The following is a 57671-nucleotide window of genomic DNA, read 5'->3' on the forward strand; positions in this document are numbered from 1 at the left end:
TGACGTCGTCCGGGATGTGGATCTTGCCGTCGCCACCGGCGGAGGGGCTCGCGGAGACCTCCGCGTCGGCCTTGGTGTCGTCCTCGGAGCCGCAGGCGGTGGCCGTCAGGGCCAGCGCGGCGGTCACCGCGACGGCCGCCGTGACAGGGGAGACCCTGCGGCGTCCGCTCCTTTCTCGGCGGGCGGCGGAGAGCGGGCGTATGAGTCGCATGGTGTGAAGTCCCCCTGGAACGAACGGGTTCGAGCTGCGCGACCGGCCGTCGTGGACGAGGAGTCCCCGGTCCGGACGGTGTGACGCGAGGGCAACACACTATGCGGTCGGTGTGAGGGGTTGCCCGGCGGAGGGCAACGGTTCCGCCACAGCGAGGGTCGGCCCAAGTGCGGTGCGTGCGACGGGCGTCCGGGCGGGGAGCGTGCGGTGGCGCCGGATCCGGGCGGTGGACGGGTGAAAGAGGGCGCCTGTGCGGCGAAAGAGGGCGCCTGTGCCCGCTTCCCCCGGCCCCCTCCCGTCGTTGGTGGACACGGGGCCTGCCGTCCGTCTGTTCGGCGTGCGCGCGGTGCCCCGGCAACTCGCCCTCGGTAAGCGGGAGGAACCGTCGTCGTGGCAGTGACCGGATCCGCGGTGGCATCGGATGCGCCGGAGGTGGCAGGGGAGCCGTCCGGGCGTGCGCGCGGGGCGCACGAGGGCATCCTGCGCCGGCAGGCGGCACGCGAGTCGAGCGCCCGCACCTACGCGCGCGCCCTGCCGATCGTGCCCGTACGCGCCCGTGGGCTCACCATCGAGGGCGCCGACGGCCGCCGTTACCTCGACTGCCTCTCCGGCGCGGGCACGCTGGCCCTCGGCCACAACCACCCCGTGGTCCTGGAGGCGATCCGCCGGGTCCTCGACTCGGGCGCCCCGCTCAACTGCCTCGACCTGGCCACCCCCGTCAAGGACGCCTTCACCACCGAGCTGTTCCGCACGCTGCCGCCGGGGCTCGCCGAGCACGCCCGCGTCCAGTTCTGCGGACCCGCGGGCACGGACGCCGTGGAGGCCGCGCTCAAACTGGTCCGCGCCGCCACTGGACGCACCGGCATCCTCGCCTTCACCGGCGCCTACCACGGGCAGACCGCGGGGGCACTCGAAGCGTCCGGGGGCGCGCAGGAGGTGCGGGTGGCGCGGCTGCCGTACCCCCAGGACTACCGCTGCCCGTTCGGCGTCGGCGGCGCGCGGGGGGCCGAACTCGCCGCACGCTGGACCGAGTCGCTGCTCGACGACCCCAAGTCCGGGGTGCCGCTGCCCGCCGGGATGATCCTCGAACCGGTGCAGGGCGAGGGCGGCGTGCTCCCCGCCTCGGACGCCTGGCTGCGCCGTATGCGCGCGCTCACCGAGGCGCGGGCGATCCCCCTGATCGTGGACGAGGTGCAGACCGGGGTGGGCCGCACCGGCCGCTACTGGGCGGTCGAACACAGCGGCACGGTGCCCGATGTGATGGTGCTGTCCAAGGCCATCGGCGGCAGCCTGCCGCTCGCCGTGGTCGTCTACCGCGAGGACCTCGACGTGTGGCCGCCGGGCGCCCACGCGGGCACGTTCCGGGGCAACCAGCTCGCCATGGCCGCGGGCACGGCCACCCTGGCGTACGTCCGTGAGAACGGCCTCGCCGCACGGGCGGCGGAACTGGGCGAACGGATGCTCGGTCAACTCCGCGAGCTGGAAGGGGCGTACGGGTGCGTGGGGGAGGTGCGAGGGCGCGGTCTGATGATAGGGGTGGAGCTGGTCGAAGCGGAGGGTGAGCCGCTCGACGGCGCCGCGGGGGCGGCCCCCGGCGGACCCTGTCCCACCGCGCCCGACCTCGCGGCCGCCGTGCAGCGGGAGTGCCTGCGGCGCGGACTCATCGTCGAACTGGGCGGCCGCGACGCCAGTGTCGTACGGCTGCTGCCCCCGCTGACGATCACCGACGAGCAGGCATCCGCCGTCCTGGACCGCCTCGCGGACGCCGTGGCGGCGGTGGCCGGGGGAGTACGCGCCGACGCGTGAGGCGTCCGCACGCGGTCACCGGGTCAGTCGCGCTCCCTGCCACCGCGCACGCGCCGTGTCGACTTCCTTCGCGCGTATCCGCACCCCTGTATCCCAGAAGACCGAAGGAGCCCGTGTGAACACGACCGCAGCCGCAGTCGCCGACGCCCGCACCGACGACCCCGCGCCGCCCTCCGGTCTCCACCCCGGTTCGCACACCGATCCGCCCCCCGGCGCGCCCCCCGGTCTGCTCGCCGATCCATCGACGACCGCCGGGCCCCCACCGCCGCCGTCCCCTCTTTCGGCCTCCGCCGGTCACCCGCCGCTGCCGTCCCCGCCCGGTCCCTCGCCCGACACACCCGCCACGGGTGACCACCGCTTCGCCCCCGGTCGTCGCGAGCCGTCCCGTCACGATGACCCGCTCGACGATCCCGACCCCCATACCGCCGCCCAGGCCGCCGGTGTCGAGAACCTGCTGCGCTGCTGGGTGCGGGAGAACGGCCTCGCCGCCCCGGGGGACGAGGGCGTGCTCCGGGTCCCGCTGCCCGCCTCCGCCACCCATCTGCACGTCCCCGTCCTTTACTGGTCGGCGACCGGCTGGCACCGCTTCGGGGCGCCCTACCTGGCAGACGCGCCCGAGCCCGCCCCACCCGTCGACGCCGTGACGCTCGCCGCCCTGCTGGCGCGGGAGGCCGCCGCGCGCTCCGGCGCGCCGGGGCCGGACGCCGGGGCCGCCGATCTGGTCGGCCGGGTCGCCGACTCGGTGCGCCGTACCACCGTCTTCCTGCGCGAGCGCCGGGCCCGCCCCGAGGACGGCCCGGACCGCTTCCTCGCGGCCGAACAGGCGCTGCTGCTCGGCCATCCGCTGCATCCCACCCCGAAGAGCCGCGAGGGACTCTCCGAAGCGGAGTCGGAGGCGTACTCGCCGGAGACCCGCGGCTCCTTCCCGCTCCACTGGCTGGCCGTGGCCCCCACCGCCCTGGCCGCCGACTCCGCCTGGACCGCAGGCGGACGCCCCGTGCCCGCCCCGCTGCTGACCGCGCGCCTCGCCGGCCCGGGCCTGCCCGTGCCCGCCGGGCACGCCGCCCTCCCCGTCCATCCCTGGCAGGCGCGCGCACTGCGCCTGCGCCCTGCCACCGCCGCCCTGTTCGAGGCCGGGCTGCTCCGCGACCTAGGCCCGCACGGCGCGCCCTGGCATCCCACCTCCTCCGTCCGCACGGTGCACCGCACCGGCGCCCCCGCCATGCTCAAGCTGTCGCTGGGCCTGCGCATCACCAACTCCCGCCGGGAGAACCTGCGTAAGGAACTGCACCGCGGGGTCGAGGCGCACCGGCTCCTGCGCACCGGCCTGGGGGAGCGCTGGCGGGCCGCCCACCCCGGCTTCGACATCGTCCGCGACCCGGCCTGGCTCGGCGTCGACGCCCCGGACGGCACCCCCGTGCCCGGGCTCGACGTGGTGATCCGGCACAGCCCGTTCGCCGCGGCGGACGACGTGTCCTGCGTGGCGGGCCTGCTCGCGCCGCGCCCGCTGCCGGAGCCGGGACCGCTCTCCGCCCCCGGGAGCGCCCAGGCTCGCACCGGCTCTCGGCTGGCCCGCCTCGTCACCCGGCTCGCCCGCCGCACGGGACGTCCGCCCGGAGCCGTGTCCGCCGAGTGGTTCCTGCGCTATCTGGAAGCGGTCGTGCGCCCCCTGCTGTGGCTGGACGCGGAGGCCGGGATCGCGCTGGAGGCGCACCAGCAGAACACCCTGGTCCTGCTCGACCCCGAGGGATGGCCCGCCGGCGGGCGCTACCGCGACAACCAGGGCTACTACTTCCGCGCCTCCCGGCACGCGGAGCTCGACGCCCTCCTGCCCGGCATCGGCGCCCGCAGCGACACCTTCGTCCCCGACGCGGTCGCCGACGAACGGTTCGCCTACTACCTCGGCATCAACCACGTGTTCGGACTGATCGGCGCCTTCGGCGCGCAGCGCCTGGCCGAGGAGCGGCTGCTGCTCGCCGCGTTCCGCCGCTTCCTCACGGGCGTCGCCACCGGCCCGGGCCGGCTCCGCACCGACCTGCCCGCCCGGCTGCTGGACTCGCCCGTGCTGCGCTGCAAGGCCAACCTGCTGACCCGGCTGCACGGGCTCGACGAACTCGTCGGCCCGGTCGAGACCCAGTCGGTGTACGTCACCCTCGCCAACCCTCTGCACGGCTGACCGCGGCCCGCCCGCGTCCGCCGCCCCGTCCCGCTGTCAGCTGTCCCCCTGTCTGCTGAGAGGAACGCCGCCGTGCCTGTCCACGATGCGCGCACCGGTGCCGAGGCCGCCACCGAGGCCGGCCTCGGCGCGAGCACCGCGTCGAGCCCCACCACCGCGCCCGCCGCGCCCGCCGCGAGCCCCACCACCGTGCCCGCCGCGCCCGCCGCGAGCCCCGCCGGCGGGCACGAGGTCCCCGCCGAGTCCGACTGCGAGACCACCCTGAGCATGCGGCCGGTCCGGGAGTTCACCGCGCCCGCGCCCGAGGGGGCGGACGCCGCCCCCGCCCCGCCCGGCCCCGCCGACGATCTGCTCGGCCGGATCGGGGACTGGGACCCGCTCCTCACCCCCGTGGGCACCTTCCGGCTGCTGCCGGTCCGCCCGGAGCGCGACACGGCGCTGCTCGCGCGGTGGATGAACGATCCGGCGGTCGCCGCCTTCTGGGAGCTCGACGGGCCCGAGGAGGTCACCGGGCGGCACCTGCGGGCCCAGCTCGAGGGCGAGGGCCACAGCGTGCCCTGCCTCGGCGTGCTGGACGGCACGGTGATGAGCTACTGGGAGCTCTACCGTGCCGACCTCGCCCCCCTCGCCCGGCACTATCCGGCCCGGCCGCACGACACCGGCGTCCACCTGCTCCTCGGTGCCGTCGCCGACCGCGGACGCGGGCTCGGCTCGGCGCTCCTGCGGTCGGTCACCGACCTCGTCCTCGACCACCGCCCGGCCTGCGCCCGCGTGGTCGCCGAACCGGACCTGCGCAACACCGCCTCCCTCACCGCCTTCCTGAGCGCCGGGTTCCGCTTCTCCGCGGAGCTGTCCCTGCCCGGGAAACGGGCGGCCCTCATGATCCGCGACCGCTCCCTGCGGCACCTGATGTGAGCGGGCCCGCGGTGGTCGGCCGCGGGCGGCTGCCGCCCGGGCGCCCCTCACCACCCCGGGCCGCGCCCCCGCGCCCCGGCCGTCCGGCCCCGACTGTCACCGCCGGGCCGTAGGGTGGTCGGGCTATGACGAAGCCCTCACTTCCCGAACTCCTCCACGCAGCCGTCACCGCCGTCGGCGGCACGGAGCGCCCCGGCCAGGTGACCATGGCCCAAGCCGTCGCGGACGCCGTCGACGACGGCTCCCATCTGCTGGTCCAGGCCGGCACCGGCACCGGAAAGTCGCTGGGCTACCTGGTGCCGGCGCTCGCCCACGGCGAGCCGGTGGTCGTCGCCACGGCCACGCTGGCGCTGCAGCGGCAGCTCGTCGAACGGGACCTGCCCCGCACGGTCGAGGCGCTGCACCCGCTGCTGCGCCGCCGTCCGGAGTTCGCGATGCTCAAGGGCCGCTCGAACTACCTGTGCCTGCACCGGCTGCACGAGGGGATGCCGCAGGACGAGGAGGAGGGCCTGTTCGACCAGTTCGAGGCGGCGGCCCCCACCAGCAGACTGGGCCAGGACCTGCTGCGGCTGCGCGACTGGTCCGACGAGACCGAGACCGGCGACCGGGACGATCTGACCCCCGGCGTCTCCGACCGCGCCTGGGCGCAGATCTCCGTCTCCTCGCGCGAGTGCCTGGGCGCCTCCAAGTGCGCCTACGGCGCCGAGTGCTTCGCCGAGGCCGCCCGGGAGCGGGCCAAGCTCGCCGAGGTCGTCGTCACCAACCACGCGCTGCTCGCGATCGACGCGATCGAGGGCGCCCCGGTGCTGCCGCAGCACGAGGTGCTGATCGTCGACGAGGCGCACGAACTGGTCTCCCGGGTGACCGGTGTCGCCACCGGCGAGCTCACCCCGGGGCAAGTCAACCGCGCCGTGCGGCGTGCGGCCAAGCTCGTGAACGAGAAGGCCGCCGACCAGTTGCAGACGGCCGCCGAGGGCTTCGAGCGGCTGATGGAGTTGGCGCTGCCCGGACGCCTGGAGGAGATCCCGGAGGACCTCGGCTACGCCCTCGCGGCCCTGCGCGACGCCTCCCGCACGGTGATCTCGGCGATCGGCGGCACCCGCGACAAGTCCGTCCAGGACGAGGACGCCGTCCGCAAGCAGGCCCTCGCCTCGGTCGAGTCGGTGCACGACGTGGCCGAGCGCATCATGCAGGGCAGCGAGTGGGACGTCGTCTGGTACGAGCGGCACGAGCCCCGCGGCGGATCCGCCTACCGGCCCGCCGGGGCCTCGCTGCGGGTCGCGCCGATGTCCGTCTCCGGGTTGCTGCGCGAGAAGCTGTTCACGGACCGCTCGGTGATCCTCACCTCGGCCACGCTCAAGCTCGGCGGGGACTTCAACGGCGTCGGGGCCTCGCTGGGGCTGGCCCCCGAGGGCACCGAGGGCGAGGACGTGCCGCAGTGGAAGGGTGTCGACGTCGGCTCCCCGTTCGACTACCGCAAGCAGGGCATCCTCTACGTCGCCAAGCACCTGTCCCGGCCGGCCCGGGACGGCGACCGCGCCGACATGCTGGACGAGCTGACGGAGCTGATCCGGGCCGCCGGGGGGCGCACGCTGGGGCTGTTCTCCTCGATGCGGGGCGCCCAGCTCGCCGCGGAGGAACTGCGCACCCGGATCCCCGAGTTCCCGATCCTGCTCCAGGGCGAGGAGACCCTCGGCGAGCTGATCAAGAACTTCGCCGCGGACCCCGCGACCTGCCTCTTCGGCACGCTGTCGCTGTGGCAGGGCGTGGACGTGCCGGGGCCGAGCTGTCAGCTCGTCGTCATGGACAAGATCCCCTTCCCGCGGCCGGACGACCCGCTGATGAGCGCCCGGCAGAAGGCGGTCGAGGAGGCCGGCGGGAACGGCTTCATGGCCGTCGCCGCGACACACGCCGCCCTGCTGATGGCCCAGGGCGCCGGACGACTGGTCCGGGCGACGGGGGACCGGGGCGTGGTCGCGGTCCTCGACCCCCGGCTGGCCACGGCCCGCTACGGCAGCTATCTGAAGGCCTCGCTGCCGGACTTCTGGTACACGGTGGACGGCGGTCAGGTCCGCCGGTCCCTCACCGCCATCGACGCGGCGGCGAAGCAGGCGGAATGACGGACCGGACGGGCTGACGGGCGGGGCCCGGTGCGCCGCACCGCCGCCCGGCGCGCGCACCGTCCCGCACAGCACGGGGCCCCGGAACCGGCGCAGCGGTTCCGGGGCCCGACGCAAGGGCGCCGCAGGCGGGACGGGGTCACACGCGCCGCAGGACCGCCACCACCTTGCCGAGAATCGTCGCGTCGTCACCCGGAATGGGCTCGTACGCCGAGTTGTGCGGCAGCAGCCACACATGCCCGTCCTCGCGCTTGAAGCGCTTCACCGTGGCCTCGCCCTCCAGCATCGCGGCGACGATGTCGCCGTTCTCCGCGACGGGCTGGCGTCGCACGGTGACCCAGTCGCCGTCGCAGATGGCCGCCTCGATCATCGAGTCGCCGACGACCTTGAGCACGAAGAGCTCGCCGTCGCCCACGAGCTGCCGCGGCAGCGGGAACACGTCCTCCACCGACTCCTCGGCGAGGATCGGGCCACCGGCGGCGATCCGGCCGACCAGGGGCACGTACGACGCGGCCGGCTTGCCCGCCGTGTCGGTGGGCTGCACGGGAGCGGCCTGGTCGGAGCCCCGGACCTCGTAGGCGCGCGGCCGGTGCGGGTCGCGGCGCAGGAAGCCCTTGCGTTCCAGCGCCATCAGCTGGTGGGCCACGGAAGAGGTGCTGGACAGGCCCACGGCCTGGCCGATCTCCCGCATCGACGGCGGGTAGCCGCGCCGCTGCACGGAATCCCGGATGACCTCGATCACCCGGCGCTGCCGGTCGGTCAGTCCGGAGCTGTCGGCCCGGATGCCAGGAGGTCGCCCGGGCAGGGACCGCTTTGGCCCTTCGGGATGCGGAACTTCCGTCATGGCATGCACCGGCTCGAGTCGGCCCTGGGAACGGTCCTGGGCAGTGATGGCGGCACTGTCTGCGGTGGTGGTCACGTCGTAGGCCCCTCTCGATGGTCTCCCGTGCAGCACAACGGTAGTTGCTTTCGAAAGGTTGCGCCAAACACACGTTCGAGTGAAAAAACGCCGATTACCTGTCGGAATCGGGTGTCCGGGTGTATGGCCGACGCACTGTTCGGGGCTCGGGCGGGACGCGTGCTGCTGTACTCTTCACCGCCGGGACGAGGGCCTGCCGGCCGGGGTGCCGCGTCGGCGACGCCCAGTCTGCCATCAGGGCTCCCGCGTACCGGGCACCGGCCCGTCTTCTCCATGCGGCGTCCACCGCATCCGCCCACGAGGCTTCTCGCGCAGGACGCGCGGGGCGTGTGGGACGCGGCGGAGCGGGCATGCGGGCACGGACGCGGGGTCCGCGCCGCCGCGACGTGCGTCCGTGGGCGGGAGCGGAAGGCGCCCGCGCGCGCCCTCGTGCGTGTGCCGCAAGCCCCCTTCGCGGGGCCTCGCGCGCACTGTCCGCGAGCGGCCGGTCGCACCCCGCCCACACCGCGCCCTCGGGGCCGTGCGTCCCGGGCGTGTCGTGAGTGTTTGTGCGAGCCAACCGCTACATCTAGTGGTTGGATAGCGACAGCGGCCCACAAGTTGTGTTCCCCCGGTCTTTCGTCGGCCAGGAGATCGCCTATGCTGGGGGTCGCTTCGAGGGGCCGGTGAGACCTCTTGTGGCTGATGTGTCGTGCCGTGAAGGAGGCTTGGAACCATGCACTGCCCCTTCTGCAGGCATCCCGACAGCAGGGTCGTCGACAGCCGTACGACGGACGACGGCACCTCGATCCGCAGGCGCCGCCAGTGCCCCGACTGCTCCCGTCGTTTCACGACCGTGGAGACCTGTTCGCTGATGGTGGTCAAGCGGTCCGGGGTCACCGAGCCCTTCAGCCGCACCAAGGTCATCAACGGCGTGCGCAAGGCGTGCCAGGGGCGGCCCGTCACGGAAGACGCACTCGCCCAGCTCGGCCAGCGGGTCGAGGAGGCGGTGCGTGCCACCGGAAGCGCCGAGCTGACCACCCACGACGTGGGACTGGCCATACTCGGACCCCTCCAGGAGCTCGACCTCGTCGCCTACCTGCGGTTCGCGTCCGTCTACCGGGCGTTCGACTCGCTGGAGGACTTCGAGGCCGCCATCACGGAACTCAGGCAGCAGCAGCGGGCGCATCCCGCCGATGACGGGGCGGGAGGCGCGGACGAGGACGACCGCGCGGGCGCCGTCGCGGGAGGCCAGGGGGCCGACCGCGGGTCCGGAGGGACGCCGGCGGGCGTCCCCGTGCCCGCCACCGCCGCCGACTGACGAAACGGCCGGCCCGGAACGGCGAGGAAGGCCGGACCGGCCGCAGCGGCGGCGCACACAGACCTGTCACGCGCGCCCCGGCACCACACGGTGCGCGTGACCAGCAGACACACCACACACAAGTGCCAGGAAGAAACGGGCACTGATGGGCGTTTTGCCCGATATCAGGGAGGCGGCATGACAGAGACGGCGAGCGGTCCGGCACGGAGTTCCCGCGCCAAGGGCACCAAGGCGGGCAGCAAGGGTCTGCGTATCGAGCGCATCCACACCACCCCCGGCGTACACCCGTACGACGAGGTGGAATGGGCGTCTCGTGATGTCGTCATGACCAACTGGCGCGACGGCTCGGTCAACTTCGAGCAGCGCGGCGTGGAGTTCCCCGAGTTCTGGTCGGTGAACGCGGTCAACATCGTCACCAGCAAGTACTTCCGCGGAGCGGTCGGCACCCCGCAGCGCGAGGTCAGTCTCAGGCAGCTGATCGACCGGATCGTGAAGACCTACCGGAAGGCCGGCGAGGACAACAAGTACTTCGCCTCGCCCGCCGACGCCGAGATCTTCGAGCACGAACTGGCGTACGCCCTCCTGCACCAGATCTTCAGCTTCAACAGCCCCGTCTGGTTCAACGTCGGCACCCCCCAGCCGCAGCAGGTCTCCGCCTGCTTCATCCTGTCCGTCGACGACTCCATGGAGTCGATCCTCGACTGGTACAAGGAAGAGGGAATGATCTTCAAGGGCGGCTCCGGCGCCGGCCTGAACCTCTCCCGCATCCGCTCCTCCAAGGAGCTCCTCTCCTCCGGCGGCAACGCCTCAGGCCCGGTCTCCTTCATGCGCGGCGCCGACGCCTCCGCCGGCACCATCAAGTCCGGCGGCGCCACCCGCCGCGCCGCCAAGATGGTCATCCTCGACGTGGACCACCCCGACGTCGAGAACTTCATCCAGACCAAGGTGAAGGAGGAGGAGAAGATCCGCGCCCTGCGCGACGCGGGCTTCGACATGGACCTGGGCGGCGACGACATCACGTCCGTCCAGTACCAGAACGCCAACAACTCCGTCCGCGTCAACGACACCTTCATGAAGGCGGTCGAGACCGGCGGCAAGTTCGGCCTGACGTCCCGCATGACCGGCGAGGTCATCGAGGAGATCGACGCCAAGTCCCTCTTCCGCAAGATGGCCGAGGCCGCCTGGGCCTGCGCCGACCCCGGCATCCAGTACGACGACACCATCAACCACTGGCACACCTGCCCGGAGTCCGGCCGCATCAACGGCTCGAACCCCTGCAGCGAGTACATGCACCTGGACAACACGTCCTGCAACCTGGCCTCGCTCAACCTGATGAAGTTCCTCAAGGACGACGGCCAGGGCCACCAGTCCTTCGAGACCGAGCGCTTCCAGAAGCTCGTCGAGCTGGTCATCACCGCGATGGACATCTCGATCTGCTTCGCCGACTTCCCCACCCAGAAGATCGGCGAGAACACCCGCGCCTTCCGCCAGCTCGGCATCGGCTACGCCAACCTCGGCGCCCTGCTGATGGCCACCGGCCACGCCTACGACTCCGACGGCGGCCGTGCGCTCGCCGGCGCCATCACCTCCCTGATGACCGGCACCGCCTACCGCCGTTCCGCCGAGCTCGCCTCGGTCGTCGGCCCGTACGACGGCTACGCCCGCAACGCCCAGCCGCACCAGCGCGTCATGAAGCAGCACGCCGACGCCAACGCCGTCGCTCCCCGCATGGACGACCTGGACACCCCGGTGTGGGCCGCGGCCACCGAGGCCTGGCAGGACGTGCAGCGCCTCGGCGAGAAGCACGGCTTCCGCAACTCCCAGGCCTCCGTGCTCGCTCCCACCGGCACCATCGGCCTGGCCATGTCCTGCGACACCACCGGTGTCGAGCCGGACCTGGCGCTGGTCAAGTTCAAGAAGCTGGTCGGCGGCGGCTCGATGCAGATCGTCAACGGCACCGTCCCGCAGGCCCTGCGCCGCCTGGGCTACCAGGAGGAGCAGATCGAGGCGATCGTCGCCCACATCGCCGACAACGGCAACGTGATCGACGCCCCCGGCCTCAAGGCCGAGCACTACGAGGTGTTCGACTGCGCCATGGGCGAGCGCGCCATCTCCCCGATGGGCCACGTCCGCATGATGGCCGCGATCCAGCCGTGGATCTCCGGCGCCATCTCCAAGACGGTCAACATGCCGGAGACGGCGACCGTCGAGGAGGTCGAGGAGATCTACTACGAGGCGTGGAAGCTGGGCGTCAAGGCGCTCGCCATCTACCGCGACAACTGCAAGGTCGGCCAGCCGCTGTCCGCCAAGACCAAGGACACGAAGGCCGCCGAGAAGGACGCGATCACCGAGAAGGCCGAGGAGACGATCCGTACCGCGGTCGAGAAGGTCGTCGAGTACCGCCCGGTCCGCAAGCGCCTGCCCAAGGGCCGCCCCGGCATCACCACGTCCTTCACCGTCGGCGGCGCCGAGGGCTACATGACGGCCAACTCCTACCCGGACGACGGTCTCGGCGAGGTCTTCCTGAAGATGTCCAAGCAGGGCTCCACCCTCGCGGGCATGATGGACGCCTTCTCCATCGCCGTGTCCGTCGGCCTCCAGTACGGCGTGCCGTTGGAGACCTACGTCTCGAAGTTCACCAACATGCGCTTCGAGCCGGCCGGCATGACCGACGACCCGGACGTGCGGATGGCGCAGTCGATCGTCGACTACATCTTCCGCCGCCTGGCGCTGGACTTCCTGCCCTTCGAGACCCGCTCCGCGCTCGGCATCCACTCCGCCGAGGAGCGCCAGCGCCACCTGGAGACCGGCTCCTACGAGCCGCTCGACGACGAGGACATGGACGTCGAGGGCCTGGCCCAGTCGGCGCCCCTCGCCCAGGAGCTGAAGGCCGTCGTCACCCCGAAGGCCGAGGCCGCCGCGGCGGTGCCGGCCCCGAAGCAGGCCCACACCAGCGCCGAACTGGTGGAGATGCAGCTCGGCATCCAGGCGGACGCCCCGCTCTGCTTCTCCTGCGGCACGAAGATGCAGCGGGCCGGCTCCTGCTACATCTGCGAGGGCTGCGGCTCGACCAGCGGCTGCAGCTGACCCGTACGCCACCGGGCGCTGAACGCGCCTGGCAGAGGCGGGGATCCGGACATCCGGGTCCCCGCCTCCGGCGTGCGCGGGGCCCGGATCGCCCCGGCGCCGGACGGGGCCGCGCCCGCCGGTCAGGCGCGGGCGCGGCCCATGACGCGGGGGAAGGTCGCCAGGTCGTCGTCATCGAAGCCGGTGAGGCCGGCGCGGAACCGCCACTCGCCGTCGTCGTCGCGTACGAACTCCGCGATCGTGGCCGCCGTCGCGTCCGGCACGCCGGCGAAGTCGTCCTCGGCGAGGACGGTGTAGCCCTCGCGGACGCGCAGCGCGGGACGCAGGACACGGCCGAACGTGTGGTGGCCGTACCGCTGCTGGACGACCACGCCGACCACCACGCGCACGTACCGCGCGTCGAGGCGTTCGAGCTCCAGGGTCATGACCTCGTCCCAGCCGAAGCCCTTGCCGTCGTGGCTGTCCCGGTTGAGGTTGATGGTCCCGTCGGGGGAGCGGCTGTCGAAGTGCACGACGTAGACCGGGGCGCCGTACGGATCGTCACTCGTATAGGTACCGGCCACGATGTCGAGGTCGGTGGGGTCCTCGCCGGCGGGCGAGGGGTCCCATTTGACCGAGACCTCGGCCTTGTCGATCCCTTTGCTGATGCCGCTCACCGTGTGTGCCCCTTCCCCGAGTCCCGAGCTCCCAACAGCCAAGCCGCAAGGGCCGTTTGTCCATCCTGCCACGGTCGTGGCAGGACCGGGGGCGGCCGTGCGCCCTCGCGCTCCCGACGGGCGTGACCGGCGCCGCTCCGGTGGCCTTACGATGGCGCCGTGCTGGTCAAGTGGATTCGCTGCACCGTGGTGGACCGCCGCGGTTTCGAACGGGGGCAGCGGAAGTGGGCGGGGCTGCCGGGGGAGCCGGGCTTCAGGGGACAGGGCGGGGGCTTCAGCCGCGCCCGCCCCGGCGTCGCGCACGTCTTCACCTTCTGGGAGAGCCGCACCTTCTACGACTCCTTCATGGCCCGCTCGCACGACCGGCTGGCCGCCACGCAGTCCGGCACGTTCAAGGACCAGCAGGTCAAGCTGTTCGACTACCGCTTCGACGTGAAGACCGGCTTCGAGCCCCGCTTCACCGACGCCGATCTGGTCCGGGTCGCCCACTGCCGCGTCCACGAGGAACGGGCCGAGCACTTCGCACTCATGCAGGAGAAGGTCTGGAACCCGGCGATGGCCGGCTCACCGGGGATGATCCGCGGGCTGTTCGGCGAGGCGCCGGGCCCCGAGTTCCTGATCCTCTCCATGTGGCAGTCGGCCGCGGAGCACGGGAAGTACCGCGCCGAGCGGGTGGAACGGCTGGCGCTGCGCACCCAGATCGAGGCGGACGTCGCCTCCCTGACCGGCGACCTCGTCGACCTGGAACCGGGCTGGACGGTGTGAGCGCGCCGCGCGGAGGGTGGAGCGCCGTTCACCGAGCGTGCGCGTGCGAGGGGTACGGCGTGCACACGGGGTGACACCCGGTGTGATCTGTGCCGTACGGACCCCCGGTCCGGTGTTCGAGTGGGCCTCGCTCGCTCTAGGGTCGAGACATGGCACGACCACGGCGCATCGTCCTTGTCCGCCACGGGGAGTCGATGGGCAACGCCGACGACACCGTGTACGAACGCGAGCCCGACCACGCGCTGGCGCTCACCGAGAAGGGCCGGCGCCAGGCGGAGGAGACGGGCCGCCACCTGCGGGAACTCTTCGGTGGGGAGCGCGTGAGCGTCTACGTCTCCCCGTACCGGCGCACGCACGAGACCCTCCGGGAGTTCCGACTCGACCCCGCCCTCGTCCGGGTCCGCGAGGAGCCCCGGCTGCGGGAGCAGGACTGGGGCAATTGGCAGGACCGCGAGGACGTCAGGCTGCAGAAGGCGTACCGGGACGCCTACGGTCACTTCTTCTACCGCTTCGCGCAGGGCGAGTCCGGCGCCGACGTGTACGACCGCGTGGGCGGCTTCCTGGAGAGCCTGTTCCGCAGCTTCGAGGCCCCCGACCACCCGCCCAACGTCCTCATCGTCACCCACGGCCTGGCCATGCGGCTCTTCTGCATGCGCTGGTTCCACTGGACGGTCACCGAGTTCGAGTCCCTGGCGAACCCGGGCAACGGCGAGACCCGGATGCTGGTGCTGGGCGAGAACGGCAAGTACACGCTGGATCGGCCGTTCGACCGGTGGAAGTAGGGATCCTCGCGTGCCGGGCGCGGCCCGGCGGGACCCGGAGTCGTGCGGTGGTTCCGGTTAGAGTGGCGGGGCGATGACCGCTGATCCCTCCCCTCACTCCTCCGATCACTCCTCCCGCGGGCGCCTGGAGCGCGCGCTGGCCAGTCTGCGCGGGCTGGCGGTGGGGGACGCGCTCGGTTCGCAGTTCTTCGTGCCGGGCACCCTTCCGCTGCTCAGGCGCCGCGCACTGCCGGAGGGGCCCTGGCAGTGGACCGACGACACCGAGATGGCGTGCTCGGTGGTGGCCGTGCTCGCCGCGCACCGCCGCATCGACCAGGACGAGCTGGCCCGCTCCTTCGCCGTCCACCACGACTTCGACCGCGGCTACGGGCCCGCCGTCAACCGGCTGCTGCGCCTGGTCAGGGAGGGCGGCGACTGGCGCGAACTGGCCGCCGCGCTGTTCAACGGCCAGGGCTCCTGGGGCAACGGGGCCGCCATGCGGATCGCGCCGCTGGGTGCCTGGTACGCCGACGACCCCGAGCAGGCCACCCACCAGGCCGAGATCTCCGCCTACCCCACCCATCAGCACCGGGAGGCCGTGGTCGGCGCGATGGCTGTCGCCGCCGCCGCGTCGCTGGCCGCCGCGCCTGAGGGGCCGCCGGAGGCGGGCGCGCTGCTCGACGGTGTGATCGCGCTGGTCCCGGCCCGCAGCGCGGTCGGCGCCGGACTGCGCCGGGCGCGCGACATGCTCGACTACGCCGACGCGGGCACGGTCGCCGCGGTCCTGGGCTGCGGGCGGCGTACGACGGCGCACGACACGGTGCCCTTCGCGCTGTGGTCGGCGGCGCGCGCCCTGGGTGACTACGAAGCGGCCTTCTGGACCACCGCGCAGGCGGGCGGCGACGTCGACACGACCTGTGCGATCGTCGGCGGCATCGTCGCCTCGGGCACCCGGGGAGCCCCGCCCACCGCCTGGCTGGACCGCACGGAACCCCTTCCGGCCTGGGCGCCGCTGCCTCGCTAGTGCCGCATCGGGCAATGTCAGCCCTGTCGACGGCCTCGCACAGGCGTTCGTCGGCGGCGTGCACGGCACTGTGGTGCGGTGTCAGCTCACATGCCGGATGAGGAACCTCAGCGAGCTGTCCACTTCGAACGAGGGCACATCCCCGTGTGCGCGTCGGGTCGCGGCGGCGAGGGGCCGTCCGCCCCGGCGCAGGTGGGCGGGGCTCGGGAGAGGGGCCGTCAGCGGTGGCCCAGGACGTTGACCACCCGTCCACCGGGATCGCGTACGAAGAACCGCCGCACGCCCCACTCCTCGTCCTGCAGGGGATGGACGATCTCCGCGCCGCTCTCCCGCATGACGGCGTACGCCGCGTCGACGTCGTCCACCTCGATGCTCATGTCGGGGGCGACGGGGGCGGTCCTGTCCTCGGTCATGACGCTGAGCTGCGCCGCCGGACTGGACGGGGAGGCGAGCGTCATGATCCAGCCGTGGTTCATGACCTCCTCCAGGCCCAGCAGGCCGTAGAAATCCCGGCTCTCCCGCACGGCCTCCGACCGGATGGTGGGTACGACACGGCGAACGGCCATCGGTGACTCCCCTCGCGGACACGGACCTGCTCTGTGGCTCCCAGGGGTACTACAGCACGTCCGTCCTCGTCCTTCACCTTTGTCACAGGCTTGCCACAGACTCTCCCGGGCCGCAGCGCGGAGGCGACCCCACCTGCCTAGTCTGACCGGCACCCGTCAAAACGATCATGCCGGTCGGCCCGTCCGCGGTCCGGCAGGGAGGACCTCCGTGACCGACAGACCGACGACGCCCCCCGAGCCCGGTGAGCGGCCCTCGGACACGCATCCGGCTCCGGGGGACCCGGACGGGAACGTCGAGGCGACCGGGACGGCCGTGGCCACGGACGCCGATCCCGATGCCGATGTGCGCGTCCCGGAGGACAAGCGGGGCCCCGGGGACCTGGAAGCGGGGGACTGGCTGACCCCCGCACGGGCTCCCGGGCCCGCCGTCCCCATACCCGTCCCCGCCCTCTGGGGTGTGCTGGTCACGGGCGTCCTGGCCACCCTCCTCCTGACGGACGGGGTGGGCGTCAACCTCCTCCTCGTCGCCCTCCCCGCCGCGTACGCCGCCTACGCCGCCGGCCGCGCCGCGGGACGCCGTACGCACGCCTGGAGCCTGGTCTGGGCCGTCGGCGGGCTCGCCCTGCTGGCGATTCCGGCCCTGCGCGACGCGGACTGGCCCTCCTCCCTGGCCGTCCTCACCGCGCTCGCCGCCGGCTCGCTCGCCCTGCACGGCGGCCGGCGCTGGCCGGCCGTGCTGCTGGGCCCGATCGGCGTGTTCCAGTCGCTCGTCACGGGCCCGCGCTGGGGCTGGCAGGGCGTGCGCGCCCGCTCGGAGGGCGCACGGGGACGCATCGTCCCCGTGCTGCGCGCTCTCGTCGTGACGGTCGTCCTGCTCCTCGTCTTCGGCGCACTCTTCGCCGGTGCGGACGCAGCCTTCGCCGGCCTCCTCGGCGACCTGATGCCAGAGGCCTCGTTCACCGGCGGCTTCTGGCACGTGCTGATGCTCGCCCTCGGCCTCGTCGGGGCGCTCGCCGCGGCGCACACCGCCTCCGCGCCCCCGCGCTGGGACCGGGTCCGGGTGCCCGGGGGCAGGGCACGGGGCCGGGCCGAATGGGCCCTGCCGCTCGTCGTGCTGGTGCTTCTGTTCGCCTCCTTCAACGCCGTGCAGCTCACCGTGCTCTTCGGCGGGTACGACGCCGTGCTGCGCGAGACGGGCGAGTCGTACGCCGAGTACGCGCGCCAGGGCTTCTGGCAGTTGCTCCTCGCGACCCTGCTGACCCTGGTCGTCATCGTCCTCGCCCTGCGCTGGGCGCCGCGCGGGGGAGCGCGGGACCGGCGGCTCGTGCGCGGGGTCCTGGGCACCCTGTGCGCCCTCGCGCTCGTCGTCGTGGCCTCCGCGGTGCGGCGCATGGACATGTACGTGGAGGCGTACGGGCTGACGCGGCTGAGGCTCTCGGTGACCGCCGTCGAGTGGTGGCTCGGCCTGGTGATCGTGCTGATCATGGCGGCCGGGGTGTGGGGCGCCCGGTGGCTTCCGAGGGCCGTGGCGGCCGGCGCGGTCGCCGGCGTGCTGGCCTTCGGGCTCGCCTCCCCCGACGCGCTGGTGGCCGAGCGGAACGTGCAACGGTACGAGGAGACCGGCAGGTTCGACCTCGACTACGCGGACGGGCTGTCCGCCGACGCCGTACCGGCGCTCGACCGGCTGGCCGAGCCGATGCGCTCCTGCGCACTGCGGCGCGTGGCGCGGGACCTCGCGGAGACGGCCGACGCCCCCTGGTACGCGATCAGTCGGGGCCGTTCCCGCGCCCGGGACCTCCTCGCCGAGCGCCCGGTGTCGGCCCGCGCCGACGTCATCACCTGTGGGCAACTGGGCTCGGAGGCGCTGTACGGCTGACCCGCCGCGGGGCGCGCGGCGAGGCTTCCGTCCCGGGTGCGCGGCGAGGTGTCCGTCCCGGGGTGTCCGTCCCGAGGCCGCCAACCGCCGGTGCCGCCGTGACCGGTCCGTGCGCCACGGCGGAGGCGCACGCCACATGGTGACGTGCGCCTCCGCCGTGGGCCGGATGGGGCCGGGAAGGGGGGCCGGCCCCACCCCGTCGTGCGTCGGGTCAGCCGATCCCCGGCCCCGCCGTACCGGCCAGTGCCTCGAGGTCGCTCTTGCGGACCCGGATCACGAGTGCCGCGGTCGCCAGACCCACCACGGCCATCGCGGCCGCCGGGATGAACGCCGAGGAGATGCCGTGCGCGAGCACCTCGTGGCTCCAGGGAGCCGGCAACTGGTGCGACCTGGCGAACTCCGCCTTCTGTTCCGCCGAGCCCTCGGCCAGGAACTTCGGCACCTGCTTGTCCGCCTCGTTCGAGCTGGCGGTGCCGAACACCGTGGTCAGGATGGCGAGTCCGAGTGAACCGCCCACCTGCTGCATGGCGTTGAGCAGGCCGGAGGCCGCACCCGCCTCGTGCTGCGCGACACCCGACACCGCGGTGAGCGTCAGCGTCACGAAGTTGAGGCCCATGCCGAAGCCGAACACCAGCATCGGGCCCAGCACGCCGCCCACGTAGGAGCTGTCGGGGCTGATGAACGTCTGCCAGCCGAGCCCGAGAACCGCCAGCGTCGAGCCGACGACCATGAACGGCTTCGGACCGAACGTCGGCAGGAACCGCTGCGACAGCCCCGCGCCGAGCCCGATCGCGACCGTCACCGGGAGGAAGGCCAGACCCGCGCTGATCGGGCTGTACCCGAGCACGTTCTGCACGAAGAGCACGATGTAGAAGAACATTCCGAACATCGCCGCGGCGAGGCTCAGCATGATCACGTACGTGCCGGAGCGGTTGCGGTCGGCGAACATCCGCAGGGGAGTGATCGGTTCCTTGGCCCGCGTCTCGATGAAGGCGAACGCCAGCAGCAGGACCACGGCCGCGACGAAGGACCCGATGGCCACCTTGTCCTGCCAGTCCTCCTCGGCGGCCCGGATGAAGCCGTACACGAGCGCCGCCATGCCGAGCGTCGACGTGAGCGCGCCGGCTATGTCGAAGCGGCCCGGGTGGCGTTCGGACTCGTTGATGTACATCGGGGTCAGGACGGCGATCAGCACACCGATGGGCACGTTGACGAAGAGCACCCAGCGCCAGTCGAGCCACTCGGTGAGCATGCCGCCGGCCAGCAGGCCGATCGCGCCGCCGCCCGCCGAGACCGCGGCGAAGACGCCGAATGCCCGGTTCCGCTCGGGTCCTTCCGGGAATGTGGTGGTGATGAGCGCGAGCGACGTGGGCGAGGCGATGGCGCCGCCCACGCCCTGCAGGGCCCGGGCGAGCAGCAGCTGCCAGGGCTCCTGGGCCAGTCCGCCCAGCAGCGAGGCGGCGGTGAACAGCAGGATGCCGGTCATGAAGACCCGGCGCCGGCCGAGGATGTCACCGGCCCGGCCGCCGAGGAGCAGCAGACCGCCGAAGGTGAGGGTGTACGCGCTGACCACCCATGTCAGGTCGGTGGTGCTGAACTCGAGCGCGTCTTGAATGTGCGGGAGCGCGATGTTCACAATCGTCGCATCGAGTACGACCATGAGTTGGCAGGCCGCGATGACGGCGAGCGCGATGTTGGGATGTCCCTGCCGACGAGCGGCTCCCGGCTTGGGCTGCTGGAGCGATGGAGAGGCTGATGAGGTTGGCGAGGCTGTCACGGTGGATCCCCCACGGAAGTATTAGTGAACGCTCGCGTTCACTGTCGGGGCTACGGTAGTGATCCCGCGAAGTGAACGCAAGCGTTCACTTAACTTCATCGCGCACGGCGTCCCTCCCCGCGCCCCGCGGCACGCGCCCGCCGCGCCCGCGCAGACCCTCGCGCGCCCCGAAGCCGACGTCCTCTCCTGCCTCGACGGCCCGGGCGGCCCCGGTGGCTTCGGTGGTTCAGGCGGCTGCGGCTCGGCGGTGTGCCGTCCTCCGGTAAGGACGCGCATTCCGGTGCCCCTGCCTGACATGTCGCGCGAGGACTCGTACGGGTTCCCGCTCCCTGGCTCCCGCCGCCTGCCGCTCCCAGTCGAGAACCAGGCACCCGCTCACCCGCCCACCCGCTCAACGGAGAATCCCCGATGACTGCTTCTTCCTGGTCCGAGGCCCCCGCCCGCACGGCACCGCGTCGACGCGGAGCCGTCCTCGAGCGCGCGATCCTCGACGCGGCCCTGGATCAGCTCAGCACCGTCGGCTGGCGCGACTTCACGATGGAGGGGGTGGCCGCCGGCGCCCAGACCGGCAAGGCGGCGGTGTACCGCCGCTGGTCCTCGAAGGAGGAACTCGTCGCCGAGGCGCTGCGGGCCGGACTGCCCGATTTCCGGCAGGCGCCGGACCTGGGAAGCGTGCGCGAGGATCTGATCGCCCTGTGCCTGTGGGCACGCGAGGCGATGTTCTCGCGCTCCGGAGTCGCCCTGCGTTCGGTGATTCACGAATGCGACACCGTGCAGGTCGAACAGTTCCACGTCCTGATCTGCGAGAAGTTCCTCGTCCCGACCGCCGAGCTGCTCCAGAACATCATCACCCGTGGTATCGAACGAGGTGAGGTGCGTGCGGGTGCGGCGAACGACTACGTCTACGACACGATCCCGGCCATGATGATGTACCGCACCAAGATGTGCGACAGCGAATGGAGTGAACAGGACATCAAGGAATTGGTGGACCGGCTGATGCTTCCGCTGCTGCGCCCGGACGCCACCTGACACGTGCCGCCACGGCCTCCGGGCCGCGGTCCGGAGGCGCTCCCCGGGACGGAAGCGGACCGGGGTGTCGCGGGGAGTCCCGGGCGTCGTAGGCTGAGGGCGCCATGCCGTACGAACCACCCACTCACACCGTCGAGCGCTCCCTGCGCGCCACGACCGGAGCGAAGGTCATTGCCGGTGTCGACGAGGTGGGGCGCGGCGCGTGGGCCGGCCCCGTCACCGTCTGCGCGGCCGTCACCGGACTGCGCCGGCCGCCTCCGGGCCTCACCGACTCCAAGCTGCTGACCGTCAAACGGCGTACGGAACTCGCCGAGACCCTGCGGACCTGGGTGACCTCGTACGCCCTCGGCCACGCCTCCCCGCAGGAGATCGACGAGCGCGGCATGACCGCCGCGTTGCGCCTCGCGGCGGTGCGCGCGCTGGAGGCCCTGCCGGTCCGGCCCGACGCGGTGATACTCGACGGCAAACACGACTACCTGGGCTCGCCCTGGAGGGTGCGCACGGTGATCAAGGGCGACCAGTCCTGCGTCGCCGTCGCGGCGGCCTCGGTGCTCGCCAAGGTGCAGCGCGACAAAATGATGGCCGAACTGGGTGTCGACCATGCAGACTTCGCCTTCGCGGCCAACGCGGGATATCCGTCCCCCGTGCACCGGGCCGCACTGGAGGTCCGGGGGCCCACCCCCTACCACCGGTTGTCGTGGGCGTATCTTGATGCGCTGCCCCAGTGGCGGCACCTCAAGAAGGCCCGTAGCTGGGCGGACGGAAGCGTTCCGGAGATCGAGGGCCAGCTCGGCTTCGATTTCTGACGATTCCGCTCGCACTCATGTGCCACCCGCCGGGGCGACTCGCACCGGCATTTGATAGACATCAGCCCATGCCTCTCATTCCCGAGGAGCCTCAGATTCACGAGAGTGCCCAGGGTCCCCGCGCCACCCCGGCCAGCGGCCGTACCGCGTCGACCCCTCGCCCCGTACCCGGCCCCCGTCCCGCGGCTCCGGCGCGTCCCGGCCGTCCGGGGCCGAACCGGCCCGTGCCGGCGCAGCGCAGCACCCCGCGCGACCCGGCCCCGGCTGCCGCCCAGCCCGCCAAGTCCGCCACGTCGGCGGCCACTCCGCAGATCCAGCTCATCCCGGCCTCGGCCGAGGGCGCGCTGGACGCCGCCGAGGAAGCCGTCGACCTGCTGCTGGAGAGCGGTCGCGCCCCGAACGAGGTGCTGGTGGTCACCACCGGCGACCTCCACCCGTGGGCCGCGCACGAACTCTCCTTCGGCGAGGCCTCGTACTGGGCGCAGCACGACGCCCGCGAGGACGTCTTCTACGCCGACGCCTCCGCGGCCGACCGTGCCGCGTCCCGGCCCGTGGTCGTGGTCGCCGTCAACGGCGGCGCCGACACGACGGTCGCCGCCGCGCTGCCGCTGGCGCTCGCCCGGGCCGCCGCACTGCTGATCGTCTGCGGTGACCCGCAGCAGATCAACGCGGTCCTCGGCGCCGGCGTCTGACATCGACTCCCCGCATCCCCGGTTCCCGCCGGGAATGCGGGGAGTCGTGCGTGCGCCGCGGGCGCGACGGGAGGGCGTGAGAACCCTCGACCCCGCGCCCCGCCTCAGCGCGCCGCGACCCGGCGCATCACGTCCGAGGCGGTACCCCCGGTGCGGGGCAAGGGCCGGACCACGGCCTCGTCCTGCCCCTCGGGTGCGGCGTCCGCATGCGGACGCCGTCCTCCGCGCCCCTCGCCCAGCACCTGCCAGCCGTCCCGCGTCAGCGTGATGTACGCCCCGCACCGCAGTCCGTGCAGCGTGCACGCGTCACGCAGTCCCCACATCCACGCGCCGTCCTCCTCCGTCCACCTGGCGTCGCCCTCACGGCAGTAGAGCAGCACCGCCGTCCGCACCGGAGTGCGGCGCCGCAGGTCGTGCGGGATCACCCGGCGCAACTGCGCGAGCAGGGCGTTGCGGAACATCCAGCCGTCCGCCGGGGCGGACCGCCGGACGAAGGAGGCGCTGGCGCACAGCCGTTCCTCCGGGTCGAGGACCGCCACGACCGCCGTGGCGGGCCGGGGCCGGTGCAGCACGTGCAGTCCGTTGACGACGTCCCGGGGGCTGCGCAGCAACGGGATCCCCGCGGCGGCCCACTCCGCCGGTTCGAGCATGCGGGCCGGCGGGGTCACGGAAGCGGCGGACGGATCGGTGGAGGCCGACAACGACGCCGCCGAGGACGGAGCGAATCCGAAGGTCACGGTCCTCCCTTCGGCTACGCGCCCACACAGCGGGCGGGATCAGTGGTGGGGAGCGCACACCGCGGCAGGGCTCCGCCGGACGACGGAGGAGCCACGCGGGGAGCGGATTCCAATTGTTCCTGTCGAACTTGGTTGCGGCAACGAGCAATTGGGCTCACCGACCGTTTTCTGGCGATGCGTCGCTTATATCCCTGACCGAAGTGTGCCCGGTGAGCCGCCCGAGGATGCGTGGGTCCCGGCCGTACGGCCGGGACCAGCGGCAACATCTCCCGCGCGCCACGTCCACCGCCCCGCCGGCGCCGCGGGCGGGGCACCTTCGGGGTCCCGCTTCCGGCGGATACGGCGGATACGACGGACCAAGGGGCACCGTCACGGTGCGGGGATTGGCCGACCTCCTCCCTCATCGGGTTGCATGGGGGCATGGACACCCTGGAACTGCGCGCCGAAGCCGATGCCGTCCTCGCCGAGCTGGTCGGCGCTCCGAAGGACGCGGCCCGGCTGCGGGAGGACCAGTGGCAGGCGGTGGCGGCCCTGGTGGAGGAGCACCGGCGCGCTCTCGTGGTGCAGCGCACCGGCTGGGGCAAGTCGGCCGTGTACTTCGTCGCCACCGCGCTGCTGCGACGGCGCGGCTCGGGCCCCACGGTGATCATCTCGCCGCTCCTCGCGCTGATGCGGAACCAGGTCGAGGCCGCGGAACGGGCGGGCATCCGGGCCCGCACGATCAACTCGGCCAACCCCGAGGAGTGGGAGACGATCTACGGCGAGGTCGAGCGCGGTGAGACCGACGTCCTCCTCGTGAGCCCCGAACGCCTCAACTCCGTGGACTTCCGCGATCAGGTGCTGCCCCGGCTCGCGGCCACCACGGGCCTGCTCGTGGTCGACGAGGCGCACTGCATCTCCGACTGGGGCCACGACTTCCGGCCCGACTATCGCAGGCTGCGCACGATGCTGGCCGAACTCCCGGCCGGTGTGCCGGTCCTGGCCACCACCGCGACCGCCAACGCCCGGGTCACGGCGGACGTCGCCGAGCAGCTGGGCACGGGAGGCGGGGACGCGCTGGTGCTGCGCGGGCCGCTGGACCGGGAGAGCCTGCGGCTGGGAGTGCTGGAACTGCCGAACGCGGCGCACCGGCTGGCGTGGCTGGGGGAGCGCCTCGGTGACCTGCCGGGCTCGGGGATCATCTACACGCTGACGGTGGCGGCGGCGGAGGAGGTCGCCGCCTTCCTGCGGCAGCGCGGTCATCCGGTGGCCTCCTACACGGGGAAGACCGAGAACGCCGACCGGCTGCAGGCCGAGGAGGACCTGCTGGCGAACCGGGTGAAGGCCCTGGTCGCCACCTCCGCCCTCGGCATGGGCTTCGACAAACCGGACCTCGGCTTCGTGGTGCACCTGGGCTCGCCCTCCTCCCCGATCGCCTACTACCAGCAGGTGGGCCGTGCGGGGCGCGGCGTGGACCACGCGGACGTACTGCTGCTGCCGGGCCGGGAGGACGAGGCGATCTGGGCGTACTTCGCCTCGGTGGGCTTCCCGCCCGAGGAGCAGGTGCGGCGCACGCTGGCCGTGCTGGAGGAGGCGGGTCGGCCCCTGTCGCTGCCGGCGCTGGAGCCGCTGGTGGACCTCCGGCGCTCACGCCTGGAGACGATGCTGAAGGTTCTTGACGTGGACGGCGCCGTCCAGCGCGTCAAGGGCGGCTGGACCGCCACCGGGCGGCCGTGGGTCTACGACGCGGAGCGCTACGCCTGGGTCGCGAAGCAGCGGGCGGCCGAGCAGCAGGCCATGCGGGACTACGTGGCGAGCACCGGGTGCCGGATGGAGTTCCTGCAGCGGCAGCTCGACGACGACCGGGCGGTTCCCTGCGGACGCTGCGACAACTGCGCCGGGCCGTGGCTGGAGGCGGCCGTCTCGCCCGCGTCCCTCGCGCAGGCGACGGGCGAGCTGGACCGGCCGGGGGTCGAGGTCGAACCGCGCAAGATGTGGCCGACGGGACTCGCTGCGGTCGGCATGGACCTCAAGGGCCGCATTCCCCCGGGGCAGCAGGCGAGCACGGGGCGCGCCCTCGGCAGGCTGTCGGACATCGGCTGGGGCAACCGGCTGCGGCCCCTCCTCTCGGCGCAGGCGCCGGACGGGCCGGTTCCGGACGACGTGCTGAACGCCGTCGTGACCGTGCTGGCGGACTGGGCCCGCTCGCCCGGTGGCTGGGCCGGTGGCGGCCCCGACGCGGCGGCACGGCCCGTGGGTGTCGTCGCCCTGCCCTCCCGCACCCGCCCGCGACTCGTCACCACCCTGGCCGAGGGCGTGGCACGGATCGGCAGGCTCCCGTACCTCGGCAGCCTGGCCCACACCCCCGCGGCCCAGGAGCACACCGCGCACCGCAGCAACTCCGCCCAGCGGCTGCGCGCCCTCGCCGACTCCTTCACCGTGCCCGACGACCTCGCCGCAGCCCTGGCCGCCACTCCCGGACCGATCCTGCTCGTCGACGACTACACCGACTCCGGCTGGACCCTGGCCGTCGGGGCACGCCTCCTGCGCCGGGCCGGTGCCGCCGAGGTGCTCCCCCTCGTCCTCGCGCTGGCCGGGTAGGCGGTCCCTCAGTACGCCGCGAGCGCGCTCGGCGGGACGACCCTGCCGGTCGCGCGGCCGGAGGCGTCGAGCAGCCAGCCCATCCTCTTCGGGGTGCGGAGGTTGATCGCGCTGCCCCGGAGCCGGAGCCACGGCAGGTGCTCTCCCAGCGTCCGCTCGATGCGGAGCATGTCGTGCGGGGAACGCGTCCAGAACGCCATGGCGAGGTTGGAGTCGCCGGTGGTCGATATGCACATCCGCAGTTCCGGCATGGTGGCGAGCGCCCGCACCGTCCTGCGGTGGTCGGCGGGCTCGACATGTGCGGTCCAGGTGCTGCTCACTGTCCAGCTGGAGAGCTCACCGGCGAGTTCGCAGCGGAAGGAGAGCAGGTCCGAGCCGAGCAGCCGGGCGAGTTGACGGCGCACGGTGGCGGGGTTCCGGCCGGTCGCGCGCGCCAGGTCCGCCGCGCTGCAGCGTCCGTCGACGGCGAGTGACTCGATGAGCGGCCACGCTTCCCGCGGTGGAGTGGTGGTGGCCGCGGTCGTCCCGCGTGCGGCGGCCGCGCGGAACGCGGCCTCCTCGCCGGGGTCGAGCGCGTCCAGGCGCCAGTGGCTGCCGTGACGGTGCACCGCGGTGGCGACGAGGGTCCGCTGCCGGGCCACCCCGGGCAGGGTCTCCAACTCGTCGAGGACGTACGCGGTGAGTGCGGGGAGACTCTCGGTGATCACGGTCAGGAGCAGGTCCCGTCCCCCCGTCGACTCCTCGACGGTGACCGCGCGGGGGTCCGCGCACACGGCCTCCACGACGGCCCGCCGCGCGCCGGGCAGGCAGTCCACCTCGACCAGGGCGAGGGTGACACGCCGGTAGCTGCCGCCGGGGTGGGCGGTGATCCACGCGAGACCGCGCTCGCGCAGCCCGGCCCATCTGGCCGCCTCACCGGCCGCGCTCGTCCCCAGGATGCGGGCCGCCTCGGCCCACGGGACCCGTGGAGCGATCTGGAGGCCGTGCAACAGCCTCAGATCCCTCTCGTCGAGCTCCGGTCGCACGGAAATCACCTTCACGGCCTCCAGGGTGCACGAAACCGTCGGAATCCCGGTCCGCAGGCCCGCGGCATCACATACTCGCTGCGCTCTCGGACGCACGGAGGACGATATGACGGTGCTGGACGACGCGCACGCCCTGCGGGACGAGGTGATCGCGCTGCGGCGGCTGCTCCACTCGCAGCCCGAACTCGGCCTGGACCTGCCGCGTACACAGCAGGCGGTGCTGGCCGCGCTCGACGGCCTGCCCCTGGAGATCACGACCGGAAAGGACACCACCTCCGTCACGGCGGTGCTGCGCGGACACGCCGGCTCCGCGGCACCCGGCCGGCCGCCGGTGCTGCTACGGGCGGACATGGACGCGGTGCCGGTGCAGGAGGAGACCGGCCTCCCCTTCGCCTCGACCGTGGCGGGAGCGGCCCACGCCTGCGGGCACGATCTGCACACCGCGATGCTCGTGGGCGCGACCAGGCTGCTCGCCGCCCGGCAGACCGAACTGGCGAACGACGTGGTGCTGATGTTCCAGCCCGGGGAGGAGGGCTGGGAGGGCGCCAGGGCGATGCTGAAGGAGGGCGTGCTCGACGCGGCGGGGGAACGGGTCGGCGCGGCGTACGCGCTGCACGTCTTCTCGACCCTGCCCGCGGGCTTCCATGTGCGGCCCGGGGTCATGATGTCCTGCTCAGCGTCGTTGGAGGTCACCGTCCGGGGACGTGGTGGCCACGCCTCGGCTCCCCACCTGGCGCGCGACCCGGTGCCGGTCACGGCCGAGATGATCACGGCTCTGCAGACCTTGATCACCCGCCGGATCGACGTGTTCGACCCGGTCGTCCTCACGGTCGGCGTCGTGCGGGCCGGGACGCGGCGCAACGTCATCCCGGCCACGGCCCGGTTCGAGGCGACGCTGCGCGCCTTCTCCGACGCGACCGCCGCACGCGTCGGCGAGGAGGCCCGGCGGTTGCTGGAGGGAATAGCCGCCGCACACGGCCTAGAGGCCGACGTCCGGTTCACGCACGAGCGCCCGGTGACCGTCAACGATGCCGAGGAGACGGCCTTTACGAGGCGCACGATCACCGAGGTCTTCGGCGCGGACCGGGTGCATCCGCTGGAGCATCCGCTCACCGGGTCGGAGGACTTCTCGCGGGTCCTGGCCGAAGTGCCGGGCACCTTCCTCGCCCTGGGCGCCCTGCCCGAGGGAGCGGACCCGGCGAGCGCCGCGTACAACCACAGCGGCCGGGCGGTCTTCGACGAGTCGGTGCTCCCGCTGGGCGCCGCGCTGCTCGCGGAACTCGCCCTCCGCCGCCCCCATTTCCCCCTGTCCGCCGGGCTCCCGGAGGGTTCGAGATGAGCACGCACCACCCCGAAGACGACCGGCGGCGCGTCGGCCGCACCCTGTTCGCCATCTGCGTCGGCCATGCGCTCGAGTGGTACGACTGGGGCATCTACACGATCTTCGTGCCGTTCTTCGCGGGGCAGTTCTTCCCCGAGGCCGCCCCCGGCTCGGCGCTCCTGTCCGGGCTCGCGGTCTTCGCCGTCGGCTTCGTGGCACGACCGCTCGGCGGGCTGCTCGTCGGCCGGCTCGCCGACCGGGTCGGCCGCCGCCCGATGATGAGCCTGACGGTCGGCGGCATGGCCGGGGCGAGCCTGCTCATCGGCGTCGCCCCCACCTACGCCGCGGCCGGCGTCGGAGCCTCGCTGATCCTCCTGCTGTGCCGCGTGGTCCAGGGGCTCGCGACGGGTGGTGAACTGCCCTCGGCGCAGACCTACCTGACCGAGCAGGCGCCCGCCCGTCGGCGCGGCCTCTGGTCCAGCCTCATCTACATCGCCAGTGTCGGGGGCAACTCGCTCGGCGTGCTGCTCGGGCTGGTGCTGTCGCTGACCCTGTCGCACGAGGACATGCTCGCCTACGGGTGGCGCATCCCGTTCGTCGTCGGCGGTCTGCTCGGCCTGGTGGCGCTGTGGGTCCGGCGCTCCCTGGAGGAGTCGGCGGTCTTCGTGAAGGAGCGGGAGCGGCCGGCGGCAAAGCAGCCCTTCTGGCCCGAACTCGTCCGGCACCGCCGCGCGGCGCTGCAGGTGATCGGCATGACCGTCGGCCCGACGGTCGTGTACTACGCCTGGGTCATCGCGGCGCCCGCCTACGCCATGACCAACAGGCACCTCGCCTCGACTCCGGCACTGCTGGCGGGCGTTCTGTCCAGCCTGGTGCTCATCGCGGTGCTCCCCGCCTGGGGCGCCCTCTCGGACCGCGTCGGACGGCGCCCCGTTCTGCTGATCAGCCATCTCGGCACCGCCGTGACACTGTTCCCCCTCCAGTTGCTCGACCTCGGCGACGCCGTCCAGCTGGGCCTCGCCATGTCCCTCGCCATGGTCTTCATCGGCGCGGGCGTGTCGATCCTCCCGGCGGCGTACGCCGAGATGTTCCCGACACACATCCGGACCGCGGGACTCGCCGTGCCGTACTCCGTGGCGGTGGCCGCCTTCGGAGGAACGGCCCCCTACCTCCAGACCTGGACCGGCCAGACGCTCGGGCCCACCTTCTTCACCGGCTATGTGGTCCTGCTCCTGCTGGTGTCGGCGGCCACCGTGCTGACGCTCAAGGAGGGCCGGGGCTCGGACCTGAACACCCTCGACCAGGCGGTTCCCGAGAAGAACAGGAAGGCTGAGCAGCATGACACCGCTCGACATGCCGGCTGACGACGTCACCGTCGTCGACCTCGCGCAACCGCTCGAGGTCGGGATGCCGGCGTCCCCCACACACCCACCGTTCGAGTTCGCCCTGCGCCACCGGCACGGTGACGTCCCCTATCCCGACGGACTCACCGGCTCGCACGAGATCATGATCCTGGGCGGGCACGTCGGCACCCACATGGACGCGCTGAGTCACGTGGCCGTGGACGGCAGACTGCACGGAGGCGTACCCGTCGCCGACGCGATGCACGCGGGCCGCTACACGAGTCACGGCATCGACCAGGTGCGCCCCCTGTTCTGCCGCGGAGTGCTGTACGACCTGCCACGGCTCCGGAAGGTCCCGCGCCTCGCACCGGGTGCGCCCGTCGGTGTGGCGGACCTGGAGGCCGGCCCCGTGCCGCGCCCCGGGGACGTGGCCCTGATCCGCACCGGATGGGCCCAGCTGTGGGACGACCCACGCGCCTACGTGGGGGACGAGTCCGGCGTGCCCGGCCTGGACCTCGCGGCCGCCGCCTGGCTCGCCGAGCGGGGAGTGGCCGCCGTCGGCGCCGACACGATCGCCCTCGAACAGCGGCCGCCCGGCCCCGGGCCCACGGGGCTGCCGGTCCACCGACTGCTGCTGCACGAGCACGGCATCAACCTCATCGAGGTGTTGGAGCTGGAGAAGCTGTCCGAGACGCTCGCCGCGGCCGGCACGGAGGAATTCCTCTTCGTCGGTGCCCCGCTCAAGGTGGTGGGCGCCACCGGGGCACCGATCCGCCCCCTGGCCGTGGTGGGCGCGTGAGGCCGTACGGACGCCTGCGGTAACGGGACCCCGGCGGGACGGCCGGACCGGGGCACACGTGGCCGGACCGTTCGTCGCCTGTCGCTTGTCGCTCATGAGGTTCATGGAACCCGATGGTGCGGACATCGGGGGAGCCGACCGGGCTTCCTGTGGACAACTCCTGGCGTGGTCATGATCGGAGTTGTCCACAGGGCCAAGCGGAATGTCGCGGTCCGCGAGAAGGTCACGGCATGACGCATCACGAGGAAGACCCCACGACGTACGTGGGCCACGGCATCACCGGCGCCTCCCGTGCGGGAAGCCAGGTCACCCTGCGCACCCCCGCGGAACTGGCCGACGCCCTGCCCTACTTGCTGGGGTACCGGCCGGACGACAGCATCGTGCTGGTCGCCCTGCACGACCGGGAGCAGGGCGGGACGTTCGGCGGCCGGGCCCGCCTCGGTATCCCCGCCCAGCGCGAGGACTGGGCCGCCGCGGCCCGCCAACTCGCGCACGGCCTGGTGTGGGGCAGCGAGCGCAGAGGAGCACGGCCGGAGAGCATGGTCGCCTACCTCGTCCAGGACCCCGGACCCGGGGAAACGGGACGGGACGTCATGGAACGCCTGCGGCCGCTCGCCCAGTTGCTGCGCACGACATGCGGCAGTCTCGACGTCGCCGTGGTGGAGGCACTCTGCATCGCCGACGGCCGTTTCTGGTCCTACTGCTGTCCGAGCCCGGGGTGCTGCCCGGTCGAGGGCAACCCGATGGGGTTGCCGGGCACTTCGGTGCTGGCCGCGGCGGCCACCTACGCCGGCATCCAGGTCAGGGGAAGTCTGCGGGACCTCAGGGCGAGGCTGCAGCCCTGGGAGACCGCGGCGGCGCTGGAACAGGAGACGGCCCTCGACGCGGCCGGCGCGAAGCTCGTGCCCCGCATCCTCGACGGAGTCTCCCGCGACGAGGTCGAGGCGGAGACCCTGGACATGGCCCGGAAACTCATCGGCCGGTTCACCACGGCCGCGGCCGAGGCCGAACCCGGCAAGGGCACGAGTACCGGCACCCTCTCGGCCGACTGCCGTGACGACGAGCTGATCGGGCACGAGGAAGCGGCCGCCGTCATCCTCGGACTGCAGGACCGCACCACCCGGGACCGCGCGGCCGCGTGGATGGAGGGCGACGAAGCGGCCCCTGCCCTGCGGTTGTGGCGCGCCCTCGCCCGCCGCTGCGTCGGCCCCTACCGGGAACACGCCGCGGCGCCGCTGACCCTGGCCGGCTGGGTCGCCTGGTCCTCCGGCGACGAACTGGAGGCCCGCGAGGCACTGGCCATGGCCATGGGCGCGGACCCCGACTACCTCTTCGCCCGCCTTCTCCACCAGGCCTGCAACGAAGGGCTCGACCCCGAGACCATCCGCAACTGCCTGCGTGCCGACCGCGACCGCCGGGAGAACGCCGGACCGGACGCCACCGCTCCCCACCCGACGGACGGGACAGGCGGGGCAGGCGGGACGGATCGTGCGGACGAGGCGATCCGAACGGACGTACCGATCCGTGCGGTGACAAGCGGCGGTACGGTCGCCACGGACAACGGCATGCCTGCGGAGACCAAGGACATGCCTGCGGAGACCAAGAACATGCCTGCTCAGACAGGAGGCATGTCGGCGGAACCCGAGGTGCCCGCCCCCGTCGTGCCCGCCCCCGTCGTCTCCGTCGCCGCTCCGGGAGTGGAGCGCGCCGCACGACGACGGCACCGGTCGACACGGGGGGCGGCCACCGGCGGAGGTCCGGACCGCCGCACGCCGAGGCCGGGGACCCAACGACGCCGGCGCCCCACGGGCCCGGCCACGCCCACCGAGGGACACCTCGGACTCAAGCCCACCGCCGCGCCGGGCCGCGGCACCCGCACGGACCGCTCGCGGGAACGGGGGAGTGCGGTGCCTAAGGACCAGGGGGCCGGGGAATGAGCCACGTCCGCCTTCGCGCCTTTGCACCACCGCATCACGGGAACAGGAGCGTGACTCCGGGCAGGTCGGCTCCGTTCACCTGGGTGGCGGAACCCGCTGCCGGGTCGCGCCGACACACCGCCCCCGACATTCCGGAGCACTTACCCGCTGCCGGACACCCCCGGGCGCGCGCCCGGGGCAGAGGAAGCCGCCCCATGTCCCAGCCGACCCCGCCCGTCCCCGACACCGCGCCCACCGACCTCGACCGGTGCGCACCGGTCGACCCCGCTCCGCTCCCGCCACCGGACGGACACGTACCGGGCACCCGCGCCCCCGGTACGCCCGTACCCGCACCGTCTACGCCGTCACTGCCACCGGCACCGGCACTGCCACCGGCACCGCTCACCCCCTCACCACGCCCGATGCCGGTTCCGTCGATGCCCGTCCCCTCCCGCCCCGGGGACCCTCCCGTCCGGCCCGGGGAACTCCCGCCGCGCGCCGGGAACCGAGGATTCCGGTCCCGGCCGCCGATGCCGGGTCCCGGGCCGCTGGAACCGCCTCCGGTGCACACCGCCCTGATGTGCGTGGCCCTGCCGGGACTGGTCATCTCGACGGAGGACGGACAGCTGAACGGCCGGGGCATGGAGGGCTTCTACCGCGGGGGCCGGCGGCTGCTCTCCCGGTGCCGGGTGCGGGTGGCGGGCCGCGAACCGCTCGCGGTGCAGGCACGGCCGGTCGCCGCCGACCGGGTCCGGTTCGTGGGCACCGTCCGTGCTTCCCCCGGCACCGGACCCGACCCCGACCTCCTGGTCGAGCGCGTTCGCCACGCGGACGGCACGGAACGGATCACCCTGCGCGGCTTCTCCGCGCGTCCCCTGCGGCTGCCGGTCGAGGTCGCCCTCGGCACCGACCTCGCGGAACTGGCCACGGTGGCCACCGGCGCGGGAACCCCGGAGATCCCGGCCGACGTCCACGCCTCCGGTCTGCGCTGGAGCACCCCGAGGGGAACCGCGTGTGCCGTGACGGCCGACCCGCCGCCGTCCGACGCCCTCGCCTCCGCGGGGCTGCTGCGCTGGGAGGTGGAGCTGCCACCGGGCGGCACCTGGACGGTCGAACTGCGCATCCGCCCCCACGGCACCGGCCCGGCCACCACCTCGGGAAGGGCCGCGACCAACCCGTTCGCCCCCGCCCGGGCGAGCGGCGACGACCCCCGCGTCGCCCCTCTGTGGCGTACCTGCCTCGAAGACCTGCGGGCCCTGCTGCTGCGTGACCCCGGGCATCCCACGGACCTGTACCTCGCCGGCGGGGCGCCCTGGCGGTGCGGTCCCGCGCCGGCCGAGGCGCTGGTAGCCGCGCGGATGACCCTGCCGCTGGGCACCGGCCTGGCCCTGGGCACCCTGAGGGCGCTCGCCCGCACCCAGATCACCGGGCCGGACCGCCGTTCCGGCATGATCCCGGGCCCCCGGCGGGACGCCGGTCCCCGGCTCCCCCCGAGCTGCACCGCCACCGAGGCCACCCTGCTGTTCCCGGTGCTCCTCGCCGAAGCCCGGCGCTGGGGCCTGCCCGACCGGCGGACGCGGGAGCTGCTGCCCACCGCCGAGCGCTGTCTGCGCTGGCTGCGCGGCGCCGTCGGCGACGGCGTGTTCCTGGCCGACCCGCCGCCCGGAGGGCCGGTGCGCGCCGAGACCCAGGCGCACGCCCACCGTGCGGCACTCCTGGGAGCCGACCTCCTGAACGCCTACGGGCGGCCAGGCGGCACGGAGCTGCGGCAGTGGGCGCAGACGCTCAGGACCGCGTTCCGGGAACAGTTCTGGATCGAGGACCGTGCGGGCGGCAGGCCCGCCGCCGCCCGCACCCCCGAGGGACGGCTCGTGACCCACCTCGGGGCCCACACCGTCCACCTCCTCGACACCGGACTGCTCGGCTCCGGGGCATGGGCGCCCGGCCTGCTCGACCCGGCGCGCACCGAACAACTCGCCCGGCTGCTCGGCGGCCCCGCCATGGACTCCGGCTGGGGACTGCGCGGGCTGGAGACCAAGGACTCGGCGTACAGCCCCTTCGGTCACCGCGGTGGTGCGGTGCGCCTCCACGAGACGGCGGTCGCCGTCGCGGGGCTGGCCGCCGCCGGCTTCGAGAAGGAGGCGAGTTCGCTGCTGCGGGGTGCGCTGGACGCCGCCGAGACGTTCGCCCACCGGCTGCCGGAGATGTACGCCGGGGAGCAGCGCACCGAGGGCGGCGCCCCCCTGCCGCACCCCGCGGCCTGCCGCCCCGCCGCCACGGCCGCCGCCGCGGGACTCCTGCTGCTGACCACACTCGCCGGTGTCCGGCCGGACGTACCGGCGGGGACGGTGACCCTTCGCCCGGTGCGCAGCGCCCCCCTGGGCGAGATCGGGCTCACGGGACTGAGGGTCGCGGGCGCCCCCTTCTCCGTACGGGTCGGCCGCCTTGGCCTCGCCATGGTGGAGGAGGCCGCCGAGGGGCTGCAACTGGGTGCCTGACCCGGCCGTACTCCCGTCACGGCGGGCTCCGGAGCGGATCCGGGGGCGGAGGACGGGCGCGGCAGGAGACGGCCTCGCGGCGACTGCGGAAGGGACTGTTTATCGTCAGGCAGACGACTATGATCACCGCATGCCCTACGACCCGTCAGCCTTCCCGCCCTTCGCCGTCACCGTGGACCTGGTCGTGCTGACCGTGCGCCGTCATGCCCTGTGCGCACTGGCGGTCCGCAGGGGAGAGTCACCCTTCAAGGGGCGCTGGGCACTCCCCGGCGGATTCGTACGGGACGACGAGGATCTCGAACAGGCGGCGGCGCGCGAGCTGGCCGAGGAGACGGGGCTGCGCGCCCACGGCCCGTCCGTGCCCGCTCAGGACAACGGAGCGCACCTGGAACAGCTCGCCACCTACGGGGATCCGGGGCGGGATCCCCGTATGAGGGTCGTCAGCGTCGCCCACCTCGCGCTCGCCCCCGATCTTCCCGCCCCGCGCCCGGGTGGTGACGCCCACAGCGCCCGCTGGGCGCCGGTCGAGGACCTGCTGCGGCAGGGCGGCTACGGCCAGGGCGAGGAGCAGGCGGCGCCGCTCGCCTTCGACCACGCGCGCATCCTCGCCGACGGCGTCGAACGCGCCCGCTCCAAGATCGAGTACTCCTCGCTGGCGACCGCCTTCTGCCCGCCGGAATTCACCGTGGGGGAACTGCGCCGCGTCTACGAGGCGGTGTGGGGTGTGGCCCTGGACCCGCGCAACTTCCACCGCAAGGTCACCGGCACCCCCGGCTTCCTCGTGCCGACCGGGGGGACGACGACCCGTCAGGGCGGCAGGCCCGCACAGCTGTTCCGGGCCGGCGGTGCCACCCTGCTCAATCCGCCCATGCTGCGTCCCGAGGCCTGACTGCCTGTCAGGCCACTGTGCGCGCATCACGGGTGATCCGGCTCGCGACGCCACCCGAGCTTCCCGGCAAAAGGGACAAATAGCGCTATCTTGCTTCGGGTGATCCAGGTGCTCGGGCTCTCCAGCCACCCCCGCAAGGACCTTCCGCCCGCGGTCGACGACGTCTCCTTCGAGGCGTGCGCCGGCCGCGTCACGGCGCTCCTCGGGACGCCGGGAGCGGGCCGGACCACCGTGCTCAGGCTCATGCTCGAACTCGAACCCGGCCTCGGCGTCACGCACTTCAAGGGCCGTCCGCTGCACGAGATCCCCCAGCCCGCACGCGAGGTCGGCACCCTCCTCGGCGACGTCCCCGGGCACCCCGCGCGCACCGTTCGAGGTCACCTCCGCATGCTGTGCGCGGCCACCGGCGTACCCGTCCGCCGCGCCGACGAACTGCTGGAGGGGGTCGGCCTGGTCAGCCTCCGCGAGGAACGCCTCGGCAGCCTCTCGCACGGCCTCGACCGGCGCCTCGGCCTCGCCTGCGCCCTGCTCGCCGACCCTCACACCCTCGTCCTGGACGAGCCCGCCGCGGGCCTGTCCGCCCGTGAGGCCCGCTGGCTGCACGGTGTGCTCCGCGCCCACGCCGAACGGGGCGGCACCGTCCTGTTCACGACGGGCGACTCCAAGGAGGCCGCCCACCACGCCGACCGGGTCGTCGCGATGAACGAGGGAAAGGTGCTGGCCGACCTGGCCGCGACCGACTTCGCCCGCACCCGGCTACGTCCGCGCGTCGCCGTCCGCAGCCCGCACGCCGCCCGGCTCGCGGCACTGCTCACCAAGGAGGCACGCACCGAGCGGCGCTCCCTGGAGGTGGTGCGGGAGGAGGCCAACCGGCTCTCGGTGTACGGCAGCACCTGCGCCGACGTGGGGGAGGCCGCCTTCCGGCACGGCATCCTCGTCCACCAACTCGCCGACGAGGTCGGGGACACCGGTTGTGCCCCGGAGCCCGAGGCGCGCCCGGAGCCCGCGCTCTCCCGGGCCGACGGCACGCGACGGCACGGCTCGGAACGGACCGGCGCGGTTCGGCCCCGTACCGAGGCGCGGTCGGCGGTGACGGAATCCGCGCAGGCCAGGCCCACCGCCCCGGCGCCCACCACGAGGACGCCCGGCGCGGTCGTATCCGGCCCGGCGGTGCCCGGCCGGACGGTGCCCGGCCCGACCCCGTCCGCCCCGTCCCCGACGCAACCCTCCGGCACGCGGGGGCCCGGCGTACCCGGCCCCGGCGGCCGAGGGGCAGGTGCGCGTGCCCCGCTTGCCCTCGGTACCCGCCTGCGGGACGCGCGCGCACGGAGCGCCGGAGCGCCGGAGCGCCGCCCCCAGGGGCTCGCCGCGCGTTCCGCCGCCGTCGTGCCCGCTTTCATCCACGTCCGCCCCGCGCCCAGCCCTCTGCAGCCGCTGCGCTACGAACTGCGCCGCGCCGCCGGGGTGGGCACCGGCTACCTGACCACAGGCGTCGTCCTGCTCACCTCGGCCCTCCTCGCCGTCCTGCTGGCCCGCGCCGGGCACACCCCGCAGCACCGTCTGCTGGCGGCCTGGCCGCGGCAGATCCCACTGCCTCCCGCCGCGCTCGGGGCCGGACTGCTCGGCGCGATCGCCTTCGGCGACGAGTTCCGCCACCCCGCCCTGGCGGCGGACCGCGGCACCGTCCCCCGCCGCCTCGGACTGCTCACCGCGAAGCTCCTCGTCTCCGGGACCACCGCGCTGATGATCGCCTTCCTCTCGCTCGGCTGCGACCTCGAAGTGCTCTACCTCGTCTACGGACAGGAGCTCACCAGGGTTCCCGGGAACTGGCTCTCGCTCGGAGCGGGCTGGTTCGCGCTGGTCGTGGGATGCGCCTGGGCCGGTGTCCTCGCCGCCGGCCTGTTCCGCTCGACGACGGCCGGACTCGCCGCGGTGCTGGCCGTCCCGGTGGCGGTCGTTCCCCTCGTGCAACACGTGTTCGGCGGGCCGTCCGTCCGTGCTGCGGCCGGAATCGTCGAGCGGCTCCGCGAGCTGGCCCTGCCGCAGTGGCCCTTCGGCGGCGAACGGTACCTGGCCGCCGTTGCCCGGCTGGTCGCCCAACCCGTCGGCGGAGCACTGACGTTGTCCTTGGGGGCACTGCTCTGCGCCTATGTGTGCACCACCCTGCGCACGAGAGCGCGGTGACGACGATCCGCAACCGTGCGTCCAGCCATGCCCACAACTCCCAGCAAAGCGCCCATTTCTTTCCGATAAGGCGTCAATTGCGACGGAGTGAGCGATCACCCTTTCGTGTGCTTTTCACCAAAGCCCTCAAGGCAGTTGAGAACAGCGCCGACAAAGGAGTCGTGACTACCCTTGCGCAGACCATGATGACCGCCGCCCGCTCCGCCGACTCCGGCCTGGCCGGACCGGGCGAACTCGACCGCTACCCCTTCGCCGAGTCGCCCGCCGTCGAGCGCGTGGGCGCCCCCGTCTGGGAGACACCGGATCCGGAGCTGGGCCGGGTGGGCCGCCGTGCGGCCGGCAGCCGGGGCCGCGGGTTGCACGGCCAACTCGTCCAGCAGCTGGGACAGATGATCGTCTCCGGCGATCTGGGCGCGGACCGGCCGCTGGTTCCCGAGGAGATCGGCCAGCGCTTCGAGGTCTCCCGCACCGTCGTCCGCGAATCGCTGCGCGTCCTGGAGGCCAAGGGCCTGGTCAGCGCCCGGCCGAATGTGGGCACCCGGGTGCGTCCGGTGAGCGACTGGAACCTGCTCGACCCCGACATCATCGAGTGGCGGGCCTTCGGGCCCCAGCGGGACGACCAGCGCCGCGAGCTCAGCGAGCTGCGCTGGACGATCGAGCCTCTCGCCGCCCGGCTCGCCGCCGGACACGGCCGGGAGGACGTCCAGCAGCGGCTCGGGGACATGGTCGAGATCATGGGCCACGCCATGGCGCAGGGGGACGCGCTGACCTTCGCGCGCGCCGACGCAGAGTTCCACACGCTGCTCATCCAGGTCGCCGGGAACCGCATGCTCGAACACCTCTCCGGCATCGTCTCCGCCGCGCTGCAGGTCTCCGGCGGTCCGATCGCCGGCTGCGACCGTCCGACCGAGGCGTCCCTGACCCACCACGCCCGGATCGTCGACGCCCTCGCCGAGGGGGACGGTGCGGGGGCCGAGGTGGCCATGCGCCAGTTGCTCACGACCCACCCCGAGGTCGAGCGCGTGGTGCCCGCCCCCCGCGAGCACTGACCGCGCGCCGGGACACCGCGGGCAGTACGTGGGAAGGCGCGCGATGAGAGGACCGGGCGAGGCGGCACGGCGACGGGGGTCGTGCCGGCCCGGACCCGGCAGGCAGTCCACGACCCCGACACGGGGCGGCACGGAGTCCGCGGAGCCGTCCGCCGATGGTGCCCGGTGCCTGCCGACGGATCGGCGGTCGCCTGCAGTGCGCCTCGCGTCGCCTGGCCCCGCACCGCCCCCTCGCCCCTCCCCGTACCGGTTCGGCCGAACCTGGTGGCGGCACTGAATCCGATCGCAGATGATCCATTTTGATCGCATTCATTACACTTTGAGTGGTTACGGGGTGTGACTCGGGCCACGCGGAATGGGCGTAACGATCCTCGGAACTGCGCGATGACCTAAGAGGTGACAGCCGAGGAGGGAATACGGACGCCGTACGCGGCGCTGTGCCTCTTCCCGGCGCCCGCCCGCGCCGTCGGCCCATCCCCAAGTCGGCGGTCGTCGGCTCCTGTCCGTCGTGGACGGGGCCGGAAGCCGTTTTCCAACGTTCCGAGAGGTTGTTCGTGTCGGCCAGCACATCCCGTACGCTCCCGCCGGAGATCGCCGAGTCCGTCTCTGTCATGGCGCTCATCGAGCGGGGAAAGGCTGAGGGGCAGATCGCCGGCGACGATGTGCGTCGGGCCTTCGAAGCTGACCAGATTCCGGCCACTCAGTGGAAGAACGTACTGCGCAGCCTCAACCAGATCCTCGAGGAAGAGGGTGTGACGCTGATGGTCAGTGCCGCGGAGCCCAAGCGCACCCGAAAGAGCGTCGCAGCGAAGAGTCCGGCCAAGCGGACCGCCACCAAGACGGTCGCGGCGAAGCCGGTGACCTCGAAGAAGGCCGCCGCCCCCGCCGCCCCCGTCGCTCCGGAGGCGCCCACCGCCGCTCCCGCCGACGACGAGGCCCCCGCCAAGAAGGCGGCCGCGAAGAAGACGACGGCCAAGAAGGCGGCCGCGAAGAAGACCGCCACCAAGAAGACGGCTGCCAAGAAGACCACGTCCAAGAAGGACGAGGCCGAGCCGGGCGAGGAAGAGACGCTCGAGGAGACCCCCAAGGGCGCCGACGAGCCCGAGGGCACCGAGAGTGCCGGGTTCGTCCTCTCCGACGAGGACGAGGACGACGCCCCCGCGCAGCAGGTCGCCGCGGCCGGCGCCACCGCCGACCCGGTCAAGGACTACCTCAAGCAGATCGGCAAGGTCCCCCTGCTCAACGCCGAGCAGGAGGTCGAACTCGCCAAGCGCATCGAGGCCGGCCTGTTCGCCGAGGACAAGCTGGCGAGCGCCGACAAGCTGGCCCCCAAGCTCAAGCGCGAGCTCGAGATCATCGCCGAGGACGGCCGCCGCGCCAAGAACCACCTCCTGGAGGCCAACCTCCGCCTGGTGGTCTCCCTGGCCAAGCGCTACACCGGCCGCGGCATGCTGTTCCTGGACCTGATCCAGGAGGGCAACCTCGGTCTCATCCGCGCGGTCGAGAAGTTCGACTACACCAAGGGCTACAAGTTCTCCACGTACGCCACGTGGTGGATCCGCCAGGCGATCACCCGCGCGATGGCCGACCAGGCCCGCACCATCCGTATCCCGGTGCACATGGTCGAGGTCATCAACAAGCTCGCGCGCGTCCAGCGCCAGATGCTCCAGGACCTGGGCCGCGAGCCCACCCCGGAGGAGCTGGCCAAGGAACTCGACATGACCCCCGAGAAGGTCATCGAGGTCCAGAAGTACGGCCGCGAGCCCATCTCCCTGCACACACCGCTCGGCGAGGACGGCGACAGCGAGTTCGGTGACCTCATCGAGGACTCCGAGGCGGTCGTCCCGGCCGACGCCGTGAGCTTCACGCTCCTCCAGGAGCAGCTGCACTCCGTACTCGACACGCTCTCCGAGCGCGAGGCGGGCGTGGTCTCCATGCGGTTCGGCCTCACCGACGGCCAGCCGAAGACGCTCGACGAGATCGGCAAGGTGTACGGGGTCACCCGTGAGCGCATCCGCCAGATCGAGTCGAAGACGATGTCGAAGCTGCGCCACCCCTCCCGCTCCCAGGTCCTGCGCGACTACCTCGACTAGACCGGGACACGGACGATCCGAGGGCCCGGTTCCCCCTGCGGGAGCCGGGCCCTCGGCATGCCGACAGCTCCTCGGCCCGGGGCCGGCCGCGCGGTGGACGGACGCTCTGCGTGTGCGGTCGAGGGGCGGGTGAATCACTCTGGGTGTTCCATGACCACCTCTGAGTGAGGAGTGCGCATGCGTCGTCCCTTCGCCCGGGCGCTGGCCCTCGGGGCCGCAGCGGCCGTGATACCACTGGCCGCGCCCGCCCCCGCCACCGCCGACAGCGTCGTGATCGGTGGCCGGCCCGTCGACGTCTCCCAGAGTCCCTGGACGGTCGCCCTGTCCAGCCGTGACCGGTTCGGGGCAAACAGGTCGGGACATTTCTGCGGAGGGGTCGTGGTCGCCCGCACGGCCGTCCTCACCGCGGCGCACTGCCTGGAACGGGACGTCCTCGGCTCACCCCGTGCCCGCGACCTCAAGGTCATCGCCAACCGGACGGACCTGCTGTCCACCCAGGGCGAGGAGGTCGCCGTGCGGGACGTGTGGGTCAATCCCCGCTACGACAGTGACACGAACGCCGGTGATTTCGGGCTGCTCACGCTCGCCTCACCGCTGCCCGAGAACGCGGTCATCAGGATGGCGGGCGCCGAGGATCCCGCGTACACGCCGGGCGAGCAGGCGACGGTGTACGGCTGGGGGGACACCACGGGAGCCGGTGCCTATCCACGCGACCTGAGGGCCGCCTCCGTGCACGTCCTGTCCGACGAGGCCTGCAGGGCGGCGTATCCGGGCAGCAGGAACGGCACCTACGTGGCCGCGTCGATGCTGTGCGCGGGGGAGGCGGGCGGGGGGCGGGACGCGTGTCAGGGGGACAGCGGCGGCCCGCTGGTGGCACAGGGGCGTCTGATCGGCCTGGTGTCCTGGGGGAGCGGCTGCGGGCAGCCCGACAGCCCCGGTGTCTACACGCGCGTCGCGGACGTTGTGCGCACGCTCAGCGCCGGACGCTGAGCCCGGCACGCTCGGGGCCGCGTGAGGGCCGCGAGCGCCGCGGGGCGGGCCGCCTGCCGCCGGTACCCGGGCATGCGTCGGTCCCGAGGCATGCGAACGGGCGGCCGCCCCGTGGGCCGGGGCGGCCGCCCGTTTCGCCGGCCTGATGCCGGCACTCGCTCGTCGTTGACGCGAAGTGTCAGCGCTCCTCTTCGGCAGGGGACGCCGGAACGGACGTCAGGCGCTGCGTCTCGTCCTGTATCTCAGCGGCGATCTTCTTGAGCTCCGGCTCGAACTTGCGACCGTGGTGGGCGCAGAAGAGCAGTTCTCCGCCGCTCAGGAGGACCACGCGTACGTAGGCCTGGGCGCCGCAACGGTCGCAGCGGTCGGCCGCCGTCAGCGGGGTCGCGGGGGTCAGAACAGTAGTCACGTCGCCTCTTCTCTAGCTCGACGAGCTGTCGTACCAGGGTCAACATCCAACCAGGCCGAAAACGTTCCCGCTCGCGGCGCTTTCCTCGGAAAAATCTCTCCGGGGCCGGCTGTCTGCTGCCGGTTGGCGGCGAATGTGCCGTAGTGCGTTTCTCTGTGTCGTACGGTTTCGCGCTGTCTGGGGGCTGTCTGTCAGGGGTGCGGTCCTCCCGGCCGGCTTGCCGGTGTTCATGAGGACGTGCCCGGAGCCTAAATGGTTCATGCCTCGAAGGGAACGTGATATGTACTTCACTCCAACGAGGGATCGAACGCCCGTGCGAGCCTGAACTAGTCTGAGTTCGGGGGGAGGGTGGCGTGACAACGGCTCTACCTGGGCTCGGTACGCTCGGACCCGCGACGAAGCCGCGCCCTTACCCTCAAGGGCCTCATCCGAAATTCAGCGAGGAGCGAACCGCGTGACCGCCGAGACGTCCGTCCCGTCCACAGCGCTTCTGACCGGAGCAGACCGGGACGGTTCCAACTACACCGCGCGGCACCTCCTCGTCCTCGAGGGCCTCGAGGCCGTACGCAAGCGCCCGGGCATGTACATCGGATCCACCGACAGCCGCGGTCTGATGCACTGCCTGTGGGAGATCATCGACAACTCCGTCGACGAGTCTCTGGGAGGCCACTGCGACCACATCGAGGTCGTCCTGCACGACGACGGCTCGGTCGAGGTCCGCGACAACGGCCGCGGCATCCCGGTCGACGTCGAGCCGAAGACCGGCCTGTCCGGCGTCGAGGTCGTGATGACCAAGCTGCACGCGGGCGGCAAGTTCGGCGGCGGCTCCTACGCGGCCTCCGGCGGCCTGCACGGCGTCGGCGCCTCCGTGGTCAACGCCCTGTCCGCCCGTCTCGACGTCGAGGTGGACCGCAACGGCCACACCCACGCCGTCAGCTTCCGGCGCGGTGTGCCCGGCGCCTTCACGGGAGCGGGACCGGACGCGAAGTTCGAGGCCGGGGGCGGGCTGCGCAAGACGAAGAAGATCCCGAAGTCCCGCGTCGGCACGCGGGTGCGCTATTGGGCCGACCGCCAGATCTTCCTCAAGGACGCCAAGCTCTCCCTGGAGACGCTGCACCAGCGCGCCCGCCAGACCGCGTTCCTCGTCCCCGGCCTGACCATCGTCGTGCGCGACGAGTACGGACTCGGTGAGGGCGGCAGCAAGGGCGAGGAGTCCTTCCGCTTCGACGGCGGCATCAGCGAATTCTGCGAGTACCTGGCCACCGACAGGCCGGTCTGCGACGTCCTCCGCTTCACCGGACAGGGCACCTTCAAGGAGACCGTCCCCGTCCTGGGCGAGGACGGGCAGATGACGCCCACCGACGTCGTGCGCGAACTGGGCGTGGACGTGGCACTGCGCTGGGGCACCGGCTACGACAGCGCGGTCAGGTCCTTCGTCAACATCATCGCCACGCCCAAGGGCGGCACCCACGTCGCGGGCTTCGAGCAGGCCGTCGCCCGGACCTTCAACGAGGTCCTGCGCGCCAAGAAGCTGCTGCGGGTCGCCGAGGACGACATCGTCAAGGACGACGCGCTGGAGGGACTCACCGCGGTCGTCACCGTCCGACTGGCCGAACCCCAGTTCGAAGGGCAGACCAAGGAGGTCCTCGGCACGTCGGCGGCCCGCCGCATCGTGGCCAACGTCGTCTCCAAGGAACTCAAGGCGTTCCTGACCTCCACCAAGCGGGACGCCGCCGCGCAGGCCCGCGTGGTGATGGAGAAGGCGGTCGCCGCCGCGCGGACGCGGATCGCCGCACGCCAGCACAAGGACGCACAGCGCCGTAAGACCGCCCTGGAGTCCTCCTCCCTGCCGGCCAAGCTCGCCGACTGCCGCAGCGACGACGTGGGCCGCAGTGAGCTGTTCATCGTCGAGGGCGATTCCGCGCTCGGTACGGCCAAGCTCGCCCGGAACTCCGAGTTCCAGGCGCTGCTGCCGATCCGCGGCAAGATCCTCAACGTGCAGAAGTCCTCCGTCACCGACATGCTCAAGAACGCCGAGTGCGGGGCGATCATCCAGGTCATAGGGGCGGGCTCGGGGCGCACCTTCGACATCGACACGGCCCGCTACGGCAAGATCATCATGATGACCGACGCCGATGTGGACGGCTCGCACATCCGTACGCTGCTGCTGACGCTGTTCCACCGGTACATGCGGCCCATGGTCGAGGCGGGCCGGGTGTTCGCGGCGGTGCCGCCGCTGCACCGCATCGAACTGGTCCAGCCGAAGAAGGGCCAGGACAAGTACGTGTACACGTACTCCGACCGCGAGCTGCGGGACCGGCTGCTGGAGTTCCAGAGCAAGAACATCCGGTACAAGGACTCCATCCAGCGGTACAAGGGGCTCGGCGAGATGGACGCCGACCAGCTGGCCGAGACGACGATGGACCCGCGGCACCGGACGCTGCGGCGGATCAACCTCACCGACCTGGAGGCCGCGGAGACGGTCTTCGACCTGCTCATGGGCAATGACGTGGCGCCGCGCAAGGAGTTCATCTCCAGCTCGGCGGCCACGTTGGACCGGTCGCGCATCGACGCGTGAGCGTCACCCGGTGCCGGTGCCGGTGCCGGTGCCGGTGCCGGTGCCGGTGCGGGGCCCGGGGCCCGGGGCTGAGGCGCCCGGGGTGTCTCCACCCGTGGGTGGAGAAGGCCGCGGGTGGAGATCCACCCGCGCTCCACCCGTGCGCCGATCCGCCGGTCCGTGCATCTCCGTAGCGTCGTAGGCGTGAACGGCACCTGCCGTTCCGTCCGCTTCTCTCGCTCACGGAGGCCGGGATGTCCGGGGTCGTGGATGTTGTGCTGATCGCCGCCGCAGTGGTGCTGGTGGTCGTGCGCCAGTTCCGTACGCGTCGTGTGGACACGGACCGGCGCTGGTGGATCGGTCCGGGCGTCCTCGCCGTGCTCGCGGTGCGCGAACCGGGGCTGCTCGACGCGCACCACCGCGTGGGATCCGCGGTGCTGCTCGCGGTCGAACTGCTCATCGGTCTGGCCGTGGGGGCCGGCTGGGCCTGGACCTCGTGCATATGGGCGGAGCCGGACGGTGGTGTGTGGACCAGGAGCACCACGGCCGGGGTGGTCGTGTGGGGCGTCGGCATAGCCCTGAGGGCCGCGCTGTTCGGCGTGGGCGCGGCGCTGGGCATCTCCCAGGACAGTTCGGCACTCGTGATGGCGCTGGCGGCCACGTTGCTGGTCCGCTCGGGGATCCTGGCCTGGAGGGCGCGGTCGGTGCGCCCGGAGGTCGAGGGCGGCACGGCGGACGCCCCGGTCGTGGGGCGGCCCGCGTGGAAGGAGCCCGTGTGACGGACAACGCGTGGACGCGGTGGCCCTCCCGTGAGGCGCTCGGCCTGACGGGCACCTCCCGGCCCCGTCAGGCGCTCACCTGGACCGTACGGGCGCTGGTGCTCGCGATGCTGCTCTGGGGTGCCTTCCGCGACGCCCCGCTGCGGTGGTGGGAGCTGGGCGGGGCGGTGGCGGGTCTCCTCGTGGCGGCCGTGGCCGCCTGGGCGCTGTATCGCACCACGCTCGCGCACCGGCTGATGCCCTCACTGGCGCTGTTCGCGCTCCTCCTGGCGACGGGCATCGCGGCCACGGCCATCGGGTTGACCGTCCCGGCCCTGGTGATCTGGTGCGGTTGTGCGGTGACGGCACTGGAGCGACTGCCCTTCGTCGCGGCCCTGCCCCTCGGCACGCTCGCGCTGGCGGGCTACGTGGTGCTCGACGGGGACGCATGGCCGGCCACCGCGGCGACGGTCACCGGGCTCGCGCTCGCCGGTTACGTGCTGCGGCTGGATGCGGAGGCGCGGGCCCAGTCGCTGCGGCTGCTGACCCAGGAGCGAGCGGCGCGGGCGGCCGAGGCGGAGTCGGCGGCGCTGGCGGAGCGGGCCCGGATAGCCAGGGAGATCCACGACGTGCTGGCGCACAGCCTCTCGGCGCAACTGGTGCACCTGGAGGCGGCCCGGCTGCTGATCGAGAGGGGGGCCGGGCGCGAGCGCATACTCGAGCGGGTTGTGGCGGCCCGCGGGATGGCCAGGGAAGGACTCGCCGAGACCAGGCAGGCGCTGTCGGCGCTGCGGGGCGAGGTGTCCTCGGTGGAGGAGTTCCTGAGCGAGCTCGTCACCGTGGAGGACGGGGCCGAGGTCACCGTCGTGGGGGAACGCCGCCCGCTGCCGGCCGAGGCCTCGCAGACGGTGCGCAGGGTCGCCCAGGAGGCGCTCACCAACGTCCGCAAGCACGCACCGGGCGCCAGGGTGCACTTGCGACTGGAGTACGCGCGGCGGCACGTGCGGCTGGAGGTACGGGACAGCGGGGGGCCGCCGGGTGAAATGAGTGGTACGGGCGGGGGGTACGGTCTGCTGGGCATGCGGGAGCGGGCCGAGTTGCTGGGTGGCTCGCTGGAGGCCGGGCCGGGCGAGGAGGGGTTCGTGGTGACGCTGAAGGTGCCGGTATGACCTCGGAGGAGGAGAAGCCGGTGCGGGTCGTCGTCGCGGACGACCAGACGGTGGTGCGCGAGGGCATCGTGATGCTGCTCGGACTGCTGCCCGGTCTGGAGGTCGTGGGCGCGGCGGGGGACGGGGAGGAGGCCGTGCGGCTCGTCGGCGAACTGGCGCCGGACGTGGTGCTGATGGACCTGCGCATGCCGCGCTGTGACGGGGTGGAGGCGACACGGCGCGTCCGGGCCGAGTACCCGGGCACCCAGGTCGTCGTGCTGACGACGTTCGGGGACGACGAGTCGTTGTTCCCGGCGCTCAGGGCGGGCGCCCGGGGCTATCTGACCAAGGACGCGGGAGGCGAGGAGATCCTGCGGGCCGTGCGCAGCGTGGTCTCCGGGCAGGCCGGGCTCGCCCCGAGTGTCCAGCGCCGGCTGCTGGAGCGCCTGGACCGGCCCGGGACGGTCGTGACGTCCCCCGAGGAGGCGCCGGACGGCCTCACCGTGCGGGAGGTGGAGGTGCTGGTGCTGATCGCGGAGGGACTCAGCAACCAGGAGATCGCCCGGCGGCTGCACGTCTCCACCGCCACGGTGAAGACCCACATCAACAACATGTTCGCCAAGACGGGCCTCAAGGACCGTGCGCAGGCGGTGCGTTACGCCTTCCGGAAGGGACTGGTGACACCTCTCGAGTAGGTCGCGCGGGTCACCTGATGGGGTGAAGACCTGGGGGAAGAAGAGTCGGGGAACCTCCTGATCTGTCCATCCTTGGGGCATGCAGTCACGCAATGACCGTTCCCCCGTCGGCGGGGGTGCCGCCGAGGACCTTCCGGAGCACCCCGCACCCCGCGATCCGGTTCCCCCGGACGGGGGGCAGGGCCCGGCCGCCGGGTACGACGACCCCTGGTACGACGCGCTCGCCGCCGGCTGGGCGGAGGCGGACGGGGCGGGCCTCGCCGCGCGGGCGGTTCCGGCACCTCGGCGGGAACGTGAACGGGGCGTGGCGGAGGTCTATCTGGAGGTGCGGTCCAGCGCCGCCTTCCAGGAGGTGCGTCGGCGGTACCGCCGGTTCGTGATCCCGGGGGCTCTCGTCTTCCTCACCTGGTACGTGGGCTACGTGGTGGCCGCGACGTCCGCGCCGGGGCTGATGGCGCGTCCGGTGGCGGGCGCGGTGAACGTGGCGATGCTGGCGGGGCTCGGGCAGTTCCTCAGCACCTTCCTGCTCACCTGGGCCTACGCGCGGCACGCCCGGCTGCGCAGGGACCGGGCGGCTCTCGATCTGCGTTGGAGCACACAGGAGTTGACGAGGAGCAGCGAGGGCGGGCAACGGTGAACGGGCATCATCAGGCGCTGGCTCTGGCGCTGTTCAGCGCCTTCGTGGCCGTGACGCTGGCCATCACGACGTGGGTGAGCCGCAAGCGGCACGGCTCGGCGGAGGAGTTCTACGCCGGCGGGCGCCTCTTCTCGCCGATGGAGAACGGTTTCGCGCTCTCGGGCGACTATCTCTCCGCCGCCTCCTTCCTCGGCGTCACCGGGCTCATCGCGCTGTTCGGCTACGACGGGCTGCTGTACGTGGTGGGCTTCCTCGTCGCGTGGCTCGTGGTGCTGTTCTTCGTCGCCGAACTGGTGCGCAACTGCGGACGGTTCACGCTGGCCGACGTGGTGGCGGCACGCATGAGGGAGCGGCCGGTGCGCATCGCCGCGGGCACCTCCTCGGTGACGGTCTCGATCCTGTACCTGGTGGCGCAGATGGTGGGAGCGGGCAGTCTCGTGGCCCTCCTGCTCGGCGGCACCGGCGAGGCGGCCCGGTCCTGGACGGTCATCGGGGTAGGCGCGCTCATGGTGGTGTACGTGTCGTTCGGTGGCATGCGGGCCACCACGTGGATCCAGATCGTCAAGTCGGTGCTGATGCTCGGCGGAACGGTCGTGCTGACGGTGCTGGTGCTGCTCAGATTCCACGGCAACGTCGACGACCTCCTGCGCACCGCCACGGACCGCAGCGGGCACGGGAAGGCCTTCCTCGCGCCCGGGCTGAAGTACGGCGGCGGCTGGACCGCGCGGGCGGACTTCGTCAGCCTGGGCCTGGCACTGGTCCTGGGCACGGCGGGCCTGCCGCACATCCTCTCGCGGTTCTTCACCGTGCCGACGGCCCGGGCCGCGCGCCGTTCGGTGGTGTGGTCGGTGGGGCTGATCGGCGGTTTCTACCTGATGACGATCGTGCTCGGTTTCGGGGCCGCGGCACTGGTCGGACCCGAGGCGCTCAAGAAGTCCGACGCCTCCGGCAACACGGCGGTGCCCCTGCTCGCGCTCGACCTGGGCGGCGGGGCCGACACCACCGGGGGAACGGTGCTGTTCGCGGTGGTCGCCGCCGTCGCCTTCGCCACGATCCTCGCGGTGGTCGCCGGTATCACGCTGGCCTCCTCGGCCTCCGTGGCCCACGACCTCTACGCGGCCCTGCGCCGGCCCGGGGGACGGCAGCGCGGGGAGGTCGGCGTGGCGCGGGTAGCGGCGGTCGGCATCGGGGTCGTCGCGATCGCGCTCGGACTGCTCGCCCGCGATCTCAACGTGGCCTTCCTGGTGGGGCTCGCCTTCGCGGTCGCCGCCTCTGCGAACCTTCCGGTGCTGATGTACACGCTGTTCTGGCGCGGCTTCACCACGCGCGGCGCGGTCTGGGCCGTCTACGGGGGACTGGTGCCCGCCGTGCTGCTCGTCGTGCTGTCCCCGGTGGTCTCCGGCAGCTCCGACTCGCTGTTCCCCGGAGTCGACCTGCAGTACTTCCCGCTGCGGAACCCCGGCATCGTCTCCATCCCGCTCGGCTTCCTGGCCGGCTGGCTCGGCACGGTCACCTCGGCGGAACCCCCGGACGAGGCCAAGCACGCCGAGACCGAGGTCCGTTCACTCACCGGCGCCGGGGCGGTGTGAACCGCCGGGCGACCCGGCCCAACCCCGGCCGTCCGCCCCAAACCCCGGCCGTCCGGTCAGAACCCTGGCCGTCCGGTCAGCCCCGGCCGCCCGGCGACGGCCGCCGCGCTCCGCCGCCCACCCACCGCGCGGCCCGGGCTCGGAGCGTCATGGGGACCGCAGCGGCCACCGTCACGGTGCCACCCACGTGTACCGGTGTTCCGGGCGCCCCGTGTCGCCGTACTTCAGGGACAGGCTGAGCCGGCCCGCCTGTTCCAGGTGGCGCAGATAGCGCTGGGCGGTGGAGCGGCTCAGACCCGTCTCGGCGGCCACCTCGTGGGCCGACAGCGGGTGCCCGGCCCGGTGCAGCACGGTGCAGATGAGGTCGGTGGTCGGCTCCGAGTGGCCGCTGGGCAGCCCCTGGGCGGAGGGCACGGGCCCGGTACGCAGCGCGCCGAAGATCCGGTCCACCTGCTCCTGTCCCGCCGGGCCGTGACCGCCGACCCTCTCCACCGTCCGGCGCAGCGCGGCGTAGGACTCCAGGCGGGCGCGCAGCGCGGTGAAGGTGAACGGTTTCACCAGGTAGTGCAGCGCGCCCAGACGCATGGCCGCCCGCACCGTGGCGACGTCGCTCGCCGCCGTGATCATGATGACGTCGCTGCCGTGGCCGCGTTCGCGCATGCTGTGCACCACTTCGAGGCCCGTACGGTCGGGCAGGTAGTGGTCGAGCAGCACCAGGTCGACCGGGCAGCGCGCCACGGCCGCCAGGGCCTGCGCGCCGCTGTGCGCGTGCGCGGACACCCGGAAGCCGGGAACCTTCGCCACGTATCTGGCGTTGATCTCGGCGACACGGAAGTCGTCGTCGACCACCAGGACGTCAATCATCGAGCCTCTCCCTCAAGGCCGACGGGCGCGACGCCCGTGAGTTCGGCCCCCTGGTTGTAGCGCGAGCAGAACGAGCACAACAGGCCGCTGCAGGCAAAAGAACGTTCAGGGCGCAGAAGACTGCTGCGTGGCCCCCGTCACACCTACGGTCCTCGGCCATGAGCGCAGACATCGGCCCCGCCATCGAACTGCGGGGCGCCGGCAAGACCTTCACCACCCCCTCGGGGGGCCCGCACACCGCCGTCCGCGGGCTCGACCTCACCATCGGGCAGGGTGAGTTCGTGGCTGTCGTGGGCCCCACCGGCTGCGGCAAGTCGACCACGCTGACCCTCGTCAGCGGCCTGGAGGAGCCCACCGAGGGCGAGGTCCTCGTCTTCGGCCGCCCGGTACGGGGAGTCGGCGACAAGGTCGGCTTCGTCTTCCAGCAGGACGCCACCTTCCCCTGGCGCACGGTCCTGTCCAACGTCATGGCGGGCCCCCGCTTCCGCGGTGTGCCCAAGACGGAGGCGCGGCAGAAGGCGCGCGCCTGGCTGGAGCGGGTGGGCCTCGGCGCCTTCGAGGACCGCTACCCGCACCAGCTCTCCGGCGGCCAGCGCAAGCGCGTCGCCCTGGCCGCGACCTTCGTCAACGACCCCGAGATCCTGCTCATGGACGAGCCGTTCTCGGCGCTCGACGTGCAGACCAGGGCACTGATGTCGGACGAGTTGCTGGAGCTGTGGGGCGGCACCCGGGCCTCCGTCGTCTTCGTCACCCACGACCTGGAGGAGTCCATCGCCCTGGCCGACAAGGTCGTCGTGATGACGGCCGGGCCCGCCACCGTCAAGCGGGTCTACGACATCGACCTGCCACGGCCCCGCAAGGTGGAGGAGGTACGTCTGGAACCTCGGTTCGTCGAGATCTACCGCGAGATCTGGGAGTCCCTCGGCGAAGAGGTCCGCATCACCCGCGAGAGGGGTGTCGCCGATGTCGCCTGAGATCCTGCCCGAGACGGCGGTCGCGGCGCGCGCGGCCGAGAAGACCGGCGTGGACCGCTCCCCGGCACGCGCGCGTGCCGCACGCCGGCGCACACTGCTGGTCACCGCCGCCCGCGTCCTCGTCCTCGTTCTCGTCCTCGGCCTGTGGGAGCTGCTGTCCCGCACCGAGGTCATCGATCCGTTCAACTTCTCGATGCCCTCGAAGATCTGGGAGCAGACCTGGACCTGGATCACCCACGGCACGGCACTCGGCTCGCTCGGCGAGCAGATCTGGTACACGCTGCAGGAGGCGCTGCTCGGCTGGGTGTTCGGGGTCGTCGCGGGTGTCGTCCTCGGCATCGCGCTGGGTCGGATCGCCTTCCTCGCCGACATCCTCGGGCCCTACATCAAGGTGCTCAACTCGATCCCCCGGATCGTCCTTGCCCCGATCTTCGTCATCTGGTTCGGGCTCGGTCCCGCCTCCAAGATCGCCTCGGCCGTGGTCCTCGTCTTCTTCCCGGTCTTCTTCAACGCCTTCCAGGGGGCCCGCGAGGTCGACCGCAACCTGGTCGCCAATGCCCGCATCCTCGGGGCCGGCGACCGCCGGGTGACCTTCCAGGTCGTCATCCCCTCGGCCACCTCCTGGATCTTCACCAGCCTCCACGTCAGCTTCGGCTTCGCCCTGATCGGCGCCATCGTCGGCGAGTACATCGGGGCCACCAAGGGCATCGGGCTGCTCGTCGCCCAGTCCCAGGGCACGTTCAACGCGGCCGGTGTGTACGCGGCGATGGTCATCCTCGCCGCGGTCGCCCTCGTCGCCGAAGGGCTGCTCACCTTCGCCGAGCGCCGCATCTTCCGCTGGAAGCCGCCCGCGGACGGCCGCTGAACCGGCCCGGCACGCCCCGCCCCGTTCTCCCGGCACGCCACAGCCAGCCCTCCGCGCCCGCTCGCGCCCCCTCCCCGCACCACCTCACGAAGGACGTGAACCACCATGCGCACGCACCGACCCGTCCGCTACGCCGCCCTCGCCACCGCCGCCCTGCTCGCCCTCACCTCGCTCACCGCCTGTGCCGACGACGCCTCCGGCACGGCCTCGGGCTCCGGCGGCAAGGGGGACGGCAAGGGAGTCAAGGTCAAGATCATGGTCGGTGGTCTGGACAAGGTCATCTACCTGCCCGCGATGCTCACCCAGCGGCTCGGCTACTTCGACGCGGAGGGCCTCGACGTCGAGATGCTGAGCGAGCCTGCCGGGGTGCAGGCCGAGACCGCGCTCGTCTCCGGGCAGGTCCAGGGCGCCGTCGGCTTCTACGACCACACCCTCGACCTGCAGACCAAGGGCAAGCACGTGGAGTCCGTCGTGCAGTTCTCGCGGGCACCCGGCGAGGTGGAGGTCGTCTCCAAGAAGCACGCCGGCGACATCACCTCGCCCAAGGACTTCAAGGGCCGCAAGCTCGGCGTGACGGGCCTCGGTTCCTCGACGGACTTCCTCAGCAAGTACCTCGCGGTCAGAGCGGGCGTGAAGGTGAGCGAGTTCAGCCCGGTGGCCGTCGGGGCGGGACCCACGTTCATCTCGGCCCTGCAGAAGGGGTCCATCGACGCCGGGATGACCACGGACCCGACCGTCGCCCAGATCCTGAGCAAGGACCTCGGCAAAGTCCTCCTCGACATGCGTACCCCGCAGGGCTCCAAGGAGGCGCTCGGCGGCCCGTACCCCTCGTCGAGCCTGTACATGCAGACCGAGTGGGTCGACGGCCACAAGGACACCGTCCAGAAGCTGGCCAACGCCTTCGTCAGGACCCTGAAGTGGATGTCCACGCACAGCGCGGCGCAGATCGCGGACAAGATGCCCGCCGACTACTCCCAGGGGGACAAGAAGCTCTACGCGGGCGCGATCGAGAGCACCCTGCCCATGTTCACCAAGGACGGCGTGATGCCGCCGGAGGGACCGGCCACCGTGGAGCGGGTCCTCAAGGCGTTCAACCCCAACATCAAGAACGCGACGATCGACCTGGACAGGACGTACACCACGGAGTTCGTGAAGAAGGCCACCGGCTGAGCGGGCGCCCGCGCGGCCCTCACCCCGGCGACGGCCGCGCGGGCGTCGGTCACCCTCACCCGGGCTCCTCGGAGAGCGCCTCCGGAAGGACCACCGTGAACTCGGCGCCGCCGCCCTCCGCCTCGTCCACGCGGACGCAGCCGCCCTGCCGCTCGGCCAGGCGGCACACCAGGGAGAGGCCGATACCGCGCTTTCCGTGGGCCGGTGGCCGCTTCGTGGACCATCCGTCGGTGAAGATCAGTTCCCGACGGTCCGCCGGAACGCCCGGGCCGGTGTCGCGGACCCGGAGCACCGCCGTACGCCCCTCGGCGCGCAGCTCGACCTCCACGCGGGCGTGCCGCGTCCCGGCGACGGCGTCCAGGGCGTTGTCCACCAGGTTGCCGACGACGGTGACCAGGCCCCTGGGGTCGATCAGCCGGTCCGGCAGCAGGGTCCCGTCCGCGACCCACAGGGCCACCCCGCGCTCCGCCGCGACGGTCGCCTTGCCGACCAGCAGGGCCGCGAGGAGCGGGTCGTGGACCTTCTCGGTCACCTGCTCCGCCGTGACCCGGTGCTCGCCGACGACCTCCCCGACGAACTCGACCGCGTCCTCGTACATCTCCAGTTCGAGCAGGCCGAGAAGGGTGTGCATCCGGTTGGCGTGCTCGTGGTCCTGGGCGCGCAGGGCGTCGATGAGCCCCCGCGTGGAGTCCAGTTCGCGCCCGATCCGCTCCAGCTCCGTACGGTCGCGCAGGGTCGCGACGGCGCCGCCGTCCTCCGTGGGCATGCGGTTGGCGAGCAGCACGCGGGGGCCGCGCACCGTCAGCAGGTCGGTGCCGGTGACCCGCCCGGCCAGCACGTCCGTGGTGCGCCCGGCGCCGAGCGCCTCGTCGAGGGGACGCCCGAGGGCCTCCTCGCCGATGCCCAGCAGCCGCCGCGCCTCGTCGTTGAGCAGGCGGACACGCCCGGCCCGGTCCAGGGCGACGACGCCCTCCTTGATGCCGTGCAGCATCGCCTCCCGCTCCGAGAGCAGGGCGGATATGTCGGAGAACGCGAGGTCGCGGGTCTGCCGCTGGACCCGCCGGGAGATCAGGTACGCGGCCAGCGCGCCGATCGCCAGGGCCGCCCCGGCGTAGGCGAACAGCCCGGGTATCGCGTGCACGAGCTTGGCGCGGACGCTGTTGTACTCGATGCCCACCGAGACGGCGCCGATGATCCGCCCCTCCGCGTCCCGCAGCGGCACCTTGCCCCGGGCTGAGCGGCCCAGGGTGCCGCGGTCGATCCCCATGACCTCCCTGCCGGCCAGAGCCCCGCTCGGGTCGGTCGAGACGACCTCGCCGATCCGGCCGGGATCGGTGTGCGACCAGCGCACCCCGTGCAGGTTCATCACCACCACGTACTCCGCCCCGCTGGCCCGCCGGATGCGTTCCGCCTCCTGTTGGACGGGTCCCCCGGGTGTCGGCAGGGAGGTCCGGAAGTCCTCGGCGAGCTGCGGCTGGGCGGCGGTGGTCTGGGCGATGGCGAGGGCCCGCCGCATCGCCTGCTCGTCGAGCTGCTTGCCGAGCGGGGCGAGGAAGAGACCGGTGGCGAGCACGGCGACGCCCGCGGCGACCGCGACCTGCATCAGAAGGAGCTGCGAGAACATGCGCCGCGGCAGGCCGAGGCGCAGCCGTCGTACGGGTGTACGGGGACTCATGGGCACGACGGTACGGTCCGCGTGCGCCGCGTCCCAGGGAGCGCGGTGGGGGAATCGTGCAGGGTGGGGCGCCGGGGCGCCCCGGTGCGTCACAGCGCGCGGGGAGCGTGCGCACGGCCCGCGCGCCCCGGGACGGACGTCAGCGCCGGCCGGGACCCGATGCCCTCGCCGGGTGCAGCGCGCGCACCGCCTCGACGTCCATCCGCGTGGGGGAGCCCAGAACCGAGCCGCAGCTCTCCGGCCGGGGCGGCGAGGAGGCGCCCTGGACCACGGTGACCCGCCAGAGGCGGCCGTCCGCGTGGGCGACGGTGACCTCCCAGAGGGGGGCCTCGCCCTCGGTCCGGGTCACGGTGAGCGCGTCCGCCGCGTGGATGCCGGTGCGCGCGCGGACGGCGAGTTCGGCGGCCTGGGCGGGCCGCTCCCAGGCGGAGCCGCCCCGGCACCCCTCCAGCACGATCCGCCCCTCGCGCACGCCCCGGAGCGCGTCCCGCACCAGCGGCGCCGTGGCCCGCCCGTAGGCGTAGCCGTAGGGGAGGACCAGCACCGTGGGGGCGAAGCGGTGGCCGCCCAGGTGGGTGACCTCCCAGGTGCCCGGCACACCGGCGGCGGCCAGTTCGCCGGCCAGCGGCCGGCCGAGGAGGGCGCAGCACCGGTCACGCTTGCCGTTGGTGCACACCAGGGCCAGCGGATCACCGGTGTGCGGGCGGCCCGCCAGGGCGTCGTCGAAGGTGCGCGGGTCTCCCGCGCCGAGCGCCGCGAAGTCCAGGTCGAGAAGGTGTGCGGGGTCGGTGACGGTGGCGCCGTGCAGCCAGGAGCGGCCGGGCACGGTGTGGGCGGCGTACACCTGCCGCACGGTGGAGGTGTCGGTCTCCTCGGTGCGCACCTGCGCGCCCGGGTCCGGGTCGGCATGGCGGCCGGGGCGGCGGATCAGTGCGAGGCGCACGCCCGTGCCCTTCGCGGCGGCCTCCAGGGCGCGGCCGAGCCGCTGGTCCAGCTGGCTCGACGTGAGGGCCTTGACGCCCCAGGGGCCGGGCTGTTCGAGGAGCAGCCAGGTCCGCGCGGTGGCGGCGGTGCCGGCGAGGGGCTCGTCGAGGGCCTGGGACGCGGTGGTGCACGTACTCACAGAGGTGAGCCTAACCTGACTTGCCCGGTGGTGCCGTCCGGGGCCGCCCCGGCGCCCCCCCGGGGGGACGAGCCTGGCGGCCGGGCCCCCGGGAGTCCCGGCGAGGCACGCGTTCGACGCGGGGGGCTCGCCGGGGGCGGTTCACGCGTCCGGGATCTGGGCCTTCGCGCGCAGCAGTGTGTCGCGGGTGATGACCACGATGCGTTCGTAGTCGGCGCGGGACGCGTCGGGGGGAAGTTCGGCGTCGAGTTGCGCGGTTGCCTCGGTGCCGATGACGGCGAAGTTGCCGTCGTTCAGCTCGAAGATGTCGGGGCAGCTCTGCCCGGTCGCGCTGCCGCGCTCCCGGGGCGAGGCGCCGATGCGACGCACGATCTTCAAGTCCGTTCCTAGCCTGGTGAGAGGGCGGGTCGCCACGGATGCCCGGGACGCCTGCGGCACGGGGGCCGCACAGAAAAAGCAGTTCGCGGCAGGTTTGACTCCGGCGAACTGCGGGTAGAATAGCGCCCCTCACCACAGGCGCCTTCACGCGGACTTCCGTGGTTGACGAAGAGCAACCCGCCTCACTCGGATGGCGGTTCGCCCACCACCCACCATTCCTCGTGCTCGCCGTCCTCCTGTTCGGCGACCAGCGCGTCCATGTCGCGCACCAGGGCGTCCATCATCCTGCCGATCCGCGCCTCCTCCGACCACGCGGGCAGGCTGTCGCGGTGCCTGCGGGTCGCCTGCCAGTACTCCCGGAAGACCGCGTTGCGGCACATCATCCGTACGTGGCCGTACAGCTCGGCCAGGCTCAGGGCCCCGATGCGGTGGAAGTACAGCGCGTTGACGTACAGGGCGTTGGCGAAGAGGTACTGGCGCTGCCGCTCCGCCGGGACCTCGTCGTCGTAGGTGTCCAGGACGGCGGCGAGCGCGGGGTCGTCCATGGCCTTGCACAGCAGGTCGAAGTGGAGCCGGTGCTGTTCCACGAGTGCCGCACGCCGTCGTTTCCGGCCGTACCGCTCGGTGACGGTGCGTCCGGCCGCGGCCAGAGTGTCTCTGGTCGCGGATCGGAGCCTCCGTATCGCCGAGGTCTGTGCGGTCATGTGCAACCCCCGATTCCAGGCGGCCGTGCGCCGGCCGTCGGATGCGGGAGGGCTGACGGGGACCGGCGAGCGGTGGGCGACGCTTGCCGTCTCCAGGGTGCATAGGAGCACTGATCGGCGGGGAGGCGGAAACAAGGCGCACAGGGGGAAGCGAGGGTCGCACGGACCGGCGCCAAGCGGAACGTCTGCCCCGCGCACGCCGCGCACCGGCGCAC

Annotated in this window: 46 protein-coding genes (1 of these 46 only partly in view); 33 read left to right on the forward strand and 13 right to left on the reverse strand. The window is 72.8% G+C overall.

Annotated features, from left to right (window positions below; all coding sequences use genetic code 11):
• On the reverse strand, window positions 1-211 hold the 5' end (the start) of the coding sequence (locus OHB09_RS24835) for a trypsin-like serine peptidase (protein WP_040896458.1). 1019 nt of this gene lie to the left of the window's left edge; only the first 211 of its 1230 coding nucleotides appear in the window; it begins with the start codon at window positions 209-211; the stop codon falls past the left edge of the window.
• A 390-nt stretch (window positions 212-601) separates the two neighbouring features.
• On the opposite strand from OHB09_RS24835, the gene OHB09_RS24840 reads away from it, so the two are divergent.
• From OHB09_RS24840 to OHB09_RS24855, 4 genes are all read left to right on the forward strand, one after another.
• Entirely contained in the window at window positions 602-2017 is a 1416-nt protein-coding gene (locus OHB09_RS24840) for a diaminobutyrate--2-oxoglutarate transaminase family protein (protein ID WP_407077349.1), read from the forward strand.
• 226 nt (window positions 2018-2243) lie between these two features.
• Window positions 2244-4193: an IucA/IucC family protein gene (locus OHB09_RS24845; protein WP_407077368.1), complete on the forward strand. Its 1950-nt coding sequence runs from the start codon at window positions 2244-2246 to the stop codon at window positions 4191-4193.
• A 72-nt stretch (window positions 4194-4265) separates the two neighbouring features.
• On the forward strand, window positions 4266-5108 hold the full coding sequence (locus OHB09_RS24850; protein ID WP_328922546.1) for a GNAT family N-acetyltransferase: 843 nt from the start codon (window positions 4266-4268) through the stop codon (window positions 5106-5108).
• A gap of 125 nt (window positions 5109-5233) precedes the next feature.
• Window positions 5234-7228, forward strand: coding sequence for an ATP-dependent DNA helicase (locus OHB09_RS24855; RefSeq protein ID WP_006142584.1), 1995 nt, complete (start codon window positions 5234-5236; stop codon window positions 7226-7228).
• Between the two features lie 139 nt (window positions 7229-7367).
• Here the strand turns inward: OHB09_RS24855 and lexA are convergent, their stop codons facing one another.
• Window positions 7368-8147, reverse strand: a complete 780-nt coding sequence (gene lexA / locus OHB09_RS24860; RefSeq protein WP_040896460.1) for a transcriptional repressor LexA — start codon at window positions 8145-8147, stop codon at window positions 7368-7370.
• A gap of 715 nt (window positions 8148-8862) precedes the next feature.
• Here lexA and nrdR point away from each other — a divergent pair.
• Window positions 8863-9447 (forward strand): transcriptional regulator NrdR, encoded by a 585-nt coding sequence (nrdR, locus tag OHB09_RS24865; RefSeq protein ID WP_191852089.1) that lies wholly within the window; start codon window positions 8863-8865, stop codon window positions 9445-9447.
• A 177-nt stretch (window positions 9448-9624) separates the two neighbouring features.
• On the forward strand, window positions 9625-12534 hold the full coding sequence (locus OHB09_RS24870; RefSeq protein WP_191852088.1) for a vitamin B12-dependent ribonucleotide reductase: 2910 nt from the start codon (window positions 9625-9627) through the stop codon (window positions 12532-12534).
• A gap of 122 nt (window positions 12535-12656) precedes the next feature.
• Here OHB09_RS24870 and OHB09_RS24875 read toward each other — a convergent pair whose 3' ends face one another.
• On the reverse strand, window positions 12657-13190 hold the full coding sequence (locus tag OHB09_RS24875; RefSeq protein ID WP_191852087.1) for a TerD family protein: 534 nt from the start codon (window positions 13188-13190) through the stop codon (window positions 12657-12659).
• Window positions 13191-13349: 159 nt separating this feature from the next.
• On the opposite strand from OHB09_RS24875, the gene OHB09_RS24880 reads away from it, so the two are divergent.
• The 3 genes from OHB09_RS24880 (at window position 13350) to OHB09_RS24890 (ending at window position 15740) form a co-directional block, all read left to right on the forward strand.
• Entirely contained in the window at window positions 13350-13955 is a 606-nt protein-coding gene (locus tag OHB09_RS24880; protein WP_006142590.1) for a YdbC family protein, read from the forward strand.
• Window positions 13956-14104: 149 nt separating this feature from the next.
• The gene (locus OHB09_RS24885; protein ID WP_167795647.1) at window positions 14105-14737 is read left to right on the forward strand and encodes a histidine phosphatase family protein; all 633 of its coding nucleotides are present in this window, start codon (window positions 14105-14107) and stop codon (window positions 14735-14737) included.
• 73 nt (window positions 14738-14810) lie between these two features.
• A complete protein-coding gene (locus OHB09_RS24890; RefSeq protein ID WP_328922547.1) occupies window positions 14811-15740 on the forward strand; it encodes an ADP-ribosylglycohydrolase family protein in 930 nt (309 codons plus the stop codon).
• A 218-nt stretch (window positions 15741-15958) separates the two neighbouring features.
• Here OHB09_RS24890 and OHB09_RS24895 read toward each other — a convergent pair whose 3' ends face one another.
• Window positions 15959-16306, reverse strand: a complete 348-nt coding sequence (locus OHB09_RS24895) for a VOC family protein (protein ID WP_191852085.1) — start codon at window positions 16304-16306, stop codon at window positions 15959-15961.
• A gap of 208 nt (window positions 16307-16514) precedes the next feature.
• On the opposite strand from OHB09_RS24895, the gene OHB09_RS24900 reads away from it, so the two are divergent.
• Window positions 16515-18182, forward strand: coding sequence for a DUF4153 domain-containing protein (locus OHB09_RS24900; protein WP_328922548.1), 1668 nt, complete (start codon window positions 16515-16517; stop codon window positions 18180-18182).
• A 211-nt stretch (window positions 18183-18393) separates the two neighbouring features.
• Here the strand turns inward: OHB09_RS24900 and OHB09_RS24905 are convergent, their stop codons facing one another.
• On the reverse strand, window positions 18394-19959 hold the full coding sequence (locus OHB09_RS24905; protein ID WP_006142595.1) for an MFS transporter: 1566 nt from the start codon (window positions 19957-19959) through the stop codon (window positions 18394-18396).
• A 408-nt stretch (window positions 19960-20367) separates the two neighbouring features.
• On the opposite strand from OHB09_RS24905, the gene OHB09_RS24910 reads away from it, so the two are divergent.
• The 3 genes from OHB09_RS24910 to OHB09_RS24920 all read left to right on the forward strand — a co-directional run bounded on the left by OHB09_RS24910 (window position 20368) and on the right by OHB09_RS24920 (window position 22486).
• Window positions 20368-20988: a TetR/AcrR family transcriptional regulator gene (locus tag OHB09_RS24910; protein WP_328922549.1), complete on the forward strand. Its 621-nt coding sequence runs from the start codon at window positions 20368-20370 to the stop codon at window positions 20986-20988.
• Window positions 20989-21092: 104 nt separating this feature from the next.
• On the forward strand, window positions 21093-21794 hold the full coding sequence (locus OHB09_RS24915; protein WP_328922550.1) for a ribonuclease HII: 702 nt from the start codon (window positions 21093-21095) through the stop codon (window positions 21792-21794).
• A gap of 68 nt (window positions 21795-21862) precedes the next feature.
• Entirely contained in the window at window positions 21863-22486 is a 624-nt protein-coding gene (locus tag OHB09_RS24920) for a hypothetical protein (RefSeq protein WP_078631141.1), read from the forward strand.
• A gap of 104 nt (window positions 22487-22590) precedes the next feature.
• Here the strand turns inward: OHB09_RS24920 and OHB09_RS24925 are convergent, their stop codons facing one another.
• Window positions 22591-23223, reverse strand: a complete 633-nt coding sequence (locus OHB09_RS24925) for a hypothetical protein (RefSeq protein WP_328922551.1) — start codon at window positions 23221-23223, stop codon at window positions 22591-22593.
• 420 nt (window positions 23224-23643) lie between these two features.
• On the opposite strand from OHB09_RS24925, the gene OHB09_RS24930 reads away from it, so the two are divergent.
• Window positions 23644-25803, forward strand: coding sequence for a RecQ family ATP-dependent DNA helicase (locus OHB09_RS24930; RefSeq protein WP_093594077.1), 2160 nt, complete (start codon window positions 23644-23646; stop codon window positions 25801-25803).
• An 8-nt stretch (window positions 25804-25811) separates the two neighbouring features.
• Here OHB09_RS24930 and OHB09_RS24935 read toward each other — a convergent pair whose 3' ends face one another.
• A complete protein-coding gene (locus tag OHB09_RS24935; protein ID WP_328922552.1) occupies window positions 25812-26828 on the reverse strand; it encodes an Lrp/AsnC family transcriptional regulator in 1017 nt (338 codons plus the stop codon).
• A 106-nt stretch (window positions 26829-26934) separates the two neighbouring features.
• On the opposite strand from OHB09_RS24935, the gene OHB09_RS24940 reads away from it, so the two are divergent.
• From OHB09_RS24940 to OHB09_RS24985, 10 genes are all read left to right on the forward strand, one after another.
• Window positions 26935-28167, forward strand: coding sequence for a M20 metallopeptidase family protein (locus OHB09_RS24940; RefSeq protein ID WP_328922553.1), 1233 nt, complete (start codon window positions 26935-26937; stop codon window positions 28165-28167).
• Window positions 28164-29513 carry an MFS transporter gene (locus OHB09_RS24945; protein WP_006142603.1) on the forward strand — a complete coding sequence of 450 codons (1350 nt, stop codon included), beginning with the start codon at window positions 28164-28166 and terminating at the stop codon, window positions 29511-29513. The genes OHB09_RS24940 and OHB09_RS24945 overlap by 4 nt, the downstream gene beginning before the upstream one ends.
• The gene (locus tag OHB09_RS24950; protein ID WP_319350642.1) at window positions 29488-30291 is read left to right on the forward strand and encodes a cyclase family protein; all 804 of its coding nucleotides are present in this window, start codon (window positions 29488-29490) and stop codon (window positions 30289-30291) included. The genes OHB09_RS24945 and OHB09_RS24950 overlap by 26 nt, the downstream gene beginning before the upstream one ends.
• A gap of 230 nt (window positions 30292-30521) precedes the next feature.
• The gene (locus OHB09_RS24955; RefSeq protein ID WP_328922554.1) at window positions 30522-32228 is read left to right on the forward strand and encodes a DUF4192 domain-containing protein; all 1707 of its coding nucleotides are present in this window, start codon (window positions 30522-30524) and stop codon (window positions 32226-32228) included.
• A 557-nt stretch (window positions 32229-32785) separates the two neighbouring features.
• Window positions 32786-34705: a glycogen debranching N-terminal domain-containing protein gene (locus OHB09_RS24960; RefSeq protein ID WP_397891798.1), complete on the forward strand. Its 1920-nt coding sequence runs from the start codon at window positions 32786-32788 to the stop codon at window positions 34703-34705.
• A gap of 130 nt (window positions 34706-34835) precedes the next feature.
• Entirely contained in the window at window positions 34836-35594 is a 759-nt protein-coding gene (locus OHB09_RS24965; protein ID WP_191852081.1) for an NUDIX hydrolase, read from the forward strand.
• Window positions 35595-35693: 99 nt separating this feature from the next.
• The gene (locus tag OHB09_RS24970; RefSeq protein WP_191852080.1) at window positions 35694-37778 is read left to right on the forward strand and encodes an ABC transporter ATP-binding protein; all 2085 of its coding nucleotides are present in this window, start codon (window positions 35694-35696) and stop codon (window positions 37776-37778) included.
• A gap of 161 nt (window positions 37779-37939) precedes the next feature.
• Window positions 37940-38827: a FadR/GntR family transcriptional regulator gene (locus OHB09_RS24975; protein ID WP_191852079.1), complete on the forward strand. Its 888-nt coding sequence runs from the start codon at window positions 37940-37942 to the stop codon at window positions 38825-38827.
• Between the two features lie 554 nt (window positions 38828-39381).
• Window positions 39382-40920, forward strand: coding sequence for an RNA polymerase sigma factor (locus OHB09_RS24980; RefSeq protein ID WP_006142612.1), 1539 nt, complete (start codon window positions 39382-39384; stop codon window positions 40918-40920).
• 177 nt (window positions 40921-41097) lie between these two features.
• Window positions 41098-41910 carry a S1 family serine peptidase gene (locus OHB09_RS24985; protein WP_167793653.1) on the forward strand — a complete coding sequence of 271 codons (813 nt, stop codon included), beginning with the start codon at window positions 41098-41100 and terminating at the stop codon, window positions 41908-41910.
• 178 nt (window positions 41911-42088) lie between these two features.
• Here OHB09_RS24985 and OHB09_RS24990 read toward each other — a convergent pair whose 3' ends face one another.
• Window positions 42089-42319: a DUF7455 domain-containing protein gene (locus OHB09_RS24990; RefSeq protein ID WP_006142614.1), complete on the reverse strand. Its 231-nt coding sequence runs from the start codon at window positions 42317-42319 to the stop codon at window positions 42089-42091.
• A gap of 454 nt (window positions 42320-42773) precedes the next feature.
• On the opposite strand from OHB09_RS24990, the gene OHB09_RS24995 reads away from it, so the two are divergent.
• The 6 genes from OHB09_RS24995 to OHB09_RS25020 all read left to right on the forward strand — a co-directional run bounded on the left by OHB09_RS24995 (window position 42774) and on the right by OHB09_RS25020 (window position 49703).
• Window positions 42774-44897 (forward strand): DNA gyrase/topoisomerase IV subunit B, encoded by a 2124-nt coding sequence (locus tag OHB09_RS24995; protein WP_006142615.1) that lies wholly within the window; start codon window positions 42774-42776, stop codon window positions 44895-44897.
• Between the two features lie 233 nt (window positions 44898-45130).
• Window positions 45131-45655 (forward strand): DUF1453 domain-containing protein, encoded by a 525-nt coding sequence (locus OHB09_RS25000; RefSeq protein WP_328922555.1) that lies wholly within the window; start codon window positions 45131-45133, stop codon window positions 45653-45655.
• Window positions 45652-46803 (forward strand): sensor histidine kinase, encoded by a 1152-nt coding sequence (locus OHB09_RS25005; RefSeq protein WP_328922556.1) that lies wholly within the window; start codon window positions 45652-45654, stop codon window positions 46801-46803. The genes OHB09_RS25000 and OHB09_RS25005 overlap by 4 nt, the downstream gene beginning before the upstream one ends.
• Window positions 46800-47477, forward strand: a complete 678-nt coding sequence (locus OHB09_RS25010; RefSeq protein WP_006142618.1) for a response regulator transcription factor — start codon at window positions 46800-46802, stop codon at window positions 47475-47477. Before OHB09_RS25005 ends, OHB09_RS25010 begins: the two co-directional genes overlap by 4 nt.
• A gap of 79 nt (window positions 47478-47556) precedes the next feature.
• Window positions 47557-48114, forward strand: a complete 558-nt coding sequence (locus OHB09_RS25015; RefSeq protein ID WP_328922557.1) for a DUF485 domain-containing protein — start codon at window positions 47557-47559, stop codon at window positions 48112-48114.
• Window positions 48111-49703: a solute symporter family protein gene (locus OHB09_RS25020; protein ID WP_328922558.1), complete on the forward strand. Its 1593-nt coding sequence runs from the start codon at window positions 48111-48113 to the stop codon at window positions 49701-49703. Before OHB09_RS25015 ends, OHB09_RS25020 begins: the two co-directional genes overlap by 4 nt.
• 171 nt (window positions 49704-49874) lie before the next feature.
• Here OHB09_RS25020 and OHB09_RS25025 read toward each other — a convergent pair whose 3' ends face one another.
• Complete coding sequence (locus OHB09_RS25025) at window positions 49875-50567, reverse strand: response regulator (RefSeq protein ID WP_006142621.1); 693 nt, start codon at window positions 50565-50567, stop codon at window positions 49875-49877.
• Between the two features lie 158 nt (window positions 50568-50725).
• Between OHB09_RS25025 and OHB09_RS25030 the strand changes: the two genes are divergently transcribed.
• From OHB09_RS25030 to OHB09_RS25040, 3 genes are all read left to right on the forward strand, one after another.
• Window positions 50726-51541: an ABC transporter ATP-binding protein gene (locus OHB09_RS25030; RefSeq protein WP_006142622.1), complete on the forward strand. Its 816-nt coding sequence runs from the start codon at window positions 50726-50728 to the stop codon at window positions 51539-51541.
• A complete protein-coding gene (locus tag OHB09_RS25035) occupies window positions 51531-52406 on the forward strand; it encodes an ABC transporter permease (RefSeq protein ID WP_167795138.1) in 876 nt (291 codons plus the stop codon). The genes OHB09_RS25030 and OHB09_RS25035 overlap by 11 nt, the downstream gene beginning before the upstream one ends.
• A gap of 105 nt (window positions 52407-52511) precedes the next feature.
• Window positions 52512-53576 (forward strand): ABC transporter substrate-binding protein, encoded by a 1065-nt coding sequence (locus tag OHB09_RS25040; protein ID WP_328922559.1) that lies wholly within the window; start codon window positions 52512-52514, stop codon window positions 53574-53576.
• A 55-nt stretch (window positions 53577-53631) separates the two neighbouring features.
• Here the strand turns inward: OHB09_RS25040 and OHB09_RS25045 are convergent, their stop codons facing one another.
• From OHB09_RS25045 to OHB09_RS25060, 4 genes are all read right to left on the reverse strand, one after another.
• Window positions 53632-55251: a sensor histidine kinase gene (locus tag OHB09_RS25045; RefSeq protein ID WP_040896467.1), complete on the reverse strand. Its 1620-nt coding sequence runs from the start codon at window positions 55249-55251 to the stop codon at window positions 53632-53634.
• A 139-nt stretch (window positions 55252-55390) separates the two neighbouring features.
• Entirely contained in the window at window positions 55391-56374 is a 984-nt protein-coding gene (locus tag OHB09_RS25050) for a sucrase ferredoxin (protein ID WP_006142626.1), read from the reverse strand.
• 141 nt (window positions 56375-56515) lie between these two features.
• The gene (locus tag OHB09_RS25055; RefSeq protein WP_006142627.1) at window positions 56516-56752 is read right to left on the reverse strand and encodes a hypothetical protein; all 237 of its coding nucleotides are present in this window, start codon (window positions 56750-56752) and stop codon (window positions 56516-56518) included.
• Between the two features lie 182 nt (window positions 56753-56934).
• Window positions 56935-57456, reverse strand: coding sequence for a DUF6082 family protein (locus OHB09_RS25060; protein WP_040896468.1), 522 nt, complete (start codon window positions 57454-57456; stop codon window positions 56935-56937).
• Between the last annotated feature and the right edge of the window lie 215 nt (window positions 57457-57671).

Origin of the sequence: Streptomyces griseoaurantiacus (assembly GCF_036189845.1) — a bacterium.
Taxonomy (GTDB): domain Bacteria; phylum Actinomycetota; class Actinomycetes; order Streptomycetales; family Streptomycetaceae; genus Streptomyces; species Streptomyces griseoaurantiacus.

Coding starts and splice junctions, on each gene's coding strand:
- nrdR (WP_191852089.1), top strand. CDS start 8,863: ATGCACTGCCCCTTCTGCAGGCATCCCGACAGCAGGGTCGTCGACAGC.
- OHB09_RS25030 (WP_006142622.1), top strand. CDS start 50,726: ATGAGCGCAGACATCGGCCCCGCCATCGAACTGCGGGGCGCCGGCAAG.
- OHB09_RS25015 (WP_328922557.1), top strand. CDS start 47,557: ATGCAGTCACGCAATGACCGTTCCCCCGTCGGCGGGGGTGCCGCCGAG.
- OHB09_RS24890 (WP_328922547.1), top strand. CDS start 14,811: ATGACCGCTGATCCCTCCCCTCACTCCTCCGATCACTCCTCCCGCGGG.
- OHB09_RS24950 (WP_319350642.1), top strand. CDS start 29,488: ATGACACCGCTCGACATGCCGGCTGACGACGTCACCGTCGTCGACCTC.
- OHB09_RS24955 (WP_328922554.1), top strand. CDS start 30,522: ATGACGCATCACGAGGAAGACCCCACGACGTACGTGGGCCACGGCATC.
- OHB09_RS24855 (WP_006142584.1), top strand. CDS start 5,234: ATGACGAAGCCCTCACTTCCCGAACTCCTCCACGCAGCCGTCACCGCC.
- OHB09_RS24910 (WP_328922549.1), top strand. CDS start 20,368: ATGACTGCTTCTTCCTGGTCCGAGGCCCCCGCCCGCACGGCACCGCGT.
- OHB09_RS24965 (WP_191852081.1), top strand. CDS start 34,836: ATGCCCTACGACCCGTCAGCCTTCCCGCCCTTCGCCGTCACCGTGGAC.
- OHB09_RS24940 (WP_328922553.1), top strand. CDS start 26,935: ATGACGGTGCTGGACGACGCGCACGCCCTGCGGGACGAGGTGATCGCG.
- OHB09_RS25045 (WP_040896467.1), bottom strand. CDS start 55,251: ATGAGTCCCCGTACACCCGTACGACGGCTGCGCCTCGGCCTGCCGCGG.
- OHB09_RS24895 (WP_191852085.1), bottom strand. CDS start 16,306: ATGGCCGTTCGCCGTGTCGTACCCACCATCCGGTCGGAGGCCGTGCGG.
- OHB09_RS24985 (WP_167793653.1), top strand. CDS start 41,098: ATGCGTCGTCCCTTCGCCCGGGCGCTGGCCCTCGGGGCCGCAGCGGCC.
- OHB09_RS25000 (WP_328922555.1), top strand. CDS start 45,131: ATGTCCGGGGTCGTGGATGTTGTGCTGATCGCCGCCGCAGTGGTGCTG.
- OHB09_RS25035 (WP_167795138.1), top strand. CDS start 51,531: ATGTCGCCTGAGATCCTGCCCGAGACGGCGGTCGCGGCGCGCGCGGCC.
- OHB09_RS24870 (WP_191852088.1), top strand. CDS start 9,625: ATGACAGAGACGGCGAGCGGTCCGGCACGGAGTTCCCGCGCCAAGGGC.
- OHB09_RS24945 (WP_006142603.1), top strand. CDS start 28,164: ATGAGCACGCACCACCCCGAAGACGACCGGCGGCGCGTCGGCCGCACC.
- OHB09_RS24930 (WP_093594077.1), top strand. CDS start 23,644: ATGGACACCCTGGAACTGCGCGCCGAAGCCGATGCCGTCCTCGCCGAG.
- OHB09_RS25010 (WP_006142618.1), top strand. CDS start 46,800: ATGACCTCGGAGGAGGAGAAGCCGGTGCGGGTCGTCGTCGCGGACGAC.
- OHB09_RS24960 (WP_397891798.1), top strand. CDS start 32,786: ATGTGCGTGGCCCTGCCGGGACTGGTCATCTCGACGGAGGACGGACAG.
- OHB09_RS25040 (WP_328922559.1), top strand. CDS start 52,512: ATGCGCACGCACCGACCCGTCCGCTACGCCGCCCTCGCCACCGCCGCC.
- OHB09_RS24885 (WP_167795647.1), top strand. CDS start 14,105: ATGGCACGACCACGGCGCATCGTCCTTGTCCGCCACGGGGAGTCGATG.
- OHB09_RS24920 (WP_078631141.1), top strand. CDS start 21,863: ATGCCTCTCATTCCCGAGGAGCCTCAGATTCACGAGAGTGCCCAGGGT.
- OHB09_RS25025 (WP_006142621.1), bottom strand. CDS start 50,567: ATGATTGACGTCCTGGTGGTCGACGACGACTTCCGTGTCGCCGAGATC.
- OHB09_RS25060 (WP_040896468.1), bottom strand. CDS start 57,456: ATGACCGCACAGACCTCGGCGATACGGAGGCTCCGATCCGCGACCAGA.
- OHB09_RS24915 (WP_328922550.1), top strand. CDS start 21,093: ATGCCGTACGAACCACCCACTCACACCGTCGAGCGCTCCCTGCGCGCC.